57 protein-coding genes (2 of these 57 cut by a window edge) are annotated in these 57,671 nt (G+C 39.0%); 25 read left to right on the top strand and 32 right to left on the bottom strand.

Annotated features, from left to right (window positions below):
- Positions 1–299, bottom strand: the 5' portion of a protein-coding gene (locus tag AB1Z56_RS26660) for an SRPBCC family protein (protein WP_309366744.1). The gene continues 160 nt to the left of window position 1, outside the view; 299 of the gene's 459 nt are visible here — the first part of the coding sequence; it begins with the start codon at positions 297–299; the stop codon falls past the left edge of the window.
- A 213-nt stretch (positions 300–512) separates the two neighbouring features.
- Here AB1Z56_RS26660 and AB1Z56_RS26655 point away from each other — a divergent pair, with 213 nt between their 5' ends.
- Positions 513–3,161, top strand: coding sequence for a family 78 glycoside hydrolase catalytic domain (locus AB1Z56_RS26655; protein ID WP_426790588.1), 2,649 nt, complete (start codon positions 513–515; stop codon positions 3,159–3,161).
- A 277-nt stretch (positions 3,162–3,438) separates the two neighbouring features.
- Positions 3,439–3,975 carry a GNAT family N-acetyltransferase gene (locus AB1Z56_RS26650; protein ID WP_309366741.1) on the top strand — a complete coding sequence of 179 codons (537 nt, stop codon included), beginning with the start codon at positions 3,439–3,441 and terminating at the stop codon, positions 3,973–3,975.
- A gap of 22 nt (positions 3,976–3,997) precedes the next feature.
- Here AB1Z56_RS26650 and AB1Z56_RS26645 read toward each other — a convergent pair whose 3' ends face one another.
- From AB1Z56_RS26645 to AB1Z56_RS26630, 4 genes are all read right to left on the bottom strand, one after another.
- The gene (locus AB1Z56_RS26645) at positions 3,998–4,855 is read right to left on the bottom strand and encodes an alpha/beta hydrolase (protein WP_426790587.1); all 858 of its coding nucleotides are present in this window, start codon (positions 4,853–4,855) and stop codon (positions 3,998–4,000) included.
- A 169-nt stretch (positions 4,856–5,024) separates the two neighbouring features.
- The gene (locus AB1Z56_RS26640) at positions 5,025–5,246 is read right to left on the bottom strand and encodes a methyltransferase type 11 (protein WP_309366737.1); all 222 of its coding nucleotides are present in this window, start codon (positions 5,244–5,246) and stop codon (positions 5,025–5,027) included.
- 157 nt (positions 5,247–5,403) lie between these two features.
- The gene (locus AB1Z56_RS26635) at positions 5,404–5,532 is read right to left on the bottom strand and encodes a hypothetical protein (protein ID WP_309366736.1); all 129 of its coding nucleotides are present in this window, start codon (positions 5,530–5,532) and stop codon (positions 5,404–5,406) included.
- A gap of 204 nt (positions 5,533–5,736) precedes the next feature.
- Positions 5,737–5,955, bottom strand: coding sequence for a hypothetical protein (locus tag AB1Z56_RS26630; protein ID WP_309366734.1), 219 nt, complete (start codon positions 5,953–5,955; stop codon positions 5,737–5,739).
- 250 nt (positions 5,956–6,205) lie between these two features.
- On the opposite strand from AB1Z56_RS26630, the gene AB1Z56_RS26625 reads away from it, so the two are divergent.
- Complete coding sequence (locus tag AB1Z56_RS26625; protein WP_426790586.1) at positions 6,206–6,874, top strand: hypothetical protein; 669 nt, start codon at positions 6,206–6,208, stop codon at positions 6,872–6,874.
- 330 nt (positions 6,875–7,204) lie between these two features.
- On the opposite strand, the gene AB1Z56_RS26620 is transcribed toward AB1Z56_RS26625, so the two are convergent.
- Entirely contained in the window at positions 7,205–7,801 is a 597-nt protein-coding gene (locus AB1Z56_RS26620; protein ID WP_309366729.1) for an HD domain-containing protein, read from the bottom strand.
- A 178-nt stretch (positions 7,802–7,979) separates the two neighbouring features.
- Here AB1Z56_RS26620 and AB1Z56_RS26615 point away from each other — a divergent pair, with 178 nt between their 5' ends.
- The 6 genes from AB1Z56_RS26615 (at position 7,980) to AB1Z56_RS26590 (ending at position 13,610) form a co-directional block, all read left to right on the top strand.
- Positions 7,980–9,002: an LLM class flavin-dependent oxidoreductase gene (locus AB1Z56_RS26615; RefSeq protein ID WP_426790585.1), complete on the top strand. Its 1,023-nt coding sequence runs from the start codon at positions 7,980–7,982 to the stop codon at positions 9,000–9,002.
- 13 nt (positions 9,003–9,015) lie between these two features.
- Positions 9,016–10,137, top strand: a complete 1,122-nt coding sequence (locus AB1Z56_RS26610; protein ID WP_426790584.1) for an NAD(P)-binding domain-containing protein — start codon at positions 9,016–9,018, stop codon at positions 10,135–10,137.
- Between the two features lie 158 nt (positions 10,138–10,295).
- On the top strand, positions 10,296–11,207 hold the full coding sequence (locus AB1Z56_RS26605; RefSeq protein WP_426790583.1) for a hypothetical protein: 912 nt from the start codon (positions 10,296–10,298) through the stop codon (positions 11,205–11,207).
- 146 nt (positions 11,208–11,353) lie between these two features.
- The gene (locus AB1Z56_RS26600) at positions 11,354–12,124 is read left to right on the top strand and encodes a helix-turn-helix domain-containing protein (protein ID WP_426790582.1); all 771 of its coding nucleotides are present in this window, start codon (positions 11,354–11,356) and stop codon (positions 12,122–12,124) included.
- A 203-nt stretch (positions 12,125–12,327) separates the two neighbouring features.
- The gene (locus tag AB1Z56_RS26595) at positions 12,328–12,825 is read left to right on the top strand and encodes a DUF1772 domain-containing protein (RefSeq protein WP_309366719.1); all 498 of its coding nucleotides are present in this window, start codon (positions 12,328–12,330) and stop codon (positions 12,823–12,825) included.
- Positions 12,826–13,106: 281 nt separating this feature from the next.
- Positions 13,107–13,610, top strand: a complete 504-nt coding sequence (locus tag AB1Z56_RS26590; RefSeq protein ID WP_313266680.1) for a hypothetical protein — start codon at positions 13,107–13,109, stop codon at positions 13,608–13,610.
- A gap of 410 nt (positions 13,611–14,020) precedes the next feature.
- On the opposite strand, the gene AB1Z56_RS26585 is transcribed toward AB1Z56_RS26590, so the two are convergent.
- Positions 14,021–14,827 (bottom strand): hypothetical protein, encoded by an 807-nt coding sequence (locus tag AB1Z56_RS26585; protein WP_426790581.1) that lies wholly within the window; start codon positions 14,825–14,827, stop codon positions 14,021–14,023.
- A gap of 352 nt (positions 14,828–15,179) precedes the next feature.
- Here AB1Z56_RS26585 and AB1Z56_RS26580 point away from each other — a divergent pair, with 352 nt between their 5' ends.
- Positions 15,180–15,752: a hypothetical protein gene (locus tag AB1Z56_RS26580; RefSeq protein ID WP_309366713.1), complete on the top strand. Its 573-nt coding sequence runs from the start codon at positions 15,180–15,182 to the stop codon at positions 15,750–15,752.
- A 126-nt stretch (positions 15,753–15,878) separates the two neighbouring features.
- Here AB1Z56_RS26580 and AB1Z56_RS26575 read toward each other — a convergent pair whose 3' ends face one another.
- From AB1Z56_RS26575 to AB1Z56_RS26565, 3 genes are read right to left on the bottom strand one after another with little or no spacing between them, the layout of a single operon-like run.
- Complete coding sequence (locus AB1Z56_RS26575; RefSeq protein ID WP_426790580.1) at positions 15,879–16,394, bottom strand: hypothetical protein; 516 nt, start codon at positions 16,392–16,394, stop codon at positions 15,879–15,881.
- Positions 16,351–16,728 (bottom strand): hypothetical protein, encoded by a 378-nt coding sequence (locus AB1Z56_RS26570; protein WP_426790579.1) that lies wholly within the window; start codon positions 16,726–16,728, stop codon positions 16,351–16,353. Before AB1Z56_RS26570 ends, AB1Z56_RS26575 begins: the two co-directional genes overlap by 44 nt.
- On the bottom strand, positions 16,715–17,209 hold the full coding sequence (locus AB1Z56_RS26565; protein WP_426790578.1) for an N-acetylmuramoyl-L-alanine amidase: 495 nt from the start codon (positions 17,207–17,209) through the stop codon (positions 16,715–16,717). The genes AB1Z56_RS26570 and AB1Z56_RS26565 overlap by 14 nt, the downstream gene beginning before the upstream one ends.
- Before the next feature lie 404 nt (positions 17,210–17,613).
- Here AB1Z56_RS26565 and AB1Z56_RS26560 point away from each other — a divergent pair, with 404 nt between their 5' ends.
- Positions 17,614–18,171 carry a hypothetical protein gene (locus tag AB1Z56_RS26560; RefSeq protein ID WP_309366705.1) on the top strand — a complete coding sequence of 186 codons (558 nt, stop codon included), beginning with the start codon at positions 17,614–17,616 and terminating at the stop codon, positions 18,169–18,171.
- A 48-nt stretch (positions 18,172–18,219) separates the two neighbouring features.
- Here AB1Z56_RS26560 and AB1Z56_RS26555 read toward each other — a convergent pair whose 3' ends face one another.
- Positions 18,220–18,561, bottom strand: coding sequence for a winged helix-turn-helix transcriptional regulator (locus tag AB1Z56_RS26555; RefSeq protein WP_293904640.1), 342 nt, complete (start codon positions 18,559–18,561; stop codon positions 18,220–18,222).
- 95 nt (positions 18,562–18,656) lie between these two features.
- Between AB1Z56_RS26555 and AB1Z56_RS26550 the strand changes: the two genes are divergently transcribed.
- Complete coding sequence (locus AB1Z56_RS26550) at positions 18,657–19,259, top strand: FMN-dependent NADH-azoreductase (RefSeq protein ID WP_309366703.1); 603 nt, start codon at positions 18,657–18,659, stop codon at positions 19,257–19,259.
- Positions 19,260–19,411: 152 nt separating this feature from the next.
- Here AB1Z56_RS26550 and AB1Z56_RS26545 read toward each other — a convergent pair whose 3' ends face one another.
- Complete coding sequence (locus tag AB1Z56_RS26545) at positions 19,412–20,500, bottom strand: lipase family protein (RefSeq protein ID WP_426790577.1); 1,089 nt, start codon at positions 20,498–20,500, stop codon at positions 19,412–19,414.
- 152 nt (positions 20,501–20,652) lie between these two features.
- Between AB1Z56_RS26545 and AB1Z56_RS26540 the strand changes: the two genes are divergently transcribed.
- The 3 genes from AB1Z56_RS26540 (at position 20,653) to AB1Z56_RS26530 (ending at position 24,817) form a co-directional block, all read left to right on the top strand.
- Positions 20,653–22,884 (top strand): ATP-binding protein, encoded by a 2,232-nt coding sequence (locus AB1Z56_RS26540; RefSeq protein ID WP_426790576.1) that lies wholly within the window; start codon positions 20,653–20,655, stop codon positions 22,882–22,884.
- A 142-nt stretch (positions 22,885–23,026) separates the two neighbouring features.
- Positions 23,027–23,917, top strand: a complete 891-nt coding sequence (locus tag AB1Z56_RS26535; protein ID WP_309366697.1) for an SIR2 family protein — start codon at positions 23,027–23,029, stop codon at positions 23,915–23,917.
- A 168-nt stretch (positions 23,918–24,085) separates the two neighbouring features.
- A complete protein-coding gene (locus tag AB1Z56_RS26530; protein WP_426790575.1) occupies positions 24,086–24,817 on the top strand; it encodes a DUF2071 domain-containing protein in 732 nt (243 codons plus the stop codon).
- Positions 24,818–25,153: 336 nt separating this feature from the next.
- Here AB1Z56_RS26530 and AB1Z56_RS26525 read toward each other — a convergent pair whose 3' ends face one another.
- On the bottom strand, positions 25,154–26,311 hold the full coding sequence (locus tag AB1Z56_RS26525; protein WP_426790574.1) for an FAD-dependent oxidoreductase: 1,158 nt from the start codon (positions 26,309–26,311) through the stop codon (positions 25,154–25,156).
- 32 nt (positions 26,312–26,343) lie between these two features.
- Complete coding sequence (locus AB1Z56_RS26520; RefSeq protein ID WP_426790573.1) at positions 26,344–27,102, bottom strand: helix-turn-helix domain-containing protein; 759 nt, start codon at positions 27,100–27,102, stop codon at positions 26,344–26,346.
- A 484-nt stretch (positions 27,103–27,586) separates the two neighbouring features.
- Here AB1Z56_RS26520 and AB1Z56_RS26515 point away from each other — a divergent pair, with 484 nt between their 5' ends.
- The 3 genes from AB1Z56_RS26515 to nudK all read left to right on the top strand — a co-directional run bounded on the left by AB1Z56_RS26515 (position 27,587) and on the right by nudK (position 30,716).
- Positions 27,587–28,813: a hypothetical protein gene (locus AB1Z56_RS26515; protein WP_309366688.1), complete on the top strand. Its 1,227-nt coding sequence runs from the start codon at positions 27,587–27,589 to the stop codon at positions 28,811–28,813.
- A gap of 31 nt (positions 28,814–28,844) precedes the next feature.
- Positions 28,845–29,684 carry a helix-turn-helix domain-containing protein gene (locus AB1Z56_RS26510; protein WP_426790572.1) on the top strand — a complete coding sequence of 280 codons (840 nt, stop codon included), beginning with the start codon at positions 28,845–28,847 and terminating at the stop codon, positions 29,682–29,684.
- A gap of 450 nt (positions 29,685–30,134) precedes the next feature.
- Positions 30,135–30,716, top strand: a complete 582-nt coding sequence (nudK, locus tag AB1Z56_RS26505) for a GDP-mannose pyrophosphatase NudK (protein WP_426790571.1) — start codon at positions 30,135–30,137, stop codon at positions 30,714–30,716.
- Between the two features lie 21 nt (positions 30,717–30,737).
- Here the strand turns inward: nudK and AB1Z56_RS26500 are convergent, their stop codons facing one another.
- From AB1Z56_RS26500 to AB1Z56_RS26470, 7 genes are all read right to left on the bottom strand, one after another.
- Complete coding sequence (locus tag AB1Z56_RS26500) at positions 30,738–31,166, bottom strand: hypothetical protein (protein WP_426790570.1); 429 nt, start codon at positions 31,164–31,166, stop codon at positions 30,738–30,740.
- 132 nt (positions 31,167–31,298) lie between these two features.
- Positions 31,299–31,559 (bottom strand): Ada metal-binding domain-containing protein, encoded by a 261-nt coding sequence (locus AB1Z56_RS26495; RefSeq protein WP_309366679.1) that lies wholly within the window; start codon positions 31,557–31,559, stop codon positions 31,299–31,301.
- Between the two features lie 8 nt (positions 31,560–31,567).
- On the bottom strand, positions 31,568–32,281 hold the full coding sequence (locus AB1Z56_RS26490; RefSeq protein ID WP_426790569.1) for a 2OG-Fe(II) oxygenase: 714 nt from the start codon (positions 32,279–32,281) through the stop codon (positions 31,568–31,570).
- 148 nt (positions 32,282–32,429) lie between these two features.
- Entirely contained in the window at positions 32,430–32,861 is a 432-nt protein-coding gene (locus AB1Z56_RS26485) for a MarR family winged helix-turn-helix transcriptional regulator (protein WP_309366675.1), read from the bottom strand.
- A gap of 47 nt (positions 32,862–32,908) precedes the next feature.
- Positions 32,909–33,544: a nitroreductase family protein gene (locus tag AB1Z56_RS26480; protein WP_309366673.1), complete on the bottom strand. Its 636-nt coding sequence runs from the start codon at positions 33,542–33,544 to the stop codon at positions 32,909–32,911.
- Positions 33,545–33,557: 13 nt separating this feature from the next.
- Positions 33,558–33,926 (bottom strand): DUF1304 domain-containing protein, encoded by a 369-nt coding sequence (locus AB1Z56_RS26475; RefSeq protein ID WP_426790568.1) that lies wholly within the window; start codon positions 33,924–33,926, stop codon positions 33,558–33,560.
- A 3-nt stretch (positions 33,927–33,929) separates the two neighbouring features.
- Positions 33,930–34,355 (bottom strand): organic hydroperoxide resistance protein, encoded by a 426-nt coding sequence (locus tag AB1Z56_RS26470; RefSeq protein WP_309366668.1) that lies wholly within the window; start codon positions 34,353–34,355, stop codon positions 33,930–33,932.
- Positions 34,356–34,496: 141 nt separating this feature from the next.
- Here AB1Z56_RS26470 and AB1Z56_RS26465 point away from each other — a divergent pair, with 141 nt between their 5' ends.
- The 3 genes from AB1Z56_RS26465 (at position 34,497) to AB1Z56_RS26455 (ending at position 37,189) form a co-directional block, all read left to right on the top strand.
- A complete protein-coding gene (locus AB1Z56_RS26465; RefSeq protein ID WP_426790567.1) occupies positions 34,497–35,411 on the top strand; it encodes a helix-turn-helix domain-containing protein in 915 nt (304 codons plus the stop codon).
- Between the two features lie 92 nt (positions 35,412–35,503).
- Entirely contained in the window at positions 35,504–36,265 is a 762-nt protein-coding gene (locus AB1Z56_RS26460) for an SDR family NAD(P)-dependent oxidoreductase (RefSeq protein ID WP_426790566.1), read from the top strand.
- 195 nt (positions 36,266–36,460) lie between these two features.
- Complete coding sequence (locus AB1Z56_RS26455) at positions 36,461–37,189, top strand: metallophosphoesterase family protein (RefSeq protein ID WP_309366661.1); 729 nt, start codon at positions 36,461–36,463, stop codon at positions 37,187–37,189.
- A 143-nt stretch (positions 37,190–37,332) separates the two neighbouring features.
- On the opposite strand, the gene AB1Z56_RS26450 is transcribed toward AB1Z56_RS26455, so the two are convergent.
- From AB1Z56_RS26450 to AB1Z56_RS26405, 10 genes are all read right to left on the bottom strand, one after another.
- A complete protein-coding gene (locus tag AB1Z56_RS26450) occupies positions 37,333–39,510 on the bottom strand; it encodes an IPT/TIG domain-containing protein (RefSeq protein ID WP_426790565.1) in 2,178 nt (725 codons plus the stop codon).
- A gap of 118 nt (positions 39,511–39,628) precedes the next feature.
- Complete coding sequence (locus AB1Z56_RS26445; RefSeq protein ID WP_426790564.1) at positions 39,629–42,937, bottom strand: TonB-dependent receptor; 3,309 nt, start codon at positions 42,935–42,937, stop codon at positions 39,629–39,631.
- A gap of 30 nt (positions 42,938–42,967) precedes the next feature.
- The gene (locus AB1Z56_RS26440; RefSeq protein WP_426790563.1) at positions 42,968–43,966 is read right to left on the bottom strand and encodes a fasciclin domain-containing protein; all 999 of its coding nucleotides are present in this window, start codon (positions 43,964–43,966) and stop codon (positions 42,968–42,970) included.
- A 3-nt stretch (positions 43,967–43,969) separates the two neighbouring features.
- Positions 43,970–45,298: a hypothetical protein gene (locus AB1Z56_RS26435; protein ID WP_426790562.1), complete on the bottom strand. Its 1,329-nt coding sequence runs from the start codon at positions 45,296–45,298 to the stop codon at positions 43,970–43,972.
- Positions 45,299–45,308: 10 nt separating this feature from the next.
- Entirely contained in the window at positions 45,309–46,412 is a 1,104-nt protein-coding gene (locus tag AB1Z56_RS26430; protein ID WP_426790561.1) for a fasciclin domain-containing protein, read from the bottom strand.
- A 29-nt stretch (positions 46,413–46,441) separates the two neighbouring features.
- Entirely contained in the window at positions 46,442–47,650 is a 1,209-nt protein-coding gene (locus AB1Z56_RS26425; RefSeq protein WP_309366649.1) for a hypothetical protein, read from the bottom strand.
- 9 nt (positions 47,651–47,659) lie between these two features.
- A complete protein-coding gene (locus AB1Z56_RS26420) occupies positions 47,660–49,408 on the bottom strand; it encodes a DUF4397 domain-containing protein (RefSeq protein WP_426790560.1) in 1,749 nt (582 codons plus the stop codon).
- Positions 49,409–49,410: 2 nt separating this feature from the next.
- Positions 49,411–52,851, bottom strand: coding sequence for a carboxypeptidase-like regulatory domain-containing protein (locus AB1Z56_RS26415; protein ID WP_426790559.1), 3,441 nt, complete (start codon positions 52,849–52,851; stop codon positions 49,411–49,413).
- A 168-nt stretch (positions 52,852–53,019) separates the two neighbouring features.
- On the bottom strand, positions 53,020–54,219 hold the full coding sequence (locus AB1Z56_RS26410) for a FecR family protein (RefSeq protein ID WP_426790558.1): 1,200 nt from the start codon (positions 54,217–54,219) through the stop codon (positions 53,020–53,022).
- Positions 54,220–54,279: 60 nt separating this feature from the next.
- Positions 54,280–54,900, bottom strand: a complete 621-nt coding sequence (locus tag AB1Z56_RS26405) for an RNA polymerase sigma factor (RefSeq protein WP_309366642.1) — start codon at positions 54,898–54,900, stop codon at positions 54,280–54,282.
- Positions 54,901–55,104: 204 nt separating this feature from the next.
- On the opposite strand from AB1Z56_RS26405, the gene AB1Z56_RS26400 reads away from it, so the two are divergent.
- Positions 55,105–55,578: a DinB family protein gene (locus AB1Z56_RS26400; RefSeq protein WP_426790557.1), complete on the top strand. Its 474-nt coding sequence runs from the start codon at positions 55,105–55,107 to the stop codon at positions 55,576–55,578.
- Between the two features lies 1 nt (position 55,579).
- Here AB1Z56_RS26400 and AB1Z56_RS26395 read toward each other — a convergent pair whose 3' ends face one another.
- Positions 55,580–55,969, bottom strand: coding sequence for a winged helix-turn-helix transcriptional regulator (locus AB1Z56_RS26395; protein ID WP_426790556.1), 390 nt, complete (start codon positions 55,967–55,969; stop codon positions 55,580–55,582).
- A gap of 196 nt (positions 55,970–56,165) precedes the next feature.
- Here AB1Z56_RS26395 and AB1Z56_RS26390 point away from each other — a divergent pair, with 196 nt between their 5' ends.
- The 3 genes from AB1Z56_RS26390 to AB1Z56_RS26380 form a co-directional block, all read left to right on the top strand.
- Positions 56,166–56,633: a cupin domain-containing protein gene (locus AB1Z56_RS26390; protein WP_426790555.1), complete on the top strand. Its 468-nt coding sequence runs from the start codon at positions 56,166–56,168 to the stop codon at positions 56,631–56,633.
- 107 nt (positions 56,634–56,740) lie between these two features.
- On the top strand, positions 56,741–57,307 hold the full coding sequence (locus AB1Z56_RS26385; RefSeq protein ID WP_309366636.1) for a Crp/Fnr family transcriptional regulator: 567 nt from the start codon (positions 56,741–56,743) through the stop codon (positions 57,305–57,307).
- A gap of 58 nt (positions 57,308–57,365) precedes the next feature.
- Positions 57,366–57,671: the 5' portion of an NAD(P)H-dependent oxidoreductase gene (locus AB1Z56_RS26380; RefSeq protein WP_426790554.1), read on the top strand. Its footprint extends 276 nt past the window's final position; the window shows 306 of its 582 coding nt (coding positions 1–306); its start codon is at positions 57,366–57,368; its stop codon lies beyond the right edge, outside the window.

The following is a 57,671-nucleotide window of genomic DNA, read 5'->3' as shown; positions in this document are numbered from 1 at the left end:
TCAATGATATTCCAAACGATCGTTGTACCGATCCATTCCTTTTGATTTTTCAATCCAGGAACCACGATCAATGAATCTTCGACATACCAAACAACTTTTGCATTTTCCTGTAATTCTTCGACCCGTATTCTTTTATAAATTTGATCCCCAAAGCGAACGGTAAACCGATCATTTTTGCTATTTGAAGCCCCTTCAAACAGTGCTGTCCACCAAAATGGTATTTCGTCTGTCAATGCCTTAAATACCTGACCTGCTGATGTGCTCAGTTGAATTGTTTGGTTATAATTTTCTATTGTCATCCTATATTTTCTTTGAATATGACATAACTGTCTCGATTTCCCCTTATGATTCACGAAGTTATAGATACATTTTCCATTTGATCTTAGCATAAGACAAGTTTTTAGTTTTCCATCAGGACAGTACATGACGGATATTTCGGATTTATTACGGATAATAGCTATATTGCTTTTATATTCCAAACAACAGGTTACTAATCAAATCTTAAACCATCCATGAAGACTGTGCTCCAAAAATTAGGAATATTAGGATTTCTGATCATACTGAATTTCTACGCCTTCGCCCAGAAACTCGGCGTAATTGATCTTAAGGTAGAACATTTAAAAGATCCATTAGCCATTGAAACCGCAGCTCCGAGATTGAGCTGGAAAATAACTTCTACCGAAAAAAACACCCAACAATCTGAATATGAAATCCGAGTCGGAACCGATAAAACCTTATTAAATAAGGGAAAAGATCTAGTTTGGGAAAACCACACTGTCACTGACCAATCTATATGGATTGATTACGCCGGATCTCCCTTGCAGTCAAAGAAAAAATACTTCTGGCAAGTACGGGTGAAAGATAATCATGGGAACAGATCAGCGTGGTCCACGATTGGATTCTTCCAAACGGGAATGGCTTCCTCTGATTGGCATGCACAATGGATCACCGTTTCCGGAAAGGACACTTCGGCCCGCAGTCCACTTTTCAGAAAAGAATTTACACTGAAAAAAAAGATAAAGTCAGCCATGGCATATATCACAGCAAAAGGGCTATATGAAGCCAAACTCAATGGGCGCCGTATAAGTGATACCTATTTTGCTCCGGGATGGACCAGTTACAAGAACCAGCTGCAATACCAAGTTTACGATGTTACCGCATTTCTTACAGTCGGTTCCAATGTGATCGGTGCAAGTCTTGGCAATGGCTGGTATAAAGGTCGTATTGGATTTGGAAACCAACATAATTTTTATGGCGATACACGTGGACTGCTTTTGCAGCTTGAAGTCGAATATACAGATGGCACAAAGCAAACGATAAAGACAGATGAAAGCTGGAAATACACCTATGGGCCGATTATGGCTTCGGACATTTACGATGGCGAGCGCTATGACGCAGGAATGGAAATCGCTGGCTGGGATACTGCTGGATTTAAAGAAGATAACAAATGGACGGCAGTAGGTTTAATGAACAAAGGAACAGAAAAACTTATCGCTATGAGCGGTCCTCCTGTAAGGAAACACGAGCAGTTTAGAGCCCTTCGGGTTTTCAAAACGCCGAAGGGAGATACCGTTGTCGATTTTGGCCAAAATTTGGTAGGTTGGGCGACGTTGAAGGCTCAAGGTCCTGCCGGGACAAGGATTACACTAAGTCATGCTGAGGTACTTACAAAGGATGGTAATTTCTATACAGAAAACCTACGATCGGCCAAGGCCCAAAACAGTTATATTTTAAAAGGAGGAGCCGAACAAATATTTGAACCGCATTTTACTTTTCAGGGTTTTAGGTATGTGAAAGTCGAGGGCTATCCAGGAGAATTAAACGTCGATAACATAACGGCTGTTGCCCTCTATTCAGATATGCAGACAACCGGTAAATTTGCGACTTCCAATCCCCTGATCAACCAATTACAGCACAATATTCAATGGGGACAAAAAGGAAATTTTTTGGATGTACCGACCGACTGTCCACAACGCGATGAACGTTTAGGCTGGACAGGCGATGCGCAAGCTTTTGCCAATACAGCGGCTTACAATATGGATGTTGCAGGGTTCTTCAGCAAATGGTTAAGCGATGTGAAGGCTGATCAACAGCCCAGTGGACTCATTCCTCATGTCGTACCGAATGTGCTCGGGGCCAACGACGGTGCATCAGCCGGTTGGGCCGACGTATCCACAATCATTCCTTGGGATATGTATGTCGCTTACGGAGATCGCAGTGTACTGGAAACACAATATGAAAGTATGCAAAAATGGGTAAATTATATTCGTTCTGTAGCGAAAAATAATCTTTGGAATTCAGGTTTTCATTTTGGGGACTGGCTTTTTTACCGCCCGAATGACGATAATGATGGAAGAGCTGCCGTAACAGATAAATATCTCATCGCACAGACCTTTTATGCCCACTCGACACAACTACTGATTAACGCAGCGGAGGTCCTAGGCAAACAAGAGGACGCTGCAAAGTACAGGGCATTACTTTCTGACATCAAAACAGCTTTTGCAAAGGAATATATGACCGCAACTGGCCGGTTGGTATCCAGTACACAGACAGCTTATGTATTAGCGTTGCAATTTGATATGCTTCCGGAAGAACTCCGAGCTGCATGTGCTGATCGCCTTGTTGCCAACATCCGTGACTATGGCAACCACCTCACCACCGGTTTCTTAGGCACCCCCTATATATGCCATGTTCTGACAAGATTTGGGTATAATGATGTTGCTTACGATCTGTTAATGCAGGAGAATTACCCGTCGTGGCTCTATCCTGTAAAAATGGGTGCCACCACCATCTGGGAACGATGGGACGGTATTAAACCCGATGGTTCGTTTCAAACTCCAGACATGAACTCCTATAATCATTACGCCTATGGCGCTATTGGAGACTGGATGTATCGAACAATAGCAGGAATTAACTCCGTAGCTGCTGATCCAGGTTATAAAACTATTGTTATAGCCCCAAAACCAGGTGGTAAATTAACTAAAGCCTCGGCAGAACTTGAAACGATGTATGGCATTGTGAAATCGGCTTGGGTGCTAGAAAATAACATACTGAAACTAGAGGTCACCATCCCTGCCAATACCAAGGCAAAAATTGTGCTTCCCAGTTCCAGTCATGAGATAGGTTCCGGCACCTATCATTTTGAAAGCAGCATCAAGTAATCATAAAAGCCACGTCATATGACGTGGCCTTAAACTAGATATATGGAACAATCATGAAACACGGGGACCTTTTGCCATTGCATATCCCAAATATTTTCCAACGCCAACAGGTAAACTGTATTATCAAAAAATGGATTTGCCCCCGCAAGCTAGTCAACGTCTCTAGACTTCCAATCTATCTGCTGTAAAGATAACATGGACAATAAAATAATGCAGGAAACTTAACAATTAAATAGAGGATTGATATAACAATTTCAGATACACGAAGTATTAAATAATGATCAGTTTAAAACCACTATCGCTTGACGATGTCTCACCATTTTATGAATGGATCAATGATGATATGTCTATAAAATATTCGCTCTCACTTTTTCAGTCGCTAAACACAAAGGATCAAATTGACCATTGGTTTCATTCAGTTGTCAATGATTCAACAAGTTTTAACCGGGGAATTTTCCTGACCGATTCAAATAGATTGATAGGCTATGCTGGCATTTGCAATATTTCCAAAGCAAATAGATCTGGCGAGTATTTTATCTTTATCGGAGACCGTCGAGAATGGGGAAAAGGAATAGGCTCAGAAGTCACTAGATTAATCCTAGGCATTGGATTTGAAAAACTAGAGCTCCACAGGATTATGCTCACTGTATCCGAACCAAATTATGCCGCAGTAAAAGCATATCAAAATGCAGGCTTTAAACTCGAAGGGAGAATGCGTGAAGCCTGTTTTAGAGACAATCAATTTCACGATAAGCTATTCATGTCAGTTTTGGAAGAAGAGTGGCACAACGCAGCACAACTCAGTGTAAAATGAAATTAAACACTGTATAACCCAGCTACTGCTTTGAATAGACAGTTTTTGGATAAAGCTTCTTAAAAGCATTGTAGACAGCTTGGTGTATTACTGTAGAATGCAATTCATCAGGCATATAGTCGAATACAAAATGAATCTGCTTATTGCTTTTAATGACCTCGGATAACGCTTTAGATTCATCATACATTTTTACATCTTCTTCTCTATTGGGTACACCAAGGTAAACATTTATATTTTTTTTCAAATTACGTTGCAAAAACTTGTCCGCATTTTCCAATAAAAATTCATCTCCCCACCACAAACTTGGACTGATAATAATGTAATCATCAAATAGTTCGGGTTGTTTCAGTAATATTTCTACCGAAAAAAGTCCAGCTAGAGATTCTCCGATTAAGGTCTGTTTTCCATTCGTTTTATAGTTGCCGCTCATGTAAGGGATCAATTCATTTTTTATGAATGCCCTGTATTGTTCAGAACCGCCATAAGAAGGAAAATTAGCTTTCTGAAAGCCTTCCTTTTCTATAAAATCAGTATTTTCAACGGGGAAGGTAAAATCTCTTCTTCGCGTATTCCCCCCTATCCCAACAACAATACTTTGCGGGAATCTGTCGATCCAGGGTTGTGTACTGAAACGTACAATACCTGCTATATGGAAGAAATCTTCATCAACTCCGCCATCCAGAACGTATACGATAGGATACCGAACAGAATCACTTGGATTATAATTATCAGGTAGACAAATATTGATCGTTCGATCTTCACCCAAAACCTTTGAATGCAATATTTCTGATATACCTATTGATAATGGTATTCCTTTTTGTGCAAAACAAGCTGTGTTAAAAATAAGGAGTATTAAAAAAAGGAGCATTCTACCTATCATATTCGATATATTTTGCTTTAACAATGGACATGTGATTAATCTTTTGAGATCGTCAGCTATCAGACATAACAACTTCAAAGTTTGTAGCTAGCAACGTTCAGCAAATTACTGCCGTGAATTTACAATGAAAAATAAATATAATAGATAGGTTTTTATTTTTAGCGAGTGATTAAATGATTCTTTCACAGCGATAGCCCCACTCAAACATCTTTCTAACGATACTATTGGTCTCGATTTCCAATTGCGAAGATTCCACTCTGAGAATACGCTCCTCATCGTCAAGATCGAAGTTAATTTTATAAGAAGAAAACAAGCTGACAAGAGTTGCAACGATTCGCTGCGCATCTTTCATTCGATAAACATTGGTTTTAAATATTTCGACTCGTTTCATTAGATCTGATTAAATTCTGTTCAAGATACATTGTGCTAGTCCAATTCCATTTACTGATTCTAAACTACAATACGATTCGCACAACAGCTACAAAGTTTAGATAAACACAACAAAAAAATCGGCGAGTATGTGGAATTAAGCGGTAAACATCTTGTTGTTATTTAACGACCAAATTGTAACTGTTCATAAACCCCTGAATAAGTTCAGGTAGATTCAACAACAGAACTACACAAATGACAATAGCAAGAATGGCATAAAAAAACCACGACGAACTTTTCTTTTTCATAATAAACTATCTTAAGTTTAAAGATATAGGCTACACAAACTAATACGCTATAGAAAAAAATAAACAGATAGAGCACATACCATATCCGCTTGATTTCCCGATATAGTTCAATATATAAAAATTAATTTATATAACAATAAAGTAATTTTAGAAAATATATTTTTCAAAAAAAATCTATAAAAGCTTTAATGAAGAAAAGTCGTTTTACAAAGCTGAATTTTTGGAATCCGCGTATCCTTGAATTTTATCCTGTTGCATTTTTTTTAGGGACGTATTGGTTTTCGTCGCATTATTGACCTGTAAATTATATTGGATTCTTGTATTCACGGTAGTAGCCGCCTCTTCTTCGGATTTCAATCCACTAAAGAACGTAGTCACTCCCACTACAGTTAAAATTGCCAATGAATTAAAGAAGTGTATCATAAATAAAGATTGAATAGTTTATCAATCCAATTTCAAGAAACAAACTTTAAAACACTACAACTTTTCGGTGAAAGAACAATTTAAATCGGTAAACAACAGACTTTTACCTATCAACCGTCCTCTTATTACTATTGATGCTTAAGTAAAAGGGTTCATATTAAATTTCAGATCAATCATATATTAAAAAATTTTTATAACCTTGCAGTCAACAAATATTTTAGAAGAATTTGATTTCAAACATAATTTCATTATGGCTATTAATAAGTTATTGCCAGAACAATTATTCAAAGATCCCTTGTTTTGGAGTGTACTTCTACTTAACTTACTCATTGTTTACCTCTATGCTGATGATGCCGTATATAATTATAATATCGTTTTTGCACAGGCACTACAGACTTTCGCCTATGGCATTTCGCATTACTTCCTGTTAAAAGATACACCAATCAAGTATATTGTAAAAAAAGTAAGGCTCAATCGTACACGAAAAAAAACAGATAAAAATAGAAAATCATTTGGCACCTATGTGGAAAGGGATGAAAAAGGTAACACAACCTATGCCTTTATATTTCTTATACTGCTCTGCTTCATCACATTATTCTTAGTTGCTATTGTGTTTTTTATCAACTGGAAAATTCATGAGGGCTCCCTTGTCTTCCAGATTTCAGATTTTTACACCTCAGTTTGGGCGATCTCAAACGCATTTTTTTATTATAAAAACAACAAAAAACGTCTGACTTATTCCAATAAAAATCCAAGTGAGCTCATTGCTATACCATTTTTTAAACTCTACATCCCTATCTTTTTGATGTTTTCTGGTTATATACTTATGATGAAAGTCGTCGGCGATTTAGTTAGCTTTATACTTTCCAATCCAAAATATTGGAAAACAGAAAATGTAACCAAGAACGAAAGTGGATAATCTTGCTAATGAATTGACAGATGATTTATTCACAAAGATACATTTTAACGACTGTCTTGACTATGCTAAAAAATAGTTGGCGATAACCTATAACAAGTGTGCACTCCAATATTAAGTTTTCTTTAATTCTGACACTCCCTCTTTAGCCTGATTGCTCAATTTCGTAAATATGTCCCATGAAAAGAATAGGATCATTCCTCTTGACGACTTGTCTGTTTGCAACTTCGCAACTCACATTTGGTCAAAATAACATGAAACAATAGCCCTACCTGCAGCTATTTTTATCGCATACACATTCGACGGACTTATTAAAGAATACGGGCGTGCCTACTAATTCTTTTTCAGAATCCCCCGCATCACTCCTGTATCTATCAATTTTTCAGCATATTCCCAGAGTACTGTTGAACTATCCTTAATGACAGATTTCTTTGCATAAACCTTTTCATAATTTACACCAGGTTCATTCCAGGTTCCACCATTATTGGAACTATTTTGCAAGAGCGGCTCCAATCGATCCATGGCGCGGGCAAACTTCGCATCATGAGTCTGGCCAGCTTCGAATTCTTCCCATAAGGCGATAAGTTCTTCGGTCTGCTCAGTTGGGAGAATTCCAAATATCCGCTGAGCTGCTATACGTTCCGCAGCTGTATTGTTATGATTTTTTTCTGCATCATAGATAAAGGTATCACCGGCATCAATTTCAACAATATCATGTATCAATACCATCTTGATCACCTTCAAAAGATCTACCGATTGATTTGCATGTTCTGAAAGCACCATGGCCATTAGTGCGAGATGCCAACTGTGTTCGGCATCATTTTCGGGTCGATCGCTATTGAAAAGTTTTGTTTTTCGCTGAATATATTTAATCTTATCGATCTCCTTAATGAACTCAATCTGTTTTAATAATTTATCCGAAAAATCCATCCTCAATCACTTATTTAATTTTATAATACACAAATTTACCTTTTTTGGAACACAGCTTACTTGTCATTTGGCAAATCAGTTCAAATCCGATATTATTTACATCTACCGGACAATCTATATCACTGAGATAACAGCAACATTTGTTAAATTTGATTGACATCAAATCGCTTTGTGATTTATGAAAAAACTAGGCTTTTTATCTTTTGGACATTGGTCCAAGCATCCTGCATACAGCACGCAGACGGCGAGCGACACCCTGCTGCAATCAATAGATTTAGCGGTAGCAGCCGAAGAAATAGGATTAGACGGCGCTTATTTCCGTGTACACCATTTTGCGAATCAGTTAGCTTCCCCTTTTCCATTATTATCGGCCATTGGAGCCAAAACCTCCAAAATCGAGATTGGAACGGGTGTAATCGACATGCGTTATGAAAACCCGCTTTACATGGTGGAGGATGCGGGAGCTGCCGACTTAATTTCGGGTGGCAGATTACAGCTAGGTATCAGTAGAGGCTCGCCCGAACAGGTAATAGACGGCTGGCGTTATTTCGGTTACGATCTAGCGGAAGGCGAGACAGATGCCGATATGGGCCGGAAGAAAGCGTTGGAGTTTTTGGAAAAACTAAATGGTATTGGTTTCGCCGAACCAAATCCTTACCCAATGTTTCCAAATCCCCCAGGCTTACTTAGGCTAGAACCTCATTCGGATGGATTACGAGATCGCATATGGTGGGGAGCAGCATCCAATGCCACCGCGGTATGGGCTGCTCATAATAGAATGAATCTTCAAAGTTCTACCTTGAAGTATGATGAAAATGGCAAACCTTTTCATATTCAGCAAGCAGAACAGATTCGGTTATACAAAGAAGCTTGGAAGGAATCTGGGCACGCCGGAGAACCCAGGGTTTCAGTCAGCCGATCCATTTTTGCTTTAGTAGACGATTTAGATCGCTATTACTTCGGACAAGAAGCGGACAAATCGGATAAAATTGGCGTTATTGAGTCAGACAAAAGAACCATTTTTGGTCGAAGCTATGCTGCTGAGCCAGATCAGCTCGTTAAAGAATTAGCACAGGATGAAGCCATACAGGAAGCTGACACGCTGCTTTTGACCATCCCGAATACTCTAGGGGTAGATTACAACGTACATATTCTCTCCGCTATCCTGGAACACGTGGCTCCCGAACTGGGCTGGCGCTAATTATACTGCATTTATGCTAAAAAACATTCGTTATAAAACAAAAATTGCAGTCATCGGCGCTGGTCAGGCAGGACTTTCCGCTGCTTATCATTTAAAAAAACTGGGGCTTAAAATCGGGCAGGATTTCATTATTTTAGATGAAGCCCCCAACGCTGGTGGTGCCTGGCAATTTCGCTGGAACTCACTCACCTTAAGCACTGTCAATAAAATACACGATTTGCCAGGCATGTCGTTTGAGGAAACTTTATCGACAAATGATACCGAAGTTCAGGCCAACACCGCCGTTCCCCATTATTTTGAACTTTATGAAAAGAAATTTGGACTTCAGGTATATCGACCTGTTAAAGTAGAAAAGGTATATGAGGCTGGGGATCGCTTTTATATTGATACCTCAGAAACACTTTTCTCTGCTCTTGGTATTATTAATGCAACGGGAACATGGGGAAGCCCTTACATCCCTGCTTATCCAGGAGCAGAGTTATTTCAGGGAGAACAGCTCCATACAAAAGACTTCAAAACTGCAGATTATTTTCGAGGCAAACATGTAATTGTTGTTGGTGGTGGCATCTCTGCCATCCAGCTACTCGATCAAATCTCACAAATAACGACCACGACATGGGTTACAAGACGGCAACCTTTATTTAGAGAAGGGCCATTTGATGACATGGCGGGACACAATGCTGTTGCCATGGTAGAGGAACGCGTTAGGCAAGGACTTCCCCCTTTATCAGTAGTCTCCGTTACAGGACTTCCCTACTCCGCTGAAATCCAGGAAATGGAAAAACGCGGTGTACTTAAACGTTTTCCCATGTTTAAAGAAATAACCAAAACAGGAATCAAATGGGAAGACGGACGAGAAGAAAGAGCCGATGTTATATTGTGGAACACAGGCTTTAAAAGTTCTTTAAGCCATTTGGATACAGTGCTACCAAAAGAAGAGCAAGGCGGTATTCAAATGGCCGGCAGGCTGGCTACCATGGTCGCTAAAGAACCTAGAATTCATCTCGTCGGTTATGGCCCATCCGCATCAACTATCGGTGCAAACCGTGCCGGAGGCGCTGCGGCGAGAGAACTTCTAAAAACGCTCTCAATGGCCGACCTGAGCACAAACTCTTATACAAGAAGCCAACCGTAGCGATAACACCATTTTAAACATAATAACAAACAGCCACTTCATATTAAATAATTAGCAACTCGACTAATCTTAAATCACCTCCTATCGCTGTTAACAAATGATTAAAATAGAAACTTAATCCTTCGATCAATAAAACCTAACGACAAACTTAAATTAGCATGAGCTATCTTAAACAGCAGACTCGCCCCAAAATAATAAAGCAACACTGGTTATGGTTGCTGGGACTATTTGCCATGGCATTTTTTAGTTGTACCTCTCAAAATAAACAGGTGCACCTACCAGATTCGTTTCTGGTCTATCAGGAAATTGATAGCCTGAAAATCTCGGAGTACAACCTCAAAGAACAAGACTGCACTTTGATAGCAAATAAGTATTATAGATTATCCGTCTTTAAGAATGACTCAAACTGTTTTTTTCAGATTGAAAAACTGCACAATCATCAATGGCATCTTATTATGCGAGATATGGAGTATCAGACCAATAATTCAGGACTGTCTTTTGCCGATCAGAATAATGACGGTTTTAAAGATATTGTATGGAACAAGAAATGGCAAGAACATACCTATTTGTTTAATCCAAAAGTTGAAAACTTTATTGAGGTAGGCGAATATCACAATAGCAAAACAGTTAAAATAAATGGTAAAACCGCATTTTATAAGCAGAGTTTTCCCATTCAATACCTCTGGAACGAAGAAAAATCCATGAACTCAATTTGCGGAGAAATAATCGAAACACATTCAGAACTCTTTGCAATAGATGCGGATTACCGAAAAATCAGCATCGCAACAATAGATAATTTCGACAGCTATAATTATTCCGCTGGTGATAGTTGTGTACAGGTTATCAAATGTTATATACCTCCTTATAAGGGACGTTACGGCAAAATCAGCATTTGGAATATTGGAATACCGGTGGATTCTATTGTTTTAAAAAGTGATCTAAGTCATTATAATCCTTCATTGGATTCGAATTTGATCGCCAACTATTGGCAAAATAATTGTGTTAAATTATTAAAAAACGCACAATTATTTCAAGTGAGAAGAGAAAAGCCCCTTTATTATTTTAAATAAGCCGGATTACATTCACATATGTTTGAAATGTGCTATATCATGATAAATCAGCTAATGAAAATCCGATGGCAATATCAGCTCTTATTGGATATTTCCGTATAAGAAGTATATGACAATTCGTAATTCAAAGCCAATACAGTTAATTGATGAATCCTAAAATTATCCATCCCGACAAATCCATTGCATTATTTGTAAAAGAAATCTTGGTGTTTGAAAGTACCGATGAGTATCGTAGTAACTTACCTTTTTATGCTGACGGATACCCGGGCTTGTTATTCCAACGATCAAAAGGAGACTTTCTCATTAGCCCCCATAATAAAAAAATGCCCCATATTTTCTTATATGGTCAAACGATAACACCTATTACGATCAATGCAGCTGGCCCCTTTCAAATTATAGTTTTCAAATTTTATCCTTTTGTGTTACGTGCGTTTTGGGATATACATCCAGAAAGCATAAATGACAGCTGTTATTATTTAGAAGCCACGCCAAATGCAGACATCCGTCAATTGATTACTGAATTATCTTCCTCCTCAAACTATAGCAACAACATCCGCGTGCTATCCGATTTTCTTCTCCACCTTTTTAATACCAAGAAGGATCATCTAGACTTTTCAATTAAACAGGCTATCCTAAATATCATCGAAAACAATGGTCAGGTTGCCATTGGAGAAATTGCCAGGGAGGAGCGACTGAACATCCGAACCTTTGAACGCAGATTTCTTAAAGAGACGGGATTGACTGCTAAACAATTTGCTAAGATAGTGCAATTTCAAACCTCTCTGCAACAATTGACCAGTAAAGACTTTCACAGACTAACGGATATTGTTTACGAAAATGGCTTCTCGGATCAGTCTCATTTCATCCGTGTATTTAAAGCCTTTACAGGTTCAACTCCCGCTTCATTTAACAAATGATAAACTGTGTCGTTTTTATTCTATTTTACTTCAGCGCTTATTCCAACCTTTGTACAGATGCCGGGTAGATCAACATCGGTATTGGTGTTTTTTCAAAGTCTATACTCTTTACGAAATAGACTTTAAAATAATATTTTGATACGCCTGCATATCAACTGAAGTAAGTTTAGCAAACGAATCTCACAATTAAAACAAATAGAAACATGAAATTACAGGACATCATTTTGGCGCTGGCAACAATCTTCTCGGCCATCATATCTGGTTTATTCTTTTCTTATACATTTTCGGTCAACTTGGGTCTGCATAAACTTAATGACAGGGCTTATCTGATGGCCATGCAAAATATCAATAGAGAAATACTGAATCCTGCTTTTTATTGTTGCTTCTTGGGAGCACCAATTCTATTAGCAATTTCTACAGTATTATTGTTTGATATCCATTCACCAAAGTTCTATTTAATACTGGCAGCGAGTTTGAGCTATATCCTTGGAGTATTTGTAATTACGGGAATACAAAATGTCCCTTTAAATAATCAATTAGCATCAATAGACTTATCGATTGCTTCAGAAAAATCTATAAAAATTATGCGTGAGACCTTTGAAAGACCTTGGGTATTCTGGAACAATATCCGAACATACTGTTCTGTTATAACCTTAGTCTTCTTGATTATTAACCTCGTCTTCTTTAAATCAAAAACCTAGTTAGAAAACGGCGCCAGTTACACAAAATCAACTCAATAGCGCTTTATTACGAGCAATAAAACCCAAAAGCTTCCCTTTCCACAAAACGAAAACAATTGTTGAGTAAGCGAATTTAAATTTGCACCCAACGAATTTAAATCATACGCTAATATCTATTTTCCAATATATTACCTTTATAAAAGATAACAAGTAGATCGTATAAGTCAGCGTCATTTTGGATGCAGATCTATTGAGCTACAAAAAAAGAAGCTTTAAATATCTCTCAATTAATAATTTTTGACATGAAAACAAAACACTTAATTTCAGCATTATTATTAGTGTCATCTGGTTTGACACTGTTAGCGTCTTGCAATGGCGGTTCTGTTGATACGGTAAAAGCTATCGAATCAAACTATGACAATCAAAATAAAACCATTGAATTAACAGGTGAGTTTGATGCGCCTTCTTTTACCTTCTCATCAGGCAAATCAAAAACCATGGCTATGAATTTTGTGGTCAAATCCCATGCCTTCAGCTCAGAAAAATTCACTGCTTTCAGCGTGATCTTACCAGTTGGAACAGAAAAAAACAATGTGTTATTTGACCTTCCTGCTGATCAGAAAAATTATACACTCAAAAATTTTTACGTATTTGACAATAATGGCGAGAAAATCAATCTAGATTCCCATACAACGTTCAAGATGACCGGAACAGTGCATTACAGTGAATTGGAGAAACCTGAGAATGAGCGGGAAAAAGATAACTTCTCTTATACAATAACTGATGTAAGTTTTGTAAAAGATTAACATTGGTAGGGACGTATGCAGCGCCAAAAATAATCTTTATATATATCCTATTATTTCTTTTGAACGCTACGAACATGCTTGAATAATGAGCAACCAATATTCTTGTTACGTTATCAGCTGTCTTAACGCTATATATATACTAGGAACGCTAAAATAGCACGCAACAACATGTTCGTATACGTTCAATTGATAGTCAAATATAGAAATAAAAACTAATTAAATTAGCTTTTATTTCTATATTTTTTAGCAAAAAATAGTAGAAAGCTCAAACTAAGTACTTTTAGGTTTAGAAGAGCACAATTGAATCAATTTACTGAGCACCTATATATGACGTAAAAAGATCCATTGACTAAACTTTGGTGTTAAAAAACGAACCGTAAAAACGATAAAAATTGAGGATTAAGCTCTTTCTAAAGCGAACGGCTAATATCTACAACATTAAAAATCTGGTCTACATCGTCCAGGCTTACCTCAAAATCAGGATATCTTGTTTTATCAGCATTAAGAGAGCGAAGTGTAAGAATTCCATTGTTTACATCATGATGGGCAATCTCTTTAATAATAACGCCTTCATATTTGTGGACAACAACCCAATAACGATATTTATGGGTATGAAATTTTGATTGCCATAGCTCCCTTTTTATCAGACGGCCAGTTACAATATCACCGTCTAACACACTCGCATCAGTCCCATCGGTCATACTATCCCCACTGACTTCAAAAGAACGATAAGCTCCTTTATGAAACTCATTAACCGTAATAAAATGTGCCGGTAAATCGTCCATATATTCAGCATCTCCAAAGCCAGACAAATATCCTGCTTTAGCCTTCTCTGTAACAAGTTTAGTCTGCATCAGATATCGTCCTGGAGAAACCTCAAAAAATATATTGTTCTTGTTTTCATCGATAAACTTGACATCATCAGAAAAGTATCCTATTGATTTCCCATTGCCGATGCTAACCATCGATATGAAGTCAGACTGAACCAAAGTTCCTCCTCCTATCCTTTCTCCCTTTCCATACACTAACCAATCATACTGAATATGAGGAAAGGCTTGTTGAATGCGCGTTTTCATCGTTAGACCAATAGGATACTCTCCTTTTTTTATACGCGAGTAGACTTGTTCACGTACACCTAACAGCGACGCAAATTCACGGTTGGTAACACGCATCTCCAAGCGTAAAACTTCAAAATTATTATTGGGATAAGTTTCCATAGTCCATAGGATATTTAACAAATGTTACACAAATACATAACATTCTGAGACTAAGTTACACAACTTATTAAACCTAAACAAACAGACAAACAGATTTAAAGTTTAAAAACCTAATTATCAACAAATTAAAGTTAAACAAATAAGTTTAAAAACCCAAAGGTAACACACAAAAAATAAGTTTAAAAACAACTTGAATGATTAACAAATTTGTTTAACTTTGTTTAACAAGTAATAGATTAAAATAAACTATAGATCCACAGCAAAATCAAGCACCTACTGGTGGATTGAGTCATTTGTAGGATCACCAACTCAAGAAACGAAAAATCAGTTCATACTTAAACGGAAAAAGAAAATGGAACAGCTACTTATACACAGTCTAAAACAACACATAGTTTACGCACTGGATCACAATCAGTCACACGGACAAAACAATATTTTAAGAAAAAAAGAAACAATCGGATTAACAGAAAAAAATAGTTCACAGCGTATGAACCCATTATATTATTCATTCATTATGAATTTCTTAAAAGAAAATCACCCCGAAATATTAAGGTCCATCGATAAAATATACGAGTCTGATCTTTCTAAAATCAGTAAAGTTATAGATTGTTATTGCCAATTTGTAAATATACCTGCTAAGCAAATTATGGGAGAATATATCAATTATAAAGATATACAGCATCGCTACAAAGCAATAGCCGTTGTGCTTCGCATTTTTCAGCCAGAAAAATTAGATAATCTGAAAACCAAAGTAAAAAGTAGCATATACAAAGAATTAGGTCCCTATTTACAAATAAATAATGACACATTACAGAAGTCCATCATCTGTGCATGCAACCAATTTGACCTTTACCGTGATTTCAAAAAAGAGATCAAACAAATTGCAAATTATTACCTTATTGAGGCCCGTTTCAACAATGACTAATTACATCCTCATAAGTATCCAAATCATTATCAACACCTTAAACCTTCCCTTCATAAAAAAATATAGTCCTTGAATATTGAATACTCAAGGACTTTTTTGTATTAAATCAATTAACCTGCAGGACTATTACCAGTGCACAGAAACTCGACCTTTTCTTATCAACCAGATAACCAATGCGATTAAAATCCCCAAGCCCATTGAAAAATAAAGCATCCTTGTTATAGCCGGTTTAACTACCGATTTTGACTCCGCATTATGAAGCTCTATTTTCTTATCGCTTTGCTGACTGCTCTTCATTTTATGATCTTTCCAGCCTGCGTCAAATCGGCCCTTAGTCTCCAGTGTCTCGCCATGTACGCTTTGTTTCTGATAGATTTTCCCGCTTCGAAGCTGTACAAAACCGTCTCGCGTGATCTGAATCCCCTCGCCTTCAATTTGAAGAACGCTCTCGTTTTTAGTTAAAGCTTCAGCATATGATTGAACAACCTGTACTTCTCCTGTATCCCGCTCAACCTGCAAATTTTCATCTATTTTTTCTGTGACAACCGCTTGTTTGGATACGCTAGATTTTAAAGTCTTCTTAAATAGACCGCAACTGCTAACCAGTAGCAGTATTGCGATCATCTGTAGTGTATTTTTCATTTTTTATGTGTCTTAATTCAATTTGTAATCTGTTATAGAGCTTCATGAGATCATCATATTTTACTTGCAAATCTCCCAAGGTCTTCGTACAAGTAATACGTTCATCATTTGCCAAGCGTAAACCTTCATTAAGATCTTCAATAATAGCTCGCAATTGTTCGATATCTTTCTCTAACCTATTCGCATATCCCTCCCATTTTTCAATTACCTTTCCGGCATTCTCGACATTCGTTGCTTCCACTTCGGCTTGCTGTTTAGGTTTTCCCACCAAGTAGCCTCCAACTGCGGTGACCACCGGGATAATTAATTTCTCTAAAATTTCAAGTAATTCCATTATAAGTTCCTTTCGTTAACAGTTTAAATTTCTCCCAAGGAAACTGTGTCCCTGGATCCTCCTTTCTTCCTGGTGCGATATCAGAATGTCCCAAAATCGCTCTAATTGGATATGCAACACAAATGGTTTTACATATGGTTATCGCCGCATCAATCTGTTTTTCAGTATAAGCCTCCTGGCCTTTATTTTGCAGCTCTATCCCGATACTACAGTTATTGAGATCTTTCTGTTCGGCCCAGGCACTGACCCCAGCATGCCAACATTTAATATTAAATGGAGCCAATTGCGTTATAACACCATCGCGGCTTATATGAAGATGTGCCGACACCTTACTCCGCGAATCTGTCATCCAATCGATCGCACTTGTTCCATTAGTTGCACCATCGTAATGCATTATAATATAAACAGGCTTAATAATTCCACCTTTGTTAGGAGTTTCTCTATAAGAAACACCTACTAGTTTGTTTTCTTTAATTTCCATAGCGCTATACATTTACAATTAAAACTTTGTTTCTTTTTCATTTAGCTCTTATTTCAATACAAAGTTAGGCGCAACAGCTTGCAAGCAAATGGAATATCAGACCTATGTAGGCGGTACATCGCACCTACCGAAAATATAGTCAAGCCTACTATTTCAACAAAAAAGCCCTATCTCGTCGATAAGGCTTTTTGCTAAATAATATCAAAGAAAGAACGGCTTAACCAATACCCTTTGAGAATTGACTGTTTACGTTGAATACACAAAAAAATTGGTCATTTCAGCTGGCTATCTTAATTAGCGTTCGATACCATAAAACTTAACATTCCGAACCAAAAGCACAATAAATTGAAAAAAAATAAATATTCTAAAAGTATATATTAATTTAGCGTAAAAGACATTTTACTATGCCAATGACCAAAAATGCCATATATTTTGACAAAAATGAGGATTACATTAGGTTTGTTATCAAAATGGTACATCCTAAGTTATATGTATTCATCTTCGCCAGTCTATGTATCCTGTCAATCCTAGGCACATTGTCCCTCATTGTTGTATTCAATATTTTTGCAGAACTAGGGCCTTCCTCTCTATTAGTATTGAGCCTAGGCCTGCTCATTTCATTTGGATTTTTTAAAATTTACAGGTGGCACCATGCGGGTGAAGAATTTTTCATACTAGCAATAGATAACATTAGTTATCAGATTAACAACGGCATAAAACTATCAGAGCTTAGATCATTTGAAGCAAAAGATTACAAGATCGGTTTCCACAAGACGAACAATTATGAATCAAGTATCTGCGGTAGAATTTATTTTTATCGGATTGATCCAGACACTAAATTGGTTACGATTATTTTAGATAGCACACTGGAAGTAGCTTTAGAGGAATACGAACTTCTAGAAGAAAATTATCTTCAAATGACACGAAAACCAACATCCCTTTTCGATTTCAATTTGAACTAACCCAAAAGCCTTGAAAGCGTTAATCCCTTTTCGGTGATTATAAACTAGTTAAAGGCCAGCTATTATTTTGCGACGATGTTGCTGCCCCCATTGCTCCATCTCAATCAGAACCTGCTCTAGCGTCTTACTGTATTCGGTCAGCTCATATTGTACCGTTACAGGTTTGGTATCGCAGACCATACGTTTCACAAGTCCATTCATTTCCAATTCCTGAAGTTCCTTCGACAAGATTCTCGGGGAAATGCTCGCCTCACGTGAAAGCTCATTAAAACCGCGCTTTCCATTTCTCAAGACCGAAAGCAGTACGAGTTTCCATTTACCACCAACGACATCTAAAGTATCCCGAATAGCCAAATTTGCTTTAGCACAACGTTCTGCAGTATGTTCCATATACTATTCTTTTTGTAAGTACTATCCTTTTTGTAACAGATAACAAAACTATAGTATTTATCTGGAAATTTGTCACAAGAAAAATAAAATAAAAAATGAAAATATTACATATCATCTCAAGCTTAAGAGGCCAAGCATCCTTCAGTAATAAATTAGGAAATTCTATTATTGAACAAATAAGAGCCAAACATCCCGTTGAAGTAAAAGAGCGGAACCTTGCGTCTACACCACTTCCTCACTTATCTGACAAGCATGTTACAGCTTTCTTTACTCCGGCGGACGAAAGAACTAAAGATCAACTTGAAACAATACGTCCTTCAGATGAGGCTATTGCCGAACTTATGGAAGCAGATACCCTGGTGATCGATGTGCCTATGTACAATTTCACTATACCCTCCACAATAAAAGCATGGATCGATCAGATAGCCAGAGCAGGGGTGACATTTAAATACGGAGAGAACGGTGTAAAAGGACTCGTAACGAACAAAAAGGCCTACCTGGCGATTTCTACCGGCGGGATCTATTCAGAAGGCTTCATGAAAGATTTCGATCATACGGAGCAATATCTTCGACATGTTTTAGGATTTTTGGGTATTACAGATATTGAGGTTTTTAGAGTTGAAGGTGTTAACCTAGCGGAAGCAAAGGACGACGTCTTTTCCAAAGCAAAACAACGAATAGAAGATTTTGCATTTTAACCCCAAATAAAACATTTTCTCCCCACCTTTGTTATTTGTGTGTTATAGCATAGGATGAGTTATACCGTGAAGGCTAGGAAGTTGGTTCGCCTAGCCTTTTTTGTCGCGTAGAGAAATGCATTCGACAGCCTTCAAGAATAGAAATGATCTTGTCAAGGAGACGGGAGCTTTAACCTCATTGCCAGATAATAATAGGGTTCGATCGAATGATGCAACATCATACCGTCATCACTCCTTTCATTAAACAACTTGAAATACTCCTCATCTAAAGACAGAATGATCTGCGTACCGGTTCGCACATAATCATTGCTTGGAAAGTATTTTGGTTCTTTAAAATTAGGCAGGTACTTCCTAACCATCTTTGAAACTTCCTTCCCAAGAATTTTTTGATAATTTACCACGGCTTTCTCAGATGGATTTTTCAACATTTTGAATGCAATTCGCTTTTTTAACCCCTGTTTTTTAATAGTCGATGCAATCGGTACAGTTGGATTTCTGCCAGGAAGATCTAGATGCTTTTGAACTGTAAATGGTACCTGAGGGACCCAATCCATTGGATTTACAACTTGGTATGCCCACCCAAAGCTTCTGTTTTCATATTCGTAAGCAAAATAAAGATTACCTGGTTTGGGAGCTGCAGAACAATAAGTCTTGAATCTAATATCTCTCGGCAATCTACCTGCATCTTGCAACTGATAAAAATATGCGGTCAGTAAATATCCGATTCCTCCCCCTTGACTATGTCCAACAATTAGAATATCTTTCGTTCCTGACTGATAAAGTGAGTCTATTTTTGACAACATATCTCTGGAAATAAAGGCTGTACTGATTAGATACCCGACATGAACTGCTGCATTCGAATCGTTCGAAAGCTTGTAGTTAAAAACAAAATCAGTATCAATATCTAATTTCCCTGAAGCTGGAACCATTGCTGCGTACAAATTAGCAAGCCAGCTCAAATTATTGTCAACCGATCCTCGAATACAAAAAACTGCAGCCCCTCCATCTGTATTCCATAATTCATACAAATTATTTAATCCCATTTCCGGACTCCTATACTGAAATGTCGCATGCATCGGTTTTGAAACAGCTCCACTTGTACTGTCGACTGTTTTATAGATACCAGCATTAATTCGCAGCATTTCTTGATATTCAGCAATATCAAATCCAGGTTGAAGATGCTGAGCATTTGCAAAGGACAGGAAAAACAACATCAAAAAGAATACAAAATATCTTGTCATAGTACATGTGTTTTTAACTAGATAAATTTAAGAAATTTCATTATATATCCCTTTACTGGATCCAAAAGGCTTGCTCTCTATCTGGGATCTGTCGTATGTGTTTCGATACAGAATATGGTCATAATACAACTTTTTTTTGTAAGTTAGTCTTTATGGACGACCCCCACTTTTTAAATTGCGATCAAGAAGCTATCCATCTCTGTGGTCACGTACAAGACTTTGGTTTCCTGATCGTATTTGATAAATTTCATCGCTGTATTTGCTGGAGTCAAAACTGGCAAGAGATCAGCTTACCAGAACACAGCATACACAAAGGATTGCTCCTATCAACCTTCATCAACAGCCTTAAGCTATCTCATCCTATCGATCTAGACCAGATACTACGGGACAACATGGAGATTTTCAAACATCGATATGTAGCCGATATTCAGCTGCAGGATGGAACTCATTACCTTAGTATTTATCCATTTGACGATAAAATTTTTATTGAAATAGAAAAGCACCAATCGCAATCCCATCAATTCAAAAATATTTACCACTACGCCCAACATATCAACAACAATAAAGACATCTGGAAAGCGCTGGCAGAAAATATCTATACCGTAACGGGATACGATCGTGTGATGATCTATAAATTTTCAAAAAGTGGAGACGGCAAAGTTATTGCCGAGCACGTGTCTGAAGGGTTAGAACCTCTTTTGGGATACCATTATCCCGAATTCGATATTCCTCAACAAGCCCGCCTGCTTTATACAAAAATTTTTGCTAGGGTCACTCCTGACGTGGATGCTAAGCCAATCCCTGTACTTGGTATCAATCCAGAGAAACTAGATCTTTCCATGACCGGGATACGAGCCATGTCTCCAATCCATCTTCAATATCTTCGTAATGCACAAGTTCGTGCAAGTGGAAGTTTCTCTATTGTCATTAACGGTCAGTTGTGGGGCTTAGTCGCCTGCCAAAATAGAATGCCCAAAACGATAGATTTAGCACAAAGACATCTCTCCGTATTTATTGTCCAATATGCAGTAAACAGCTTTTTGGCCAACAAACAAATTGCAGAAAACAACTTCAAGCTGAAGACAAAAAGTATAGAATTTGAGATCAGACAAAGTCTATTCTCAAAGCAAGATCTCCATCAGGTCATCGGAAATCTTACTTCTAGTTTAATAGACATCCTGAAAGCGGATGGAATGGCATTCAAATACCGCGGAAAATGGCATATGATAGGCAAAACGCCCAACAAAGACTATATTCAACAGCTGGAAAATAATCTGGCCAACCGCTGCAAAGACGAATTATTTTGGCAATCTGATTTTAAATGGCCTCAGAATGACAAAGAACAGTGGTTTCATTTTCCAGGCATCGCAAGTATAGATCTGGAGCATAAACTGGATTTTAAGATTTACTTTTTTAGAGAAGAAGTGAAAATTGAGGAAGTTTGGGCAGGACAACCTGAGAAACAGCTTATTTATGATCCTAACAAATCGGCAAATTTTCCATCTCCGCGCACGTCATTCGAAGCATGGAAGAAGACTATTAGCGGGACTGCGCCAAAATGGAAAGAATGGGAGATTGATTTTCTTAAAAACCTAAGTTTTATTATACAGGAAGCCTGTTTAAAGAAAATCACGGAAATTCAGGCGTTAAATGAAAAATTAGTGGAAATCAACAATGTACTTGAAACTTTTAGCTATACATTGAGCCATGATCTGAAAAATCCGCTAGCGGCTTTACAGATGACCGCGCAAATGATCCGGGACCGAGCTGGATTAAGTCAGGAGTTCCTGACAAAAGCAGGTAAAAATATGATGGAAGCAATTTTGTTGATGAATAATATGCTTGATAAAACCGTTGATTTTGCCCGTACAAAGAGTTATGATTTTGAATATGAGCCGGTGTATCCGGAGCGCTTCATCCAACATATTATTGATGATTGTAAAGTCAGATATCATATCGATAAACTGGAATTTCAAAAAGGCAGAATCCTGCCTATCGATGGCGAAAAAACATTGATTTATCAATTGTTTTTAAACCTTCTAGGTAACGCAATAAAATATAGCAGCAACAAAGGGATCCCAATTATAGGACTGGATAGTGAAGACTGTGGTCATGCTATCGTCTACAAGATCTACGACAATGGCATTGGAATTTCGGCAGAAGAAACAGAACGGATTTTTGAAATTTTCCATCGCCTGCCCAATGCTGTTGAATTTGATGGTTCGGGAGTTGGATTATCCATTGTCAAAAGAATTCTGGAGCGGCTTAATGCAACCATCACCGTGGAAAGTACGCTAAATGAAGGAACAGCCTTTACGATTCATTTTCCTAAAAGAAGCAATACGCTAAAGTCTGCGCCAGCTAAAAATCCCTACCAAAATTAATCGGCCTAAGTCCTTCAAGATTTTTTATTAAATTAGTGTAGGGCAGATCCAAATTCAACAAATTATTACCCCTACAACTAAATACGTGATTGTTTAACATCACCGGGAAACTTTTTAGTCGGGACTCTTGATTTATAGTACAATGACCAAGTTCACTTTATTCGTTGGAAACGACATAAATAATATTTCACCAGGAATTAGCTGGAGCGATTTACTCCTCAATATCAAAGCGAAATATAACGTCAGTTCATTAGAAAATGGACAAAAGCCTTTCCCTATGCTATATGAGGAAATATTTCTTAATGCAATTAAAGACAAACATATCAATGAGAGAGAACTCAAAAGTTATATATCGGATTGTGTTTCACAGATCAACCAAAATGAAATACACCAATTAATTCGGGATGTTCCGATCCAGAATGTCATTACCACAAATTATGAATTTAGTTTGGAAGGGAAAACGGCGACGACAAATACTGGTCTAATCCGTGAAACGACCTATAGTGTATTTCGCAGACACGAAAGCGACAACAAAACCTATTGGCACATACATGGAGACTGTCTAAACCCATCGTCCATTAACCTTGGCTATGAACATTACTGCGGTCAACTGCAAAAAATGAGAGACTATGTCGTTAACGGAACAAATTACAGTTCGGAAACTGTTTATAGAGCCCCATTGATGAAAAGATTAAGCCAGCAAAAGGACACCAAACTCCAATCATGGATTGATCTATTTTTCACGCAGGATATCCACATACTTGGTCTTTCGCTTGATTTTGTAGAGATAGACCTTTGGTGGCTCCTTACTTATCGTGCAAGAAATAAATATTACAAACGAAGTACCTTTATTGTAAATCAATTATTTTATTACACAACTAAAAAATGGCATGAACTTTCCAAGGATAAGATGCAACTGCTTCAGGCAAATGATGTTGAGATAGTTGTTATTGATGAAGCCGATAAAACTAAATACTATAAAAAAGTACTTGCTGCAATAAAGAAGAGGTACGGGTTATCCAGTAAAGCGTAAATTAGACTACAGACTCATTAAATCCCCTTTTAAGCTTTTATCATCATGTCTTTAACAGAAAAAGAGTTTCGTGCGGCTAAGAGAAATATGTTTACCTTATGTATTGAAAGCTTTTTGAATAGTTCACTCTTACGGAAAACAAAATTTGCGCTTAACAAGCCCTTTTCAATGATAAAACTGAAAAGTGAAATTAGTCATGCTGTTTACTTAAACTGGTTAATTCCCGTTAGTAAAATTCAGCAATTCGTTCCACCTGAAATTGAGCTTGATATTATTGATGGCTGTGCTTTATTTTCTGTCCTGACTTATCGTCACGGTCATTTCGGCCCCGCAAGGTTATACCATTTCAAGTCCTTCTATCGGTCTCCTTTACAGTGCAACTGGCGGCTCTATATTACGCAGGCCGAAAGGCAATTTAACGAACCAACAGTTCTATTTTTGTCAAATACGATGAGCAGCCAAGTTTATGGCATAGGCAGCCGCATATTCAGCGGTATGATGTATACACATCATCCTCTAATTTTCGAGCATGAATACATCGGCCGTCAAACTCAAACAAAAATTATCCCCGGAAGCAGTAATTCCCCTGATTTGGAGGTAGTCTGCCATCCCTGTGAACACTGGGATATTCCAGATAAATTCCGAAATATATCGAGTAGTGTCAGTCAACTATTGAATAAAATAATCATTCAGGATCATGCTTTGACGTCACTGGGAAATGGATATTTTCGGATGGCAGATATTGCACTGGAATTTAACACCAAAGAAATAAGACCTTTGAAAATAAAATCTTTTAAAAGTAAAATCCTGTACGATATTGTACAGGATGAGGTTTGTTTTGCATTTGAAATACCTTCTGTTACATTCTTTATGCATCATGAAAAAACAATAAAACTATGAATTACCTCGATTTCTTTGTCGCAGTATTGTTAGCGAACGCAATCCCACACTTTATCTTTGGTCTAGCAAAAGTTCGCTTTTTAGGTCTTTTTGGCTACACAGCTACTGGAAATATTTGCTATGCGCTATTTCAGTTTGCCATTGCAATTTGCTTGTTTATTTACCAATATGGGATAGCGAAACTGTTTGCCAACGGATTTGTACTCGGGACAATGTTAGTTCTTCTGCTCTATTTTATATTTGGCAGATTATTACTTGTTAGATTTCAGAAAAAGTAATTATAACCTCAGCAAAACTGTATCTTTATCATATTTAACGCAACATCTTTATAAACAGCTAACTTTCTGCCGGTTGGCTAAAGAAATTCAACATCTCTGATAAAGCTGTTGTCGAATGCATCCGATCACTGTTTTCCAATGTATCTTTTGTTGCTTCAGCACCACGTTTTATCATATCTTTTTCAAAATAAGATATGGCCTCCAGTAACGTTTTATGTTTTCCATTTGTTAGGCATTCAGCTAGCTCAAATGCATCTTGCATCGCTACATTGGCACCCTCACCGGCAAATGGCGGCATACGATGGGCCGCATCTCCTATCATTGTAAGACTAGCTTGTGTTTCCCAGTTTTGGTCGAGCGGAAAATAATACTGTGGCCGGGGTATAAATTGAACACTATCATTGGTAAAAAATTCCTCCCAACCCAAGCCCCAACCTGAAAAGTACTTCCTGAACCAATTTAAGACCTGTTTTCTATCCTGAAAATCACGAATAGATTCGCTAAGTTGATTTTCTAGCATTTTTGTACTTGCAACAAACATGATCGAACCATCCTCCTTGGTACCGTATCCGATAAACTGTTCTTCGCCAAAAGCCATAATCTTCCCTCCCTTCGTCAATTCGAAAAGATTCGGCACATTTTTTTGAGCCTCATAGATATTCCCTTCAATCAATGTTATTCCAGAATATACAGGTTTTATATCGCTTAGATAAGGACGGACCCGTGAATTAGCACCATCCGCCGCAATAACAAGATCTGCATAAGCATCCGGTGTATGCTTAAAATGCAACAGCCAGCCCTCTCCAGATTTTTCCATCGCAACAAATTGACTATCCCAAACGACAGTCTCCTCTTTCAGGGAATTTAACAGGATAGCGCGCAACGGAGCCCGATCTATTTCCGGTCGATTTTCGGTAACTGATGCATGTTCATCGTGATCATCAAATTTTACGACAAGTTGCTTGTCAACGATACGCAGCTTACTGGCATTGGGGCGATAATATTGATAGAATTCTTCTAAAAGTCCAGCGCGTTTCATTGCCTCAAGTCCAGTTCCTTCATGGAGATCCAAAGTTGAGCCCTGAACACGAACGTTTTGATTTAGATCCCGCTCGTAAATAGAAACATCGGCACCATGTATCTGCAGCAAACGAGCCAAAGTCAATCCTCCAATGCCACCTCCAACTATAGCTATTTTCTTATTTTGTATTAACATCTTTTTTTTGTCTTAAAACTTATAAAACAAAATTATGATGATGTTAAGGAGGATAATAGTATAAATCGGTCGTTTTTATTTTTTAACAGTTCTTTGGGAACTACCCCCGAAAATTTTTTGACCTCTTTAATAAAATGAGTCTGATCAAAAAAATGTTCCTCGGGGAAAAGCTTCCCTTGAGCAATATGATCCAATGAGGATCTAAAACGTAGAATGCTACAATATGACTTTAAGGAAAGTCCAAAGCGTTGATTAAAATAACGATTGATCTGTCTGCTGCTCCAAAAAACCCTTTCGGAAAGTTCTGCGATGGAAACCGTTCCATTACTCTCGTAGATAAGCTCAAATAATCTTCGCTTACGTTCATCAACCGCAACTGGAAGAAGTGATTTGATTTTTCTTTCAGATTTAACTACAAACTGATCAAAGTCCACTAAATCCTGCTCGCAGAAACCCCAAAAATCCTTTGATAGAAATTTCCCTGTATTGATAATATCGGCGATTTCATCCTTTAAAAGGTACTCTACAGCAAGTAATTTAAGACTAATACAAAATATCTGGCCATCAATAGGAATAGAAGCTTCTTCATGAGGCAATGTCCCTAGGCCAAGTAGAATAACCCGGAAATCATCAACCGACGACTTAAAAAGAAACAAATCGACACGCCCGTCTGGTAAACCAACAGTTTCTTTTATCTTCCCTGATTCGTTGTGTAGATACCAAAAGCTGTCCACAAAATCTGTGAGTGCTTTATCAGGTTTAACCAATGCATAATGTAGACCATCTTCCATTCCCAACAACTGTTAACATGCTTATTTTATTGAACATTCACATGAATTCAATAACTTAAAATTAACGATTAAATCTTAAGATTATCTTTGGCACGCAAATTCATTCGAACCTCTTTCCAAATACTTTAACAGGACCAGCTTATTTCACCAATAAAACACACAAAATAAGACCGCACACAAAGCTTTCATGAAACAATAATTTTGCAAAGCAGAAGCTCATCTAGATAGCTTATGAGTTCCCATTTATAGTCCATCGGCAAACTGTCCGACAGGCAGTTTAACAACAAATAAATAGCCCGAAAATACAAGTCATAAAGACACTTATACTCCGCAAAAACAAAGATTTATAGCAATTAACATATTTTTTCAAATCGATTTTGAGAAATAAAAAAAATAGATCATTTTTGCTGTCATTAGCTAAGATTAACAGAAAAAGTAAGACCATAACGAATTACCATTCGCATTTTATTTTTATTGATTCCATATGTCATTTCAAAGAATTACCTATTTCTTTTTGGGAATATTATTGTTTGTCGGTTGTAAAAGAGACATACATCCGGGCGTTGTACCTCCAGATCCAGAAGTCATCGAAAAGGATAAATTACCTATTCCAGCAGGTTTTACCAATGACCTTGGTTCTATAAAAATCAATACGATTGCCAATGCAAATCAGCCAGGTGAAGAACTGCCTGCTTTGATACGAGACATTTCGGGCAATAGTGCAAGTTATTGCCATCCTGATGTAGAATATTTTCCTGCCGGTTTCAATGGATACAAATATTGGATGGTATTTACCCCTTATTTTGGAATAATAGGCTCCGACAGAACAGCTTCCCTGTATGAAAACCCAACTGTAGTGGTGTCTAACGATGGAAAAGAATGGATTACTCCGGCGGGACTAATAAACCCTATTCAACGACGTCCAGCATTGGAGGATTCGTTCATCCAAAAAGATGGTAACCCCAATCAGGGTTACTGGTCTGATGTTGACTGGAATTTCAATGGCCAAGAATTCGAATTATACTACAGAGGTTGTTTTTTCTCAAGCAAAATTTTGAAAAAATGGGGCGCCAAAAGCGAGAACAACAGTAGAAAATTAAACGAAGAAGCTGAACGGGTCGTTGTAAGACAAACATCGAAAAATGGGATTAACTGGACACCTCTCGAACTTGTATATAATAGTAATGAGCCAGCTTCATTCCAGGACAATCATATCCTCTCTCCTACCTTTGTTAGAAATTCTACACATGTAACGAGCTATGAAGTGGATTTTAGCCCAACATACAAGGCTCCCATAATGACTAATATTTTATCCCGTAGCTCTACAAATGGACTAGATTTCACACCTTATCGAAATAGTAAAAAAGTTGAATTTATCAATAAACCCTGGCTTGAATTTAACAAGGGATATTCAACCTGGCACTTGCAGGGATCTTACATTGACGGCTATTATTTCTTATGTCTGGCTATTGGGAATGTAGATCGATTTACCTCAGACATGAATTATTTGGCCTATTCAAAAGACGGCTTACATTTTCGCGTCTTTGAAAAACCTTTAGCTTCATCCAATGTATACCGTTCTTCTGTATTTCCGAAGACCTCTACTTCAAAAAACATTGAATTTGGAGCAGTAATTGGATATAAATCAGGCGCTTTTGGCTTTAGGGAGTTCACCATCAGCAAACAGGTGCTGGAAGATGGTTTAAAATAAAACACCTATATTTAGTTTTAAAAGCATTTGAATGGGATTATTTCCGACCATAGATATTCAAGAATTCAGAAAAGACCAGCTAGCGGGTAATCAAGGATACCTATATGCTGAATTGCGTGGCGAACATCATATAGAGCGTCCTCATCAGCACCACTTTTTTCTACTGGTACTTTTTGAAAATGCAGAGGGTATCCATACAATTGATTTCCAAGACTACACTATTGATCGTCACCAAATTCATATCCTATTTCCAAAACAAGTCCATAGCTGGAAATTAGGTGCGAATACAACTGGATTCCAATTGATGGTCGACAAAGAGCAATTTGAGAAGTTTTCCCCCAATTTTCGTTATTCATTTGCCTATTATCAACGTAATCCAGTTATCTCACTCTCCAATGAAACATTTGCACTGTTTTATTATGAATTTAACGCAATTAGACAAGAACTTGAAGACCATAGTTGCGCAGCCGACATCATCTATTCACGAACTGCCGTCATTGCTTCTTTAGTAAGCAAAGAGGTTAAAAAAATGTATCAGGATAAACAGAACAATGAATCCAATCCGCGCCTTTTAAAATTTCAGGAGCTTATCGACATTCATTTTTTAGCAGAGAAGTCTGTATCATTTTATGCAAAAAAACTTAATATATCTCCACCGCATCTCGCTAAGATCTGCCGTCAAAAACTCAGCGTATCTCCAAGCCAACTCATCCAGCAACGTACAATTCTAGAAGCAAAAAGGTTATTAAAATCAACCGATCTGTCTATTAAAGAAATTGCCTTCAAACTTGGTTTTATTGATTCTCCCTATTTCTCGAATTTCTTCAAACAATACGTTGGTATGAGTCCAAAGCAGTTTCGAACTTATTAGTTTTCAGGTGGAATCACCCTTAATGATCTTGCCTATTTCTGTACAATGCACTACTTTTACGTTTTTAATCGCCAAAATATATAGCGCTATTAATATGATTTCCGACCTAATTGACATCGTAGTTGAAGGCATTTTTTTCATTCTTGGACGAGGTTCCGGTAAAGAACGTCCGGAGAAAGAAAAAATAATTTCAAACTGGTGTTTCTATTTGGCCCTCATTATCGCTTTTATCATCACTTTGACTTATTTTGATCGAATGCCGATGAATTACTTTATCTGGATAGCCCTACTCTGCTTGCCCACGGGGTTTATTCTATTTTTCATTCCTCTTCGTCTTCACTGGATAGCGCCATGGAAAATAGCAACGTATATAAAGGCTTCTTTCACTTTTTCATGTATAGTCTGGATCGCAATACTTATTTTTATCTTTTGACCTTAAATATCCACAAAATGGCAATAAAAAATATTGAAATTGTAAAAACAGAAATTCTATCAGATAATTGGTACACATTAAAAAAATTAACTTATCAATATACCAAACCAGACGGAACAATACAGCAACAAAGCCGGGAAGCCTATGACCGCGGTAATGGAGCCGCCATCCTGCTCTATAACACAACATCCCAGACAGTAATATTAACTAGGCAATTTCGGATCCCCACTTACATAAACGGTAATGAATCCGGCATGCTAATAGAAGCTTGTGCCGGTTTGTTAGATCAGGATTCACCACAGGACTGTATCCGTAGAGAGACAGAAGAAGAAACGGGTTACCAAATCAAGGAAGCAAAAAAAATATTTGAAGCCTACATGTCTCCAGGGTCGGTGACTGAAATCCTACATTTTTTTATCGCAGAATATACCAACAATATGAAAGTGAGCGATGGCGGAGGATTAGAAGAAGAGGAAGAGCATATTGAAATTCTTGAAATCAATATCCAGGACGCTTTACAGATGATTGATACAGGTGAAATAAAAGATGGAAAGACTATTATGCTATTACAATATATTAGATTGAAAAATATCATGTAAATCGGAGCAATAGACTTGTCTTTAACGATCAATCTCCACAAAAATAAACTTCGGATCCCGGAAATTGATGGTAGACGGTATAAAATGGGGAATCCCCATATACACTTGCTCCGTACCTGTACCCAAAATATATTGAGTCCCTTTTTTTAATAAAACTAAGGGTCTCCTTTTTTTCTGCCCCCAGCCGAATGGCGTATAATAATAATCCCCAATTAGCGTATCTTTTTGGATATTGCCCCGAATATCGCCAGAATCAACCTCACCTCCAGGTCTATAGAACCACAATTTTCCGTGAAAACGGCTCTCGAAAAGATTAAGGTCCAACCGGGCACTATCACGCTTACTCTGAGCAACATAAGTCAAATCCTCTGTATCTTGCCTCCGCTCTTCACAGCTGCTCAATAGCAGAACAGACAAAATAAAATAAACAACAGTCGAAAGTAAACGCATTTTTCTTTTAATCCGAAAATTAACCTTGACCAAGATAAAAACAAAAATCAACAAAGTACAACGAAATTGCGATAAGCCCCTTTTATTGAATTCGATTTACTTAGATTCTCTATAAAATCAAATGAAGATGATTTACAAGATATCTGATCCTCTATTTGCTACTTTCCATTTCACATAATCGGCTTTCAAGCAATGCCCACAAGGACGGTAGTGATGTTTTAACGCATCTTGTTCCGAAGTAAAAAAGACTCTGTTGTTCCGCTTCATCCGCTTGCCTGATGTGCAATGAAGCAATCCATAAATTCTCAACTTTTCATTTCCGCCAAAGCAAATTTCTCCATTGCGAATCTTAGCATGCAATAAAGCATCTGTTATATTTTTGTGCCATTCCATTGTTTTATCTATTTCTCAGCGTCATGAAAAATTATACCCAAAGCATGTCGCTCCCCTAATGTGACCTCACTCACTCCATGCTTCATATTAACCCTGAAATATCCCATACGCCCCTTCTCCGGTCTAAAATTTGTCGCAAAAAGAACGAGCTCTCCCTTTTTAGGTTTTAGAACAATTGCTTTTGATTGTGCTCTTGGAATTTGTTGCGTTAATACAAACTCTCCGCCGGTGAAATCGAATTCGGGTTCATCCAACATCAGAACAACCTGCATCGGAAAATATACTTCTCCATATAAGTCCTGATGCAACGTATTGAAGCCCCCTTCTGTATATTTCAAAATCAATACCGTCGCCTGCTCTTGACCGTGGCGCCGACAATGTGCCAAAAAATCTTCATGTTTTGGAGAAAACGATAGTTCTATTGCCAATGCCCGAAACCAGGCATTCGCAATAATTGCCAAATAAGGATAAAATTCCGATCGAATGGTTTGGATCAAGTCGGGCAAAGGATAATCAAAATACTTGTACTCTCCTAATCCAAATCGATGTCTCGCCATAATCACAGTTTTGCGATAGCCCCCTGAATCGCCATACCCTTTTTTTAATAAGTCACATTGCGAATCTGTGAGTAACTTTGGAATGATCACATAACCCTGGGTATGCATTGCTTCTGTAATCGCCGACCAATCCAGATTCTTTATTTTTTGAATGATATTTTCCATTCAGCGAATCTCCGCATTACAGTGTTGCAAAAAAATCCGAAACATGCTAATGTGAAATGAGCATCTAGAGGCGAACTATCAAAAAAAAAGATCGAACACAATTCAACTGCATTCGATCCTTTCTTTTATTTTCACATACTACAAACAGCTAACTTTCTCCAGCATTTTTGACTACCTTCTCTGCCAAAGCCTTAAGCTGAACCATATCAGCATAATCCAGCTTTAATGCATCAAAAATCTGCATCGGGATACAGCTCGCCTTTTCTTTCAATGCTACTCCCTGTTCAGTTAACTTTATTTTTACAACTCTTTCATCTTCTTTACTCCGTGTCCTCGTAAGCAAAGATTTGCTCTCCAAGCGCTTCAACAGCGGTGTAAGTGTTCCATTATCCAAATATAGTTTCCCACCAAGTTGATTTACCGTTTGCTCATCGTTTTCCCATAAAGCCATCATCGTGATATACTGCGGATAGGTTAAATCAATCTCTTCAAGAATAGCACGATAGCGTTGCATAATTTCCCGGTGCAATACATACACAGAAAAACAGAGCTGTTTGTCTAATTTTAATAAATCATCCATCTCGCAAATATATTGAGTTTATTAGGGATTGAAAAGCTGTATACTGTTTATTTATACGCTACAACAAATTCTTCCTTGGGAACTCGAACTTTCTTCATTGTGGAAATCCAGTCACGGGAAGCATCTGCCACACCGACATACATCAACGAAACACTTTTCAATCCATGTTTTTCCAATTGTAATACCTCATCTACCACACGGTTATCGAAGCCCTCAGCAGGAGTAGAATCGACGCGAAGCTCTGCGGCCTGAGCCAAGGCCAGACCTAAAGCAATATAAGTTTGTCTCGCGGTATGTGCAAAGTTTCGTTCAGCAGCCTCGTTCAGATAAATCGATTTCAACTTCTCAGTATAGGATCCAAAACGTCCCCGAGGTAAATCGCGTTCATCTGTGGTGAAATCATAAACTTTATCAATACGTTCCTCTGTATAACGATCCCATGCAGCAAAAATCAACACATGCGAACATTCCCGCATACATTCAGGATTTAGCGCTCCTTTTGCCAATTCTTCTTTTAATTTTTGGTTTTCTACAACCAATATTTTAAATGGTTGCAAGCCTGAAGAAGTGGGTGCAAAGCGCGCTGCCTCAACGATTTTATCTATATTTTCCTGACTAACTTTTTTTGTTGGATCATATGCTTTCACAGCATGACGCCATTTTAAATCTTCTATTAATGACATATTGATAATAAATTTATTTTAAGAAAATAACAGATAATAATGCCAGCAATGCTGGAACCCCTTGTACAAAAAATATTTTTTTACTTGCAGTAATTCCGCCAAAAATACCGGCAACAAGCACGCAGCCTAGAAAGAACAAACGAACGCTATCACTCCAGACTGGATCGTTAATAAAAAAAGACCAAGCTAAACCTGCGGCCAAAAAGCCATTATAAAGCCCTTGATTTGCGGCAAGCCCCTTTGTTGGTTTAAATAGCTCAGCGGAAAGGGCTTTTCCAAAACTACGTTTTCCAGCAGTTTCCCAAGCAAACATTTCCATCCATACGATGTATAGATGTTCTAAAAGTACAAGTGCCGTAAGCACGTTGGCAACATAATTCATATATTATTCGTTTGTTGATACAGTCAGTTTGACTTCCATATTCCCTCTTGTGGCATTTGAGTAAGGACAAACTTGATGTGCTTTCTCGATCAATTGCTGCGCTAATTCCAAGCTTACCCCAGGGATATTTGCATGCAATTCTGCAGCAAGCCCAAATCCGCCATTCTCTAGCTGACCTATGCTCACTCTTGCCGTCACTGAAGTCTCTCCAGTTTTCACCTTCTCCGTTCTAATGACTAAATTCAGTGCGCTATCAAAACAAGCTGCATATCCCGCAGCAAAAAGCATCTCTGGATTAGCATAATCGTCATTTGCCCCACCAAGACCTTTCGGCATGCGGACCGCCAGATCCAATACACCATTTTCACTTTTTACTTGACCATTTCGTCCTCCTTTAGCCGTAGCGCCGATATTATATAACGTTTTCATATTTAATTTGTTTTTGATTGTACAAATGTATAGCTACAAATTATATTGTGCAAAATATAATTTGACAATTTACATTAAAATGAAAATTTCCAGGATGCAAAATATTTTCCATAAGTTTGATTATCGCAAATCGTTATTTATATGAATACAACTTCCATCGAACAGTTCTATCAGGAGATCAATGCAAGTATTCCAAAGCAAATAGCTAAAGAAATTGGTCATTTTAATGTTTTCAGTTATGAGGAACTAGCAAAAAAATTGAAAGATAAACCGGTCATGCCCTATAACAAGCGTACTTATTACAAAATCAGCCTAATCACAGGAAAAAATACAGCCGAGTATGCTGACAAAGTAATCGAAATAGATGAATCCGCACTTGTATTTGCTACCCCAAAAGTCCCTTATCACTGGATACCGAAGGATGAGCATCAAAAAGGTTATTTTTGTGTTTTCACCGATGAATTCCTTACTCGAAATAAAAGTGGAGTTGTAATAGACGATCTCCCCATCTTTCAACCTGGAGGACTTCCGATTTTTCAACTATCTATAGAACAACGAATAGAAATTGAGGATATCTTCTTAAAAATGAATAAAGAACTATCTTCTGAGTATGTGTTTAAATACGATCTTTTGCGCAATTATGTATTGGAAATCATCCACTATGGACAAAAATTACAACCGAAAAGTATCACAAACCCAGCACACAATGCTTCCAATAGAATTACGTCGCTATTTGTAGAATTACTAGAAAGACAATTTCCAATTGAATCCCCAATACAGCGGGTACAACTGCGTACAGCAAATGATTTTGCTGACCAGCTTGCCATCCATGTCAATCACTTGAATAAAACCCTGAAAGAAAATACAGGTAAAACGACAAGTCACATTATCGCTGCAAGGGTAACACAGGAAGCTAAGATTTTATTACGGCAAACCGACTGGAATATATCCGAAATCGCCTATTCACTTGGTTTTGAAGAAATAGCACATTTCTCCAATTTTTTCAAAAAACAGACCAGTCTCTCACCAAACAATTTTCGTTCCCAAACGTTATAATTTGAATTTCGCAATTATCCATTTGCTTTTCGCAAGGAAAGATTTATTTTTTCAATGGATCTTTGTCATGTTAAATTTAAAACAAATCAAAAATGGCTACAAATAAAATAGCGTTGGTGACTGGAGGAAGTCGCGGGTTAGGTAGAAACATGGCAATTAGCCTCGCAAAAAAAGGGATTGACGTCATACTCACCTACAACAGTAATCAAAAAGAAGCAGATCAGGTTGTTGCTCATATAAAGTCTTTAGGACAACATGCTGCAGCCTTTCAATTGGATGCAGGTAATGTATCGTCCTTTGATAGTTTCCTAGAACGAATTATCCATCATTTGAAAGAACAGACAGGGCAGTCTAATTTGGATTTCCTAATCAATAATGCTGGAACAGCATTATATGCTCCTTTTCTGGAAACGACCGAAGAACAATTTGATACAGCTTATAACATTCACTATAAAGGAGTATTTTTTCTCACACAAAAAACACTTCCTCACTTAAATAATGGAGGACGCATTATTAATATTTCCTCAGGCCTGGCTCGCTTTGCATTTCCGGGGTCATCTGCCTACGGCTCTATGAAAGGAGCAATTGAGGTCTTAACAAGATATCTAGCCAAAGAACTGGGCCCACGTGGCATTGGGGCAAATGTAGTTGCTCCAGGCGCGATAGAGACAGACTTTGGAGGTGGTCATGTGCGGGATAACAAAGAAACGAATGCGCATATCGCCGGTGTAACAGCTTTAGGACGTGCTGGGGTACCTGACGATATCGGCGGTGTTGTAGCTTTCCTATGTACAGAAGAAGCCAGATGGATCAATGGGCAACGCATCGAAGTATCCGGAGGAATGAACCTTTAAATAACAGATGAATTGAATGGGCTCGTGTATAAGGTCGAAGCAAGAAAACATGAGCCCATATAAAATATGATGTCGATAGTTCCCTCCGAGTTTTGTTGATTATAACATTGAATATAATAGCAGTCTCATTTTCTCATTAAAACAACAAACAACGTGATTAATTCGCATAGTGAATTGTTAAGTTTGTAGGGTAAAATGAAGATACAACTCGCCATAATAAGTGATATTCATGCCAACATAATTGCATTGGATGCGGTTTTGGCAGATATCAGTAAAAGAGACATAACACAGATCTACTGTTTAGGTGATCTCGTTGATTTCGCCCCTTGGGGCAATGAGGTGATAGCCCGCATACAGGAAAAAAACATACTATGCCTCTTGGGAAACCACGACCAAAGAATTGCTTTTGATGAAGCGATTATACCTTTGCCACACCATGATGCGAAAGAGACCTTAAATCGTGAAATAGCGATCAACCTCAGTAAAAAGGAAATCTCAGCTCCTCATAAAAAATGGTTGGCCACTTTACCCTATAATATTGAACTGACGTTTAAAATAGGAAAGAGCTTAAGAAAAATACTGCTCGTACACGCCAGTCTCCAAAGTAACGATGAATATATTCATCAATCATCCCCTAAGGCTGATTTATCCGCTCAATTAAAGAAAAGAACAATAGACATTCTCGTGATGGGACATACCCATCATTCCTATGTCCAGCAATCGGAAGATATTTTGTTTGTCAATTGTGGATCTGTCGGGCGCAGCAAGGAAAAAGATAGAAAAGCGACCTATTCCATCATAACACTTTCCAAAGAGGGGATGGAAGCTCAAATCGTTAAGGTAGATTACTCAATAACAGAGGTCGCCAAGGCTATCTACAGCAGTGATATTCCCGATTTCTATGGCGATTTTCTAATCAAATAGATAAAAACACCGCGTAAGTCGATCGATGATCCGGATCTTTCAGAATAACTTCAGCTTCCTATTCTTAAGATAGGAAGTTATAACAAAAAATATCCCCGAAACAAAAACGTAACGGGGATATAAAGTTAAAAACACAATAAATCTTATTTAAAGAAAATCTTACGCACAGCTAGATTTCCGTGCTCTGCTACATAAACATTTCCTTCCTTATCAATGCACATGTTCGTCACGGTATTAAAGCTAGCCTGTTGAAAACTACCATCAGTAGAACCAAAGGCCCCTGAAGCATTTGTTAAGGTTGTCACTATTCCATTTTCAAGTTTACGCAAGGTACGGCCTCCATCCATAAAATAAAGAACCCCCTCCTTATTCATTGCCATACCTGTTATTCCTCTTAAAGAAGCCTTTAAAGCCGGGCCATCCTCAATGCCGCCTATACCATTTCCAAAATAAGTACTTTTCACATTATTTATCATTGAAAAAGCCTTCATATAATCTGTACCTCCAGGGGCATAATAGATTTCGTTGGGGTTAATGGGGACAATGTAATCACCAGACTCATACATAGCCTGTCCCAGCTTGGTTAAACCACCAGTTGCTTTATTCAATAAATAGACACCATTATATAATTGCCCCACATAGATATTTCCTTGTTTATCCGAAGCCATCGCTATTGGATTAAAGGAAATCCGTCCTACGGTACTCACAATTCCCTGCGGTGTCACTTTACGTATGCGTGCGTTAAAACGATCTGCAACATATAAGTTATCGTTTTCATCCATCGTCAATCCTCCTATAGAATTGAACCTTGCCGATATACCTTCACCGTCTGCCGTACCCGCTTCTGAAGCACCTGCAAAAGTAGTCACCACGCCGCTTGGCGTAATCTTATGGATACGATTCAACGATCCGACGTAAACATTCCCTTTGGAATCTACTGTAATACCGCTACCCTGTAAATTGGCAAATACACCTGTTCCCGCTCCACCAGCCAAGGTAATAACACCTGCCCGTTTAAACGTTTCAGGTGATATCGCATCCTGATCACCGACAACAACACGAACTAAGCCGGTACTTAGAGTTGCTGGAGCATCCAATACCAGCTTGTTTTCAGTCGCCATTTTAACAGCCGTCAGCACACCATTAAAAAACACTTTATTTTCACTCACATTGGTACTAAATCCTGTTCCATTAATAGTCACTGTAGTTCCCGCGAGACCATTATCAGGTGTCAATGAGACGATCCCCAGATTTTGATCTTTAAACTTCGGTCCATTAGTTACTTGGTCGTTTACAACCACACGCACTTCACCTGAGCCAGTCCCGCCCGGAACCTTCAATTTCAACTGACTTTCGCTAGCAGATTCTAGGGGAATTAAAACATTGTTGATGTAGACTTTATTTTCATCTAATTCGTTACTAAACAAAGAACCAGAAATTGTCATTATAGAACCTTTGGGTCCGCTCAACGGAGTGACCCCAATAATTACGGGTTTACCGACAACGGTAAATGTGGGGCCCGTCGTTTTTTGATTATTGATTTTTAACGCCAATGGTCCTGTCTTTACTTCGTTCGGTGCCTGTACTACTAAACGCTGAGCACTTGCTTCGATGACAACCCCAACTTGACCATTAAACTCCACAATATTATTTTGTCCAAGTTCTTCAAACCCTTCTCCGGTAATGACTACCCGGGTACCCGATCCACCCGATAGTGGTTTAATGGCACGGATAGCTTGATAAGTAAATTGTTGCCCTTTTGCCTCTTTACCTTCCACTTTTACCATGACAGCTCCTGACCCCGCTTCTTCGGGGACCTCTGCGACAATAAGTGTATCACTCGCACTGACAACCAAGGCTTTTTTAGCATTGATATATACCTGAGCAGGATTTTCGGTGCTTCCAAACCCTGCTCCAGAAATACGAATTTGAGATCCTGCTGGTCCATTTGCTGGAAATACCTTGGCTACGCTGAGATCCTGATATGTATAAGTACCTATTTCAACTATTTTACCATCAGCCTTGAGCTCCAGTTTTCCACTCACTCCCCCTTCTGGAATACGGATCACCAGCTTTTTTAGTGTCGCACTGATCACCTCTGCAGCAGTTCCCCCAACTGTAACCTGATAAGCGGAAACCGAAGTATCAAACCCCTCTCCTTCTATTGTAACCAAGGTACCTGCATTACCCGAGTTGGGATAGTAACTTTCCACCTTAAAGATGGCATGGCCACCTAGGTCCTCGTTTTTCTTACATGCTGAAATCCCCAGAGCTAGTAGCAGAAAAACGATATGTATACTGAATATTGTTTTAATTTTCATTGGAATATGATTATTTATCTGTGTGTGCTTTCAAAGAATTAAAAAGTCCGGAGGTTCATTTGTTATCATGACCAAAATCCTCCGGCCGGTACTGCTTGTCTTATCTAGCTTATCCTTACTAAAAAGTATACCGCAGCCCTAACTGAACCTGTGCCCTTGAATTGAAATAGTCAATGCTATAAAGCTTTCCAGGATTTCTAAATTCAAATACTGGCCAGTTTTTAGCATTTTGTTGTGGCGGGAACAATGATGGAGTCAATCCTACCGAACTTGTCGAATTAAACGTATTTGGTGAGAAATACTGTACTCCCCATTCACGATAAATCAAGTTGGTTAAATTGACAACATCTGCGGAGATCGTTATAAACTGCTTTTTGGAATTTCTCACAAAGACGTCATGTGCAATACGCAGATCTGCCTGCACATTCCAGGGAGTGCGGCCCATATTACGTTCCGTAAACTGGCCACGTCTCGAGCGTAGGTATTCGTTTCCGTCAATGAAGCGATTAAATGCCTCGGCCTGTTGCGCCGCAGTCTGTCCCTCCGTAATATCTTTGAAATAACGAATTGCCTCAGCCGATTCCGGAATATAAACCAGTGACACTTGTTGTGGCAATCCTTGAATGCTATTATTGACAATGCCATAGCTGAATGGTGAACCTGACTGCGCAGAAAAGAACAAAGTCAAATTGGTACGACCCGCCCGATTCCAGTCACATTCATAGCTTATACTGGCTATAATACGATGACGGATATCAAAATTACTATAAGCAAGTTTTGGATTATTCGGAATCAATGACTGGTTCAACTGCCAATTGCTCTCCATTGAATTACGTACACCATTTGACAAGTCTTTTGATTGACCATAGGTATAACTTGCCGTCGCGTTAATCTGTTTATATTTTTTTGCTATGGTCCCTGTAATGCTATACCTGTATCCTTGACTCGTATTCGATAATAGATAAATATTAGAAAAACGACTGTCTACCGTACCACTGTATACGGGTTGTTTCTTATCCCTGTCATAACCATACCAGTGTGGGTTATCTTTTGTATTTAGCTGTTGAAATAATACATCACTGACGTTTTTGGTGTACATCCCTTCGACGGTAAATTTCCAATCATTTTCCAGTTCGTAATCCAGTGCTAAACTGCCACGAAGTACCTGTGGTAGGGTAAAACCATTATCTACAAGATCTACTTGCGTACGTCCACTATTGGGATCATTGATAACAGCGCCATTTTGCGCAATAAAATCACCTAAGCCATTTTCACTTGGACGAATCGCATCACTTCCGGGAGTAAACGGTTTTTGATCAGCACGCTGATCGAAAGCACCATAGCTATTACCTGTATTATAGTAGGCGTATGCCAGCCATGCAAACGGTATGCGCCCCGTAAACAGACCGGCACCACCCCGTAACACCAATTTTCGGTCTTCAGTTATTTCCCAGCGAAAGCCTACACGTGGAGAAAGCTGTACGCGGTTCAAAAAATCATTTTTAATACGTGATAAAGGTGTATAGCTATATGTTGTTCCAAAATTAGGATCTGCCTGTATTTCTCTCACCTTATTACTCAAAGTAGGCATATCAGGAAGCTGAGCAAAATCTGCGCGAAGTCCCGGTGTAATTCTTACGCGATCATGAATACGAATTTCATCCTGCACATATAAACTGTACATATTGACAGAAAAGTCTGCTGCAGGATGATCAAGAAGATAATCCCTTGTATTGTTCATATAACTATAACTTCCTCGCACACGATAAGGATTATTGTTCAAAAAGTCATCGATACTGTTGTAATCTACACGACCGTTCCATCCGTTTACAAAACCATAGCGAATACCATAGAACTCATTATGCGTACCAAAGAGTAGTTTATGCCGACCTAAATTCCAGTTCAAATTTGCTGTGAGTTCCCAGGTACGTTGCCGCATATTAAAAATACTTGCCTCACGATCCGTTCCTAAGTATATAGTCGTACCCGGAGTTCTTCCTTGAATCTGCACCTGCGGCAATGTCGGATCTGAAAGTGGATCCCGTCGATCGTTTACGATAGTATATCCCAATACGGCATTGGCAGAAAGATTGTTGGAAAAACGGCTTTTCAATTCGGCAACGGTGGAACTCTGATTATTTGTTTGCTTAAAAGCCATACTGGAAAAACGAAAATCCTGCTGATCACGATCCATGTGTGTCGCACTGCTCCGAATGGTATTATTACGAATCGCGAGCTGATGCTTATCGTTAATATTCCAGTCCAAACGATTAAAAAACTTCAATGATTTAGACCAATTTGTATAGACCCCAGCTGTACCGGCATCGAAAATATCGCCATAACGACTGCGCACAGCTGAAGATATAGCGTCCGCATCGGAAACGTCCAATATATGAGCCGTTTCTGATGTACCGATATAAAGTTGTGTCGGATCTTGCCGCCGGGTCACCTCCTCATTTGAAAAGAAAAACAATTTGTCTTTTATAATTGGGAACCCCACACGGAAACCTGTTTGATAATCGTAAAAATCAGCATTCATTTTACCCAATGTACCCACACGGTCTTTTCCAGTAATGGCCGCAAAACGTCCAACCCCATATACAGACCCTTCCACCTTATTTGTTCCGGAACGGGTAACAGCGTTCACCGATCCACCGGTGAAATTTCCTATTTTAACATCATAAGGTGCCAGGTACACTTGCATATCCTGTATTGCATCAATAGAAATGGGATTCGTACGCGTTGAGCTTCCGGCCATTCCAGAAGTTCCCGTCTGCCCGCCTAGGGAAGGTGAAAAACCGATTGCATCATTGTTAACCGCACCATCAACTGTTACGTTGTTGTATCGAAAGTTGGTACCACCGAAGCTATTATCTCGACTCCCTTGTGGCGTTAGCCGTGTTACATCTGTAATTGAGCGAGAAATAGTAGGCATATTGCGAACCTGATCAGCACTGATGGTTTTGCCTGCGCCATAAGTATCCGCTCGTTGTTTTACCGCACGCGCCGATACGACAACCTCTGCTAGTGCTTGGTTACCATCGGTCAATACCAAATCCAATTGTTGCGCCCCACCAAGACGAACCTGAATACCATCCCGGGTATCTGTCTGCATTCCAATCATGCTTGCCGTGAGCTTGTAAGGTCCACCGATACGTAAATTATCCAGTGTATAACGCCCATCTTTGTCCGTTGAAAGACTATAACGTGTCCCTGACGGCGTATGAACTGCTGTAATAGATACGCCGGCCAGGCCTTGACCGTTGCCATTACGAACCTGTCCGGTCAATGCCCCGGAAGTTTCTTGAGCAAGAGCTTCTCTGCCTAACAAAAGTAAAGCACAAAAGATCATTATTTTTATATGGGTAAGCCAAATAGGACATTTCCACTGTCCGCGATCAACTCCCACCAATAGATGCTTAATCATCAGTTTTCTTTTTAAACTATTTTGAATTGGTTATTGTGTAATGCGTAGGCCTCCGTTGATTACATGAAGAATGCCATTTCCTGTCAACATATCCTGTTTGACCAAAGTCACATCACTTGTATTTCCAGTACCACGAAGCGCAATGCCAGTAAAAGATCCCGGAGCACTGCTATTGGGCAGCAATCTGATTGTTATGCTATTCCCGTCCATCATTCCCTGTTGTGCTATGTTTGAAGCACCTGTGCTTAAGATATAATCGTAAATAAATCGTCTATCTTCTACAATATGGTAAGTCAGCATTGCTTTTAACACCATCGGATCTGTTCCCTGGATTTGTTGAACACTCGTATAACCAAGAGCTGACATTGCTGCATTCGTCGGTGCAAAAACAGTGTATGGACCTCCCTTACGCATGGTTTCCAATAGACCAGACACTTTTAATGCTTGAGCAAATAACGTAATATCGCTATCGGCTGAAATAGCTTCGCTGATTACATCATGTACGTAAGGTATCAACATGCGGTCAAGTACCTGTACCAATCCATTCGATGCTGGTAAGTTAACTGACAACACACGTGCCCCGTTGAGGGTCAATACTGTATCTACGCCTTTTATCCAATGCGTAGCATACATCTTTCCGCCGCGAGAAACCAACTCCTGATTAAACAGATAAGGTAATTTATTGAGTTCGTATTTGCCATCTAGCGTATGATAGTTTGCGATGGACGATATGATCGCATGACCTGTCCCCAATACAACGGCAGGTCCATTATAACCAGCTTTTGCAAACGCCGCATCGGAGGGCGCCAGCATGGTAAATGGCCCTTTTTCGTCTTGCAACACTCGATCCAATCCACTTTTACGCAATACAGCATTAAAACTCGAAAGATTAAAATTGTCTGCGATAACCAAATTGATCTTATTGTTATCGAAAGTAGTTGTCGTCTCATCTTTTTTACAGGACACCATGATAAATGCAGTAAGCAATACGTAAACTACTTGTAAATAGTATTTTGTTAATCGTTTCATCTTCTATTTCAAATTAAATCCCTTGGGTAAGAATAGATTATCTACCACATGAATAGGCCCATTGAGACTAATGATATCTCCGCCGGTTATATTAACCGGGGGCTGTTCAGCCTCCTTGATCTTCATTTGCAGCTGTCCGTTATTTTGAGAAAAAAGAAAGGGCATTCGATAGGCATAATCCAATGAAGCAGTCCCCCCCAGGTTGACATAGTAATTGTTTATTTCGGCCGAACGGAGGTCATTGCTAAAGAACACTGTCGAATTAGGTGCACCAAGCCCATAACTTGGATCCCTGGGGGCAAACATACGTCCCCAATCACGATGGTAATTAAAAATTGTATCCATCGGATAACTCCCAGCTGGCCCAAATGTATCCATATCGAAACGCACATCTCCTCGGCGTTCATTAAAAGCCAAAACAGCTGCTACAGAAGTAAAGCCAGCATGTTTAAATGCATCGTTTGTGGGTGCGAATAAGGTAGAAATATTGATATTTAGCCGCGCATACTCCGGATTAGGCATGGGAACGATCGTCCACAGGGTTCTGTACCGTTCACGCAAATAACCATAGCTAGCCCAAAAATCTTCCGGTGTAAGCTCAATACCGAACAGGTCGCGATAAGCAACAATCGTAGGTTCAGCATATTGATCATCCAATTTTTTCATCACTTCGACAAACCAGCTGAATCGATCATCATCCTCAAGCACTTCGATGGCTGTTTTCGTCGGCTTTTCAATGGTAGCCGTCATGAAATAAATCCCGCCATCTACGGCTATTTTATAATTCAAATTACCTTTGGATTTTCCATTTACCAACAATTCATTCCCGCTTACAGCGAGATAGTGCTTAAATTGGTACAGGTCAAAAAAACTTGAATTTGGATTTTCGTAATGATTGACAAAGAGTCCAGGTTTGTCCAACATACTTTTAACCGGTAGGCTTTCGGGTTTCAACTGATCTGCACGTAATTGTCCTAACATGGTGTAAAACAAAATCAGGCTATCAATATCTGCTCCTTTCATCTGTTCGAGAACCGATGCTGTCAGTCCACTTGCGGTCATCGCCGCATCGTTTGGGACGAGCAGTGTATAACGAGTATTGGCACCTATTTCAGCCAAACGTTCTTTCATGGTACTCTTTTCCCATGCACGCTTAAATAAACTGGCATCTGTTGATTTTTCCAGCAATTGGACTACAGTTTCAGTAGCCTCCGGCTCATAAGCGACCTGCTCGCCCTCAGCTGCCGGCATAAATTCTGTTTTTTTACAAGCAAAAAACATCAAAAGCACTGTAAAAAAACCTATTAGACTCAAAAAATATCTCTTTTTCATTTTTTTGTATTTATAGCGATGCATCTTTTTGGGCTAAATCAACTGTTATAAAACCTTGTTCCAGGTTATGAATTACACCGTTACTGCACAAATAATCCATTTTGGCCTCCACATCATACTCCGCCTTAGCCTCAATTCGCCCAGCACTTATCGATGGAACACTATATAGCGTAAGGGTATAGGTAATCTTATTAAAAAACACCGTGGAACCGAATTGGATACCACGCACTCCGTCTCCTGCCAGACGCATATAGCCACCATCTGTCGCAATCGTAGCAAATGCATCTGAATCCGAAACAAAGAAATGCTTGCCCTTGATGACATAACATCCAAACAGCATCTCTCCATTATAGCCCTCAGTTTTCAATTCACCCAAACTTTCTTCGGTAATACCTATCTTCGCCAAGGCATCATTGGTCGGTGCAAACACCGTGTAGGGGCCATGCTCAGCCAATTGGTCCCACAAGCCAAATTTCTTAAGACCAGCAATGAAAACACTGTATTCGCTACGAGCGATCAACCAAGCCTGCAGCGATACCTCAAATTGTGGTTTCATCAGTTTTCTTATGCTATACAGTACCCCATTGGAGAGTGTCACGTCTTTACGTGTTGCCTGTGCCCCCGAGAAAAAAAGCTTGTTGGCCACATTATTACCGTCGGGGCTATAATTTGCGTATGTAGCATACAGTTCCGATCCTTCCATTGTTTTGTATCGGATATCCGCAGAATTAATAGGGATATCCTGATCGCGTAAACGCCTCGGCAGAATATGGTAGCTCATCACACGCTTTAAACTATCCTGATCCATGCTGTCAAAATCGGAAGCACGAAAAACACCGACCTCATTAAAAGCCTCATCAGTGGGTACCAATAGTGTATACGGCCCCGATCCATTTAATTCTTCATAAAGACCTACTTTTTTGAGTGCAGCACTAAACAAAGTCATTTCAAAGTTATTGTTAACAAAATCCGCCGCGGGGCGAAGATTTTCATTCGGTTTCTCCACCGTCAGATCAGGCTTATCGCAGGAGAGCATTGATAAGCAAAATGCAATTGCAAGTAAGTGTACTATCTTGCTTGAAAATTTGGCCAAATAAAATATACTAGTTATCATATCTATCATTTATATAAAAGAACCCGCTACTAATAAATCGGCGCCGGATATTTACGCTGTATGGTGGTCAAGTATACCCTACCGTTAACAACCTCAATCGTATTTACCGTAGCGAAGGTTTGCGGATTGTTTATCCCCGAGTGTACGTTGACCAACAAATTCGGTAAGATAGTTCCATTATCCCTACTCTGTAATTCAATCTTTCCATTTCGCAGGCAATTGACCACAGCCCAGTTTCCGCCGGTCTCTGACTCGGAAGGAAATATCGGATTAGCGGTAATATCGATTCCCGGAGCAAGAAATTCAAACCGTTGCCAAATAGGTGTATAAATCCGATTACCAAGCGTACTGGCCCAGAGTGGGAAACTCACATATGGGCTTACGGCAGTCGAATTCGTCTCCCGTTTTAGATTGGTTAAATATTTCCCCTTAAAGCCTGGAATCGTGGCTCCGTTATGATTTAAATTGGCTTCAGTTTCATATAAGGAAAAATAGACGTTCATGTCATCCTGGATACCACCTTTAAAACTGCGCAAGCGATAGTCATTGTCTTTCAGGCTTGCGTCCGCATCCACAAAGCCCTTCGCGCTCATGTTATAGAAGTTCACATAAACCAAGGAGTCCGAAAGCGGCAACTTATGAAAATTTTCCTGACGAACGACAAGACCGTGTGCCTTCGTGTTAAAATCGGTCTGCAGTAAATGCATGGTATAGACCTCTTTGCTACCCAAATTCAAAACAGTATCGATCAATATATCCTGTCTGAGGTGCCGCTCAAGCTTTAGAAAAGGGATTTCATTTTTGGGACGGTAAGCGAACATGACGCGCACGTCACCCGATGGCACCTGAGCCCAGCTACTTAAATCAAAGCCATTCAGTACTGGTGCCACCAGCACATTTTGTTTTCCCGGAAATTCGGGATTATCCACCGTTGTGCTATTTCCGATATGCGAAGGATAGGGTGGCGCATAGGCATCCCGCTTATTTAGGAAATCGCCGACGATCTCCCCGCCTGTAATTGTACCATCGGCGTCTACCGTCGGATTGATCAATAGACAGAAATAAGGTAGTTTTTCATCCTTATTGCCCATCGTCTGTAAATAATTTAAGTTGTTAAATACACGCAGGTAAGCCGGATCCTTAATTTCTGTATAATCGACTTTCGTACAAGATGAGCAGCACAGTATAAAAAGTAAAAAGAAAAGAACAGCTTTAGATTGTATCAATTCACGCATCATGGCTTTCGTTTATTTATTATGTTTAACAATGATCATTTTTGCCTTATCATTTTGACTAGCACTACTGGCACTCTTACCAATCAAAGCAACCGTATATACACCAGCTTCCTGCACTGGTCGAGGTCTGTTGACATGATCATATAGATTTTTATTGGCTATAAATACCTCACTCGATAATACAGGGATGTCATCGGCCCAAACACCGGGAATCATATTTGGTGTAGATCGATAAGCTAGAATTTCGAACGGATTTCGGTATTCACCCATCAGCAAGTAAGGGCGATCTATCTTCGGAACGCCAGGTTGTAAGTTTTGCGCAGCTTCCACGTTATCAAAAGACTGTCCAGCCCCCTGTCCATTTCCCAAGGTAAAGGTGACATAGGGGTTCCCGACCGAAAGATTTAAAAAACGTTTAAAAAAATAAAAGTTATTTTCATAGCGACTGAAAGTAGCATCATCCCCAGAACCTCGAGGCAATACACCACTCAAATCATTTGCGACGGCCAATATATTTGGATTGCCCTGCTCCGTCGGGTGCAACCAAAACGTATAATTCTGCGCAGCACGCAAAGACTGCTTCGTGGTCGCTAGCACTTTACCCGTAGCATCCTTCGCTTCAATGGTATACTCCCCTTGAACCAGATTGATATAGCTGGAGGCATTTCCAAATGACACATTATTGCCCATGGAATTTCCCGCAATACTAAAGTTTACAGCCTGATTTTGATACGCATTGACTGCCTGCGCTCGAAAATAAGTACGGTTGGCTTCAGGAGTAACGTCAGTGATGATCTGAAAAGAATTTTGGAAGACATCAGCCGTATTATCCACTTCATCCATAAAGTAACCAAAACGCCGCGGAGAAACAACAATAGTATAGACTCCTCCCGGCTGGTATGTCATGATAGGAGCATAATGTAAATGACTTACTTGATCATAATTAATTGGAATCGTAGAACTTGCCGGATCAATCAACGTATAATTATGCGATTCGCTGCCTAAAGATGGAATTTGACGTCCATCGGCTAAAAGCAGCTTAAATTGGTATGTCCCATAAGGCAATTCAATGTAATCCGATGCGATCGCTTCACTACTTATGCTATTGGTCTTACTATTGACTAAAGTTCCATCAGCATAGGCTAAAGAAACGGGTCCGCTAATATCCTCGCTTACACCATTTGGGGCAAAAATGACTTCAGAAATTTTTACACCAAGATTGACGATCCTAATTTTAAAATGATCTGGTTTGGACGGGAGTGAAACCCCACGAGGCACCGCTACCACATCGTTAATGCCAGCCACAAAATTACTGGGCAGTAGAAAATAGTCAGTCGGCTTCGTATAATCATCCACAGCAGTCAGTGTCAAATCTCGATCCCCTAATCCTTGATAATTCCGCGTGCCAATCGACAGACTAACCTGACTGTTCTTGTCAAATAGGTCCTGGGGTAGTGTCCACATTTTCCCCAAACGTCCATCTGTTGGAAAATAACTCGTGCCCGGATACTTGTAATAGTCTGGATCAGCAGAATTCCGCGTGATAAAATTAGTCAGACTGTCAGTCCCTGCAATGACCTGATTATATTCACCAAAATTGATGATTCTCGCCTGTGATAAGGCCCTATTTTCAGTCACTACTCGATTATCAAGCTTCATATCCAGCTTATCCTTTTTACAAGCTGTATAAGTTAACATCGTTGAAGCGAGCCCACACAGCACGAGAGATCTATAAATAACGTTCAATATCTTATATCTCATAGCTACAATATATTATATGTAAAACCTACCATTACTTCAGATCCTCGTTTGAAGCTACGGTTGATGTATTCATTTCCATACCATTTACCACCTGTTTCCGGGTTTGCATACACCGTTTTAATAGCTGGGTTCATGATATTTTTTGCATATCCTTTAAAGAGGATACGCTTGTTGATACGTTGGGAAAACACAAAATCAAGATAAGGGACAGGCTGCGTATACAGATCAGGTTCCCCTGTGAGGTTGATCTGAACCAAGCGCTCACCGACCATATTAAACGTCAAGGTCAAATCAGTGCCTGATTTTTCATTGTCAAAATTCAGCCAGGCATTGACTGAATAAGGAGCCTGTTCAAATAGTGGACTATTTTTTGGCGAATGGCGGTCCAGCGATCGGTTAGCTTCATAGCGTTCCTCGGATTTCTTGATTTCACTTTGTGCAAGCAATAAATTTGTTCCCAAGAAAAAATTACGCAGCGGATCACCGATAATTCCCAAATTTTTCACGAGTTCCAATTCCACTCCCCATACCTTACCGATGTTTGGATCGTTTTGGAATTGAATTGTCGGAAACTCCGGATAAGTAGCCGCTAAGCCGGCTGTCTTGAGATTAAATACTTTGACCAATTGATTTTCGATCCGCTTCCCAAAAGCAGAAACAGCGATCACCTCGCCTTTCGCCGGGAACCATTCCCAACGGAAGTCCGCATTTTGCGTATATTGATTTTTCAGGTTAGGATTACCGACGACAAGCCCCATCTGGAAGGCATCAAATTCGAAGACATTCGTAATCTCCCGGAGTTCAGGACGAGCCAATGTCGTATTGAACGCAGCCCGAAAATTCATATTCTTATTCAACGTGAATGTAGCATTGACAGAATAGAATGGTTTATATCCTGTTTTATAAACAGAATTTGGATTAATGGGATTTAAGGGAATTGCGGCCTCGCCATTCGCTCCTGTCGTCAAAGAAGGATCTAAGAAAACACCAGCGGTATCTACAGAAGAGCCGATATTGGTCATTTCAAAACGTACACCACCGGCCATTCTGAATCGTTCTGTCAATTTTAGATCCACCATGCCATAAAGTGCATTCGTCTCGAAATAGCCCATATAATTGTTGGGCGATTTTTGACTGTTATACAAAAATCCACCTATCGGCATCATACCTTCCCCTTGAGCTGGGGCAGGCACTTTAATTCCCACGAATTCATTGCTGACCAATCGATCCAAATTACCTTCAGCATCATATAGCGTAACAGATTTATTGGTTGTAAAATTTGAACCGGGTAAAAACAGTTGATTTTCCGTAAAATTGCGATCCCGGAACAAATAGTTTACTCCAGTTTTAAACTCTTGCTTTTGTCCAAAAAAACGGAACGGAATGCTGAGATCAGCTTTATAATTATAGTTTTTTTCATCTAGATTACGCCATCTACGGCCATTCGGTTCGGCCTGCATCAAGCCATAGGTTCCAAAGCCATTTACATAACCCGACATCAGCGCATACAAATGCTCCGAATACACTTTTTGAGTGGTTTCTCCATTAATAGCTCCTGGTATAGGCCGGTCATACCAGCCACCACCTCGGGGTGTATAATCCACAAGGCTTGCAAAACGAAAATCAGGATCATTTTGTTTTGATCGAGATGAAGCAACATTATAACTTAGACGTGGCGAATAGCCCCCTTTAAGAAACTTATGCTCCCCCTGTAAATTAAAGGTATTCAAATTACGGAAAGTCTGCTTTAAAGAATAGGTGGTATTACGCACCTCGCCCGGTAAGCCCGTATATTCGTAACGTCCTGAAAGATTGGATGCCGTGGATTCGCCACCCCAACTTCCTAGATATTGCATGCTCATTTCATGTTGCGGATTAAAACGATAAGTTAACCCGGCTAGTGTCCCATAATTAAGTGTTTCTGTACCGGTATTCTCCTTATATGTTTGGTATTTACCCATAAACAAACTGTTCGGGGTAATATAATTGGGGATATTACGCGGACTAAAAATATCGGGATTGCCAGTTACTACACCTTGATAAATACTATATTGGGTTAAATCACCACCGCTAATATCAGTAGTACGACGGTAATAATTACCACCCAAAATAACTCCCAGCCGGTGTTTTCCACCAAATAATCCATAGCTATTGCCAAATGTTGCCGAATACAATTGATTCAGCGGAGCCCGTTTATACGAACTCGTCATTATAGGGTCAAAGCCCTGCATGATACCGTTTATTCGGTTAACTTCTTGATGAGCTTCAGGACTGTAATTACTGTTTGCAATCAGACGCTGAATGGAAGAGAGACCTCCAGGATATTGCTTAGAGAGATTTAAAAAATCTGACGAGAGATTTTTCCCGTTTATTTTCGTTCCCAAAACGCCCAGTTCGCTATTCCAAAAACTATTGTATTGACCGCCAAGCCCAATATTTGAATTTAGTCCCGTCTGTGCGATCACTTCAAAAGTCATTTTGTCGGGAACGGACTTTGTTTTCAATTCGACAATACCAGAAGCTGCGTCAGCGGGCTTGTCGGGCGTTACGGTTTTATATACAGTAATATTGTCGAGTAAAGAGGCTGGGACAAGATCTAATGGGATCGTGCTTCGATCTGGATCGGAAGACGCTAAACGGACACCATTCAACTGACCAATAACAGAACGGTCTCCAAGACCGCGCACCGCTACATACTTATCATCCGTCACAGTGACTCCCGTAACTCTTTGCAGTGCCTGTGTCGTGGTGATACTTCCCGTTCTTTCGATCAATTCAGCAGAGATTGCATCTTGTAGGATCGCGGCTTTTCTGCGTTCATCCAATACCGCGGACTCCGTATTTGCTTTTACGCGTGCCTGCACTTTTACCTCCACCTCTTCCAGAGCTGTCGAAGTTGCCCGCAATTGGATGATTACATTCTTATCTGCCACATGAATAGTCTGTTCTTTCAGTTCATGGCCAATAAGGCTAAAAATTACTAAGACACTATTCTCCGAAACGGCTATGGAAAAATTCCCTGATGCGTCCGTTGTCGTCCCCGATCGTGACCCTTTTAATTTCACAGACACACCTATCAAAGGGGCTTTACTCTGTGCATCAACTACCCTTCCTTTTATTTGTAGCTGTTGGCGCATGACTAAGGGACTTCTTTCCGGCAGTGGATCAGCGGTCAACACCACTAACTTATTTTTGATAACATAACGAAAAGGGAGCCCCGTAAAACAAGCATGCAATGCCTCTTCAATAGAAGCGTTTGACAGGTTGATACTGACGACATTACTTTTCTTAAAAAGATCCGCGTCATAAAAAAAGTCATAGCCACTCTGTTGCCTGATTTCTCTTAAAACAGTGGGGATATTGCTATTTTGTTTGTGGAGTGTAATCCGTTGACCATAAGTAAACGCACTGACTTTCACCAACAAACAAGTTAATAATATCATGGTGATTTTCATAACACGCATGCATTGATAAAAACTCATATATTTGTTGTTGTTAATATTATTTGATGATTAGTGAATCGCAACATTATCGATAAGCTTGACACATTGACCAAAGGTGTTACCAGCACCTTTGGTTGTTTTTATCCAGCTTACCGTAGATTAGATAGGTCAATCTATCACAATAAGCCTCCTTCCATTTAGTGTTAATTTTACTTTACCTGTAGTTTGCAACATATCGATGATTGTACTCAGCGGTTGAGAACGGGATACCATACCATCAAATTTTAGTTTATCAAGCCTTTCTGGACATTCAACATCTACATTGTACCACCTCGAAATTTTACGCAATAGACTTCCCAGTTCTTCTCCCTTAAATACAAAATCACCGTTTATCCAGGCTACTTCCTGAGCAACATCCACATGCTCAACATGTAAAGTTTCATTTAACAAAGCACATTGACCAGGTTTCAAAAGCACAGATTCATTCCTCTTTTTTGAAATAACCTTTACACTTCCTTCCAGTAAGGTCGTTGTTGTAGCAGGCTCATCTTCGTAGGCATTGACATTAAAATGCGTACCGAGCACTTCAATTTTTTGATTTGAGGTTTCCACATAAAAAGGAATTCGCTTTTTATCTCCCGATCCTACTTCAATTTTTGCTATTTCAAAGTAGATCTCCCCTGTCATACGCACTGACCTTTCATTTAGATCAAATTTTAGAGGATATGTCAAGGTTGAGTTTGCATTGAGAAAAGCTTTGGATCCGTCGGGCAATATGATCTGATACTGGTTTCCACGGTTGGTTGTTATTGTATTTATGGCATTGCTCGCAATCCGCCCCTGTTCTACTGCCTTATAAATTACCTCACCATCTTTATTTTTTTGTATTTCCACACCGCCCTGAAGTGCAATAACACTTCCATTCTTTATATCAACCAAAGAGACAATCGAACCATCTTTCAATGTTAACAAAGCGGCATCCTTGCCCGGAGAACCAATCTGCTGCGCACTTTCGGAGGGCTCTGGAATCAGCTGTTGTCGAAATAAGAACAATGAAATAGCGCCAACTACAACAAGGAAAGCTGCGATTTTAAACCAGACTGTTGTACCAATTGTAGCAAAACGGTGCTGGTTAGAACGCTTTTTTATCTGCGACTGTAAACGCGCATAATTTGTTTGGACGGATAGCTCACCCGCATAGTGCCCCATAGCCACAATAACATCCTTCAGCTCCGCAATAGATTCTCTATGCTCAGGATATTTTTGTAACCATTTCTCCCATTTTTCGATGTCCTCTTTATTCGTTCTCCTGCAAAAGTTCACAAAAGATTCATCCAGCAACAGTGCTTGTAAATTAAGTTCGTCCATACTACTCTAATCGTAATTTATACAATAGAGCACGGGACATCATTTTTTCACTACTCGTTTTTAAGAAAAAATCAATAAAAATGAAGAGAGTAAGCCTACGGCTACTTTAAGGAAGATTTCTTGTTCACTAGAAAGGTTATTTTTTATCTTTTCCAGCGATTTATAGATGGTATTATAGATGGTATGAATCGAAACCTGATTCGCATCGGCGATCTCCTGATAAGAAAGATCGAGAAAAAAACGTTGATAGATTACCTGCTGCTGCTTCGTGCCCAATTGCTCCATATGCTCTTGAACCAGCTGAGCAACAGTATTTGTTGTAACTTTACGAATATGTTGCTCTTCAACGGACTGATAAATCGCAGGGTCATAGAATTCCTCCTCAAAATCCATATCCGCCAAGTGCAGTGATTCCTTTCGGAAAAGCTTTTGGAAGAATACCGTAATAATATAATTGTGATGGTTACGAATTTGTCGATTGTTGTTTTTTTTCTCCCAAAGATGTAAAAACACATCATTTACACTATCCTGGACGCGTTGAACAGACATTTTCTTTTTCAATCCCAAATAAGAAAGATAATGGTGGTAATGTTTGTATAAAGTATAAAATGATTCTTCACTCTCATCTTCCACAAATTGGTCCCAAACGCTTTTTAAATCTTTTCCGGTTAGTGCAAACATGATATTTTGGTAACAATGACTTTATACAAAAAAAGAAAAGTCTTATTAACAAGAAGTTAACCAAAGATGAAGAATAAGGAAATTGTATGTAAATTGGACATAGGTAATCAATAAGATTCCCCTAAGGCGATTATAAAATGTAAAAAAACACCTATTTGCCAGAGACAGGAGCAAAAACCGATCATTAAAAAATTTTAAGAGAAAATGGAAAGACGGATATTTATTGCAAACAGGTTGCGCGAAGTTTTACTGAATGGACACTGGATTGCGAATACCAATTATCAGGAACAATTACTGGATACCACCTGGGAACAGGCCATATTCAAAATAAATAACTTGAATACCATTGCTGCGCTAACTTACCACATCAATTATTACCTAGAGGGGCTACTAACTGCATTTGAGCGTGGTAAGTTGGAAATAAGTGATAAATACAGCTTTGATGTTCCTGTCATCACATCAAAAGCAGATTGGGACTCGCTTGTAAATAAATTCCTAAAAAATGCGGCAGCATTTGCCGATAGTATTACCACATTTGAAGAAGAGCAATTTGACCAACCTTTTATTGATGAAAAATATGGATCTTATCTCCGAAATATTGAAGCTGTAATAGAACATAGCTATTATCACCTCGGTCAAATTTCACTCATCAAAAAAATGATCATTCAATCGAAATAAATTACTTTTTGGATATTATTGTAATCTCCTGTTTCATTTTTTCTCGGTATTCCAACCCCCAATCGACTAGAGATTCGGTGACCGGGAATACACTTTTTCCATAAGCCGTGATTTTATAAAACACTTTTACAGGATCTTCAGAGGATCGACGGGAGACCAGTAAATTTAACTCAAGATCCCGAAGTTCTTTTGTAAGTACTTTAGCAGATATTCCCTGAATTTCTCGTTCCATTTTTTTGAAATGGATTTCCTGCAGTTCCCGATTCGCCAGATAACGCAATATCATCAATTTCCATTTACCTCCCAAAATATCTAATGCATCCCGCATAGCGCGCAGTTCTTCCGAACAGGTTACCTTCCGCTGTTGATTCCCGTCTAAAATTTTATCCATATTGCCATTAAATTCTACTAGTTACCACTTGTTAACTAGCAACAAATATATAGTAAATGAAAAGTAGATTTGTCAAATCAATTATGCAAGAAGAAAATCTTCCGATTACCTACGCATTGTATCGGTCATATTAAAACCGAAAAGATTGAGAGACGACATCAATTTATTAAATAGACAAGAAAAAATAACTAAGACAATGAACACCATACCGAGAAGAATCGTGACAGGCACACAAGCTGGCAAGTCCTTTATACAAATGGATGCCTTGGTCGACAATGTTTCTGAGCACTTCCCAAACCTTATTATCTCAGATATCTGGCAAACTAGTCAAATGCCCGCCAAATTTGAGCAGGAAAACCCAATAGAAAATTCAGCAATACCACAGGTCATCAAAAATGGAACTTATTTTCGCTATGTTCAGATTCCTCCGGACAAAGAACTCGGTATTGAAGCTCCGGTCGGTCAACCTCATCCCCTCATGCATCAAACAACAAGCTTGGATTATATCGTCATTCTCTCGGGCGAGATTTATCTCATAACAAATACAGAAGAAACCAAGCTTTATGCGGGCGATATTGTTATCCAACGTGGAACAAACCACGCCTGGAGCAATCGTTCTGATCACATGTGCCTACAATTGGCAATTCTAATTGATGCGCAATAGAAGTGCTCATTTTTAATCATTAGCCGGTATAAGATATTGACCTTTTGAAGCTGGCCCTATTGGATTTATCTTGCATTAATACCGCAATTTAGTTAAGTTTGGACGACATGATAGCAGCATATTTTCGGTCTTTGCGTCTATTCGAGGAAGAAGAGATCAATGAAATTATTCAGCTTTTTGAATACAAGAAGCTGAATAAAAACGATTTTTTTGTCAAAGAAGATCAACCTTGTCATGAAGTAGCCTTTATACAATCGGGTATCTTTCGCTCCTATTATAGCAGTGCAGACAAGGAAGATATCACCTATTGTTTCCGCTTTCCCAATACCTGGATAGCAGCGTACTCTTCTTTTATCACAGGAGGACCAAGCACCGAGACTATGCAGGCCATTACTTCTGCTGAGCTTTGGACCATCAAAAAGCACACAATTGACAAACTTGCTACAGACAGTTTAAAATGGACAAAGTATCTTAAAATGGTTGCTGAGGAACAATATCTTGAACTCGAAAAACGTGTATTCCAATTGCAAAAAGAAACCGCTTCCCAACGGTATGCAAATTTGATCAAAAATCACCCTGAGTTTATCCAACAGCTTCCATTACAGTACCTCGCCTCCTATTTGGGCATTACACAACGTCACCTAAGCCGTATTCGCAGCGAAATTTCTTTTTAGACATTTGTCCTGTAAAAAGAGGTTGGCCAATTCTATTTTTGTGATGTAAAACAACATCATGCAGAAAAAAATACTTATCATCAACGGCCACCCGAATCGGGAATCCTTTAATTTTGGGGTTGCAAATGCTTATCAAGAAGGCGCAATAGCCTCCGGAGCTGCGGTGCGGACAATTCATATCATCGATCTCAAATTCAACCCTAACCTTCAATTTGGTTATCACAAACGGACAGAACTCGAACCCGATCTACTTCTTGCCTGGGAAGACATAAAGTGGGCCGATCATTTAGTTTGGGTACATCCTGTTTGGTGGGGCGGTCTTCCAGCACTCATGAAAGGCTTTATCGATAGACTTTTTTTACCG

Source organism: Sphingobacterium sp. WOUb80 (assembly GCF_050058145.1).
GTDB lineage: Bacteria > Bacteroidota > Bacteroidia > Sphingobacteriales > Sphingobacteriaceae > Sphingobacterium.
The sequence above is the reverse complement of the archived record's forward strand: the minus strand, read 5'-3'. Positions and strand labels throughout refer to the sequence as shown.

What these genes read in the sequence shown, in the direction of transcription:
- AB1Z56_RS26655 (WP_426790588.1), top strand. Translation starts at nt 513, where the DNA reads ATGAAGACTGTGCTCCAAAAATTAGGAATATTAGGATTTCTGATCATA.
- AB1Z56_RS26650 (WP_309366741.1), top strand. Translation starts at nt 3,439, where the DNA reads ATGATCAGTTTAAAACCACTATCGCTTGACGATGTCTCACCATTTTAT.
- AB1Z56_RS26645 (WP_426790587.1), bottom strand. Translation starts at nt 4,855, where the DNA reads ATGATAGGTAGAATGCTCCTTTTTTTAATACTCCTTATTTTTAACACA.
- AB1Z56_RS26640 (WP_309366737.1), bottom strand. Translation starts at nt 5,246, where the DNA reads ATGAAACGAGTCGAAATATTTAAAACCAATGTTTATCGAATGAAAGAT.
- AB1Z56_RS26635 (WP_309366736.1), bottom strand. Translation starts at nt 5,532, where the DNA reads ATGAAAAAGAAAAGTTCGTCGTGGTTTTTTTATGCCATTCTTGCTATT.
- AB1Z56_RS26630 (WP_309366734.1), bottom strand. Translation starts at nt 5,955, where the DNA reads ATGATACACTTCTTTAATTCATTGGCAATTTTAACTGTAGTGGGAGTG.
- AB1Z56_RS26625 (WP_426790586.1), top strand. Translation starts at nt 6,206, where the DNA reads ATGGCTATTAATAAGTTATTGCCAGAACAATTATTCAAAGATCCCTTG.
- AB1Z56_RS26620 (WP_309366729.1), bottom strand. Translation starts at nt 7,801, where the DNA reads ATGGATTTTTCGGATAAATTATTAAAACAGATTGAGTTCATTAAGGAG.
- AB1Z56_RS26615 (WP_426790585.1), top strand. Translation starts at nt 7,980, where the DNA reads ATGAAAAAACTAGGCTTTTTATCTTTTGGACATTGGTCCAAGCATCCT.
- AB1Z56_RS26610 (WP_426790584.1), top strand. Translation starts at nt 9,016, where the DNA reads ATGCTAAAAAACATTCGTTATAAAACAAAAATTGCAGTCATCGGCGCT.
- AB1Z56_RS26605 (WP_426790583.1), top strand. Translation starts at nt 10,296, where the DNA reads ATGAGCTATCTTAAACAGCAGACTCGCCCCAAAATAATAAAGCAACAC.
- AB1Z56_RS26600 (WP_426790582.1), top strand. Translation starts at nt 11,354, where the DNA reads ATGAATCCTAAAATTATCCATCCCGACAAATCCATTGCATTATTTGTA.
- AB1Z56_RS26595 (WP_309366719.1), top strand. Translation starts at nt 12,328, where the DNA reads ATGAAATTACAGGACATCATTTTGGCGCTGGCAACAATCTTCTCGGCC.
- AB1Z56_RS26590 (WP_313266680.1), top strand. Translation starts at nt 13,107, where the DNA reads ATGAAAACAAAACACTTAATTTCAGCATTATTATTAGTGTCATCTGGT.
- AB1Z56_RS26585 (WP_426790581.1), bottom strand. Translation starts at nt 14,827, where the DNA reads ATGGAAACTTATCCCAATAATAATTTTGAAGTTTTACGCTTGGAGATG.
- AB1Z56_RS26580 (WP_309366713.1), top strand. Translation starts at nt 15,180, where the DNA reads ATGGAACAGCTACTTATACACAGTCTAAAACAACACATAGTTTACGCA.
- AB1Z56_RS26575 (WP_426790580.1), bottom strand. Translation starts at nt 16,394, where the DNA reads ATGAAAAATACACTACAGATGATCGCAATACTGCTACTGGTTAGCAGT.
- AB1Z56_RS26570 (WP_426790579.1), bottom strand. Translation starts at nt 16,728, where the DNA reads ATGGAATTACTTGAAATTTTAGAGAAATTAATTATCCCGGTGGTCACC.
- AB1Z56_RS26565 (WP_426790578.1), bottom strand. Translation starts at nt 17,209, where the DNA reads ATGGAAATTAAAGAAAACAAACTAGTAGGTGTTTCTTATAGAGAAACT.
- AB1Z56_RS26560 (WP_309366705.1), top strand. Translation starts at nt 17,614, where the DNA reads ATGCCAATGACCAAAAATGCCATATATTTTGACAAAAATGAGGATTAC.
- AB1Z56_RS26555 (WP_293904640.1), bottom strand. Translation starts at nt 18,561, where the DNA reads ATGGAACATACTGCAGAACGTTGTGCTAAAGCAAATTTGGCTATTCGG.
- AB1Z56_RS26550 (WP_309366703.1), top strand. Translation starts at nt 18,657, where the DNA reads ATGAAAATATTACATATCATCTCAAGCTTAAGAGGCCAAGCATCCTTC.
- AB1Z56_RS26545 (WP_426790577.1), bottom strand. Translation starts at nt 20,500, where the DNA reads ATGACAAGATATTTTGTATTCTTTTTGATGTTGTTTTTCCTGTCCTTT.
- AB1Z56_RS26540 (WP_426790576.1), top strand. Translation starts at nt 20,653, where the DNA reads ATGGACGACCCCCACTTTTTAAATTGCGATCAAGAAGCTATCCATCTC.
- AB1Z56_RS26535 (WP_309366697.1), top strand. Translation starts at nt 23,027, where the DNA reads ATGACCAAGTTCACTTTATTCGTTGGAAACGACATAAATAATATTTCA.
- AB1Z56_RS26530 (WP_426790575.1), top strand. Translation starts at nt 24,086, where the DNA reads ATGATAAAACTGAAAAGTGAAATTAGTCATGCTGTTTACTTAAACTGG.
- AB1Z56_RS26525 (WP_426790574.1), bottom strand. Translation starts at nt 26,311, where the DNA reads ATGTTAATACAAAATAAGAAAATAGCTATAGTTGGAGGTGGCATTGGA.
- AB1Z56_RS26520 (WP_426790573.1), bottom strand. Translation starts at nt 27,102, where the DNA reads ATGGAAGATGGTCTACATTATGCATTGGTTAAACCTGATAAAGCACTC.
- AB1Z56_RS26515 (WP_309366688.1), top strand. Translation starts at nt 27,587, where the DNA reads ATGTCATTTCAAAGAATTACCTATTTCTTTTTGGGAATATTATTGTTT.
- AB1Z56_RS26510 (WP_426790572.1), top strand. Translation starts at nt 28,845, where the DNA reads ATGGGATTATTTCCGACCATAGATATTCAAGAATTCAGAAAAGACCAG.
- nudK (WP_426790571.1), top strand. Translation starts at nt 30,135, where the DNA reads ATGGCAATAAAAAATATTGAAATTGTAAAAACAGAAATTCTATCAGAT.
- AB1Z56_RS26500 (WP_426790570.1), bottom strand. Translation starts at nt 31,166, where the DNA reads ATGCGTTTACTTTCGACTGTTGTTTATTTTATTTTGTCTGTTCTGCTA.
- AB1Z56_RS26495 (WP_309366679.1), bottom strand. Translation starts at nt 31,559, where the DNA reads ATGGAATGGCACAAAAATATAACAGATGCTTTATTGCATGCTAAGATT.
- AB1Z56_RS26490 (WP_426790569.1), bottom strand. Translation starts at nt 32,281, where the DNA reads ATGGAAAATATCATTCAAAAAATAAAGAATCTGGATTGGTCGGCGATT.
- AB1Z56_RS26485 (WP_309366675.1), bottom strand. Translation starts at nt 32,861, where the DNA reads ATGGATGATTTATTAAAATTAGACAAACAGCTCTGTTTTTCTGTGTAT.
- AB1Z56_RS26480 (WP_309366673.1), bottom strand. Translation starts at nt 33,544, where the DNA reads ATGTCATTAATAGAAGATTTAAAATGGCGTCATGCTGTGAAAGCATAT.
- AB1Z56_RS26475 (WP_426790568.1), bottom strand. Translation starts at nt 33,926, where the DNA reads ATGAATTATGTTGCCAACGTGCTTACGGCACTTGTACTTTTAGAACAT.
- AB1Z56_RS26470 (WP_309366668.1), bottom strand. Translation starts at nt 34,355, where the DNA reads ATGAAAACGTTATATAATATCGGCGCTACGGCTAAAGGAGGACGAAAT.
- AB1Z56_RS26465 (WP_426790567.1), top strand. Translation starts at nt 34,497, where the DNA reads ATGAATACAACTTCCATCGAACAGTTCTATCAGGAGATCAATGCAAGT.
- AB1Z56_RS26460 (WP_426790566.1), top strand. Translation starts at nt 35,504, where the DNA reads ATGGCTACAAATAAAATAGCGTTGGTGACTGGAGGAAGTCGCGGGTTA.
- AB1Z56_RS26455 (WP_309366661.1), top strand. Translation starts at nt 36,461, where the DNA reads ATGAAGATACAACTCGCCATAATAAGTGATATTCATGCCAACATAATT.
- AB1Z56_RS26450 (WP_426790565.1), bottom strand. Translation starts at nt 39,510, where the DNA reads ATGAAAATTAAAACAATATTCAGTATACATATCGTTTTTCTGCTACTA.
- AB1Z56_RS26445 (WP_426790564.1), bottom strand. Translation starts at nt 42,937, where the DNA reads ATGATTAAGCATCTATTGGTGGGAGTTGATCGCGGACAGTGGAAATGT.
- AB1Z56_RS26440 (WP_426790563.1), bottom strand. Translation starts at nt 43,966, where the DNA reads ATGAAACGATTAACAAAATACTATTTACAAGTAGTTTACGTATTGCTT.
- AB1Z56_RS26435 (WP_426790562.1), bottom strand. Translation starts at nt 45,298, where the DNA reads ATGAAAAAGAGATATTTTTTGAGTCTAATAGGTTTTTTTACAGTGCTT.
- AB1Z56_RS26430 (WP_426790561.1), bottom strand. Translation starts at nt 46,412, where the DNA reads ATGATAACTAGTATATTTTATTTGGCCAAATTTTCAAGCAAGATAGTA.
- AB1Z56_RS26425 (WP_309366649.1), bottom strand. Translation starts at nt 47,650, where the DNA reads ATGATGCGTGAATTGATACAATCTAAAGCTGTTCTTTTCTTTTTACTT.
- AB1Z56_RS26420 (WP_426790560.1), bottom strand. Translation starts at nt 49,408, where the DNA reads ATGAGATATAAGATATTGAACGTTATTTATAGATCTCTCGTGCTGTGT.
- AB1Z56_RS26415 (WP_426790559.1), bottom strand. Translation starts at nt 52,851, where the DNA reads ATGATATTATTAACTTGTTTGTTGGTGAAAGTCAGTGCGTTTACTTAT.
- AB1Z56_RS26410 (WP_426790558.1), bottom strand. Translation starts at nt 54,219, where the DNA reads ATGGACGAACTTAATTTACAAGCACTGTTGCTGGATGAATCTTTTGTG.
- AB1Z56_RS26405 (WP_309366642.1), bottom strand. Translation starts at nt 54,900, where the DNA reads ATGTTTGCACTAACCGGAAAAGATTTAAAAAGCGTTTGGGACCAATTT.
- AB1Z56_RS26400 (WP_426790557.1), top strand. Translation starts at nt 55,105, where the DNA reads ATGGAAAGACGGATATTTATTGCAAACAGGTTGCGCGAAGTTTTACTG.
- AB1Z56_RS26395 (WP_426790556.1), bottom strand. Translation starts at nt 55,969, where the DNA reads ATGGATAAAATTTTAGACGGGAATCAACAGCGGAAGGTAACCTGTTCG.
- AB1Z56_RS26390 (WP_426790555.1), top strand. Translation starts at nt 56,166, where the DNA reads ATGAACACCATACCGAGAAGAATCGTGACAGGCACACAAGCTGGCAAG.
- AB1Z56_RS26385 (WP_309366636.1), top strand. Translation starts at nt 56,741, where the DNA reads ATGATAGCAGCATATTTTCGGTCTTTGCGTCTATTCGAGGAAGAAGAG.